48 protein-coding genes (2 of these 48 only partly in view) are annotated in these 57671 nt (G+C 71.5%); 31 read left to right on the forward strand and 17 right to left on the reverse strand.

Annotation, left to right across the window (positions count from 1 at the left end):
* Both recG and ACSHV8_RS46780 read left to right on the forward strand, forming a co-directional pair.
* Window positions 1-1044, forward strand: the final stretch of a protein-coding gene (gene recG / locus ACSHV8_RS46775; protein ID WP_436526944.1) for an ATP-dependent DNA helicase RecG. The gene continues 1179 nt to the left of window position 1, outside the view; the window shows 1044 of its 2223 coding nt (coding positions 1180-2223); the start codon falls outside the window, past its left edge; its stop codon occupies window positions 1042-1044.
* A 23-nt stretch (window positions 1045-1067) separates the two neighbouring features.
* Window positions 1068-1388 carry a DUF952 domain-containing protein gene (locus tag ACSHV8_RS46780; protein ID WP_436526945.1) on the forward strand — a complete coding sequence of 107 codons (321 nt, stop codon included), beginning with the start codon at window positions 1068-1070 and terminating at the stop codon, window positions 1386-1388.
* A 32-nt stretch (window positions 1389-1420) separates the two neighbouring features.
* Here ACSHV8_RS46780 and ACSHV8_RS46785 read toward each other — a convergent pair whose 3' ends face one another.
* Complete coding sequence (locus ACSHV8_RS46785; protein ID WP_436526946.1) at window positions 1421-2737, reverse strand: LAETG motif-containing sortase-dependent surface protein; 1317 nt, start codon at window positions 2735-2737, stop codon at window positions 1421-1423.
* Between the two features lie 88 nt (window positions 2738-2825).
* Window positions 2826-3686: an LAETG motif-containing sortase-dependent surface protein gene (locus ACSHV8_RS46790; protein WP_436526947.1), complete on the reverse strand. Its 861-nt coding sequence runs from the start codon at window positions 3684-3686 to the stop codon at window positions 2826-2828.
* 490 nt (window positions 3687-4176) lie between these two features.
* Between ACSHV8_RS46790 and rsmD the strand changes: the two genes are divergently transcribed.
* The 9 genes from rsmD (at window position 4177) to mutM (ending at window position 10424) form a co-directional block, all read left to right on the forward strand.
* Window positions 4177-4749 (forward strand): 16S rRNA (guanine(966)-N(2))-methyltransferase RsmD, encoded by a 573-nt coding sequence (gene rsmD / locus ACSHV8_RS46795; RefSeq protein ID WP_436526948.1) that lies wholly within the window; start codon window positions 4177-4179, stop codon window positions 4747-4749.
* Entirely contained in the window at window positions 4746-5225 is a 480-nt protein-coding gene (gene coaD / locus ACSHV8_RS46800; RefSeq protein WP_436526949.1) for a pantetheine-phosphate adenylyltransferase, read from the forward strand. The genes rsmD and coaD overlap by 4 nt, the downstream gene beginning before the upstream one ends.
* Before the next feature lie 94 nt (window positions 5226-5319).
* Window positions 5320-5817: a hypothetical protein gene (locus ACSHV8_RS46805; RefSeq protein WP_203745514.1), complete on the forward strand. Its 498-nt coding sequence runs from the start codon at window positions 5320-5322 to the stop codon at window positions 5815-5817.
* Between the two features lie 73 nt (window positions 5818-5890).
* Entirely contained in the window at window positions 5891-6493 is a 603-nt protein-coding gene (locus tag ACSHV8_RS46810; protein WP_436526950.1) for a YceD family protein, read from the forward strand.
* 5 nt (window positions 6494-6498) lie between these two features.
* Window positions 6499-6672, forward strand: coding sequence for a 50S ribosomal protein L32 (rpmF, locus tag ACSHV8_RS46815; RefSeq protein ID WP_014694262.1), 174 nt, complete (start codon window positions 6499-6501; stop codon window positions 6670-6672).
* A 24-nt stretch (window positions 6673-6696) separates the two neighbouring features.
* A complete protein-coding gene (locus ACSHV8_RS46820) occupies window positions 6697-7671 on the forward strand; it encodes a phosphate acyltransferase PlsX (RefSeq protein ID WP_436537278.1) in 975 nt (324 codons plus the stop codon).
* On the forward strand, window positions 7664-8401 hold the full coding sequence (rnc, locus tag ACSHV8_RS46825) for a ribonuclease III (protein ID WP_436526951.1): 738 nt from the start codon (window positions 7664-7666) through the stop codon (window positions 8399-8401). The genes ACSHV8_RS46820 and rnc overlap by 8 nt, the downstream gene beginning before the upstream one ends.
* Window positions 8379-9569, forward strand: coding sequence for a mannosyltransferase family protein (locus ACSHV8_RS46830; protein ID WP_436526952.1), 1191 nt, complete (start codon window positions 8379-8381; stop codon window positions 9567-9569). The genes rnc and ACSHV8_RS46830 overlap by 23 nt, the downstream gene beginning before the upstream one ends.
* 12 nt (window positions 9570-9581) lie before the next feature.
* Window positions 9582-10424 (forward strand): bifunctional DNA-formamidopyrimidine glycosylase/DNA-(apurinic or apyrimidinic site) lyase, encoded by an 843-nt coding sequence (gene mutM / locus ACSHV8_RS46835; protein WP_436526953.1) that lies wholly within the window; start codon window positions 9582-9584, stop codon window positions 10422-10424.
* Between the two features lie 285 nt (window positions 10425-10709).
* Here the strand turns inward: mutM and ACSHV8_RS46840 are convergent, their stop codons facing one another.
* The 3 genes from ACSHV8_RS46840 to ACSHV8_RS46850 are packed head-to-tail and all read right to left on the reverse strand — an operon-like array spanning window position 10710 to window position 15848.
* On the reverse strand, window positions 10710-11279 hold the full coding sequence (locus tag ACSHV8_RS46840) for a spherulation-specific family 4 protein (protein WP_436526954.1): 570 nt from the start codon (window positions 11277-11279) through the stop codon (window positions 10710-10712).
* Window positions 11276-14344 carry a hypothetical protein gene (locus tag ACSHV8_RS46845; RefSeq protein WP_436526955.1) on the reverse strand — a complete coding sequence of 1023 codons (3069 nt, stop codon included), beginning with the start codon at window positions 14342-14344 and terminating at the stop codon, window positions 11276-11278. The genes ACSHV8_RS46840 and ACSHV8_RS46845 overlap by 4 nt, the downstream gene beginning before the upstream one ends.
* 1 nt (window position 14345) lies before the next feature.
* Complete coding sequence (locus tag ACSHV8_RS46850; protein WP_436526956.1) at window positions 14346-15848, reverse strand: DUF3492 domain-containing protein; 1503 nt, start codon at window positions 15846-15848, stop codon at window positions 14346-14348.
* Between the two features lie 1198 nt (window positions 15849-17046).
* Here ACSHV8_RS46850 and ACSHV8_RS46855 point away from each other — a divergent pair.
* The 4 genes from ACSHV8_RS46855 to ACSHV8_RS46870 all read left to right on the forward strand — a co-directional run bounded on the left by ACSHV8_RS46855 (window position 17047) and on the right by ACSHV8_RS46870 (window position 22726).
* A complete protein-coding gene (locus ACSHV8_RS46855; RefSeq protein WP_089291272.1) occupies window positions 17047-17241 on the forward strand; it encodes a hypothetical protein in 195 nt (64 codons plus the stop codon).
* Between the two features lie 539 nt (window positions 17242-17780).
* Complete coding sequence (smc, locus tag ACSHV8_RS46860; RefSeq protein WP_436526957.1) at window positions 17781-21362, forward strand: chromosome segregation protein SMC; 3582 nt, start codon at window positions 17781-17783, stop codon at window positions 21360-21362.
* Window positions 21363-21369: 7 nt separating this feature from the next.
* Window positions 21370-21984: an HAD family hydrolase gene (locus tag ACSHV8_RS46865; protein ID WP_436526958.1), complete on the forward strand. Its 615-nt coding sequence runs from the start codon at window positions 21370-21372 to the stop codon at window positions 21982-21984.
* A gap of 91 nt (window positions 21985-22075) precedes the next feature.
* Window positions 22076-22726: a hypothetical protein gene (locus ACSHV8_RS46870; protein ID WP_436526959.1), complete on the forward strand. Its 651-nt coding sequence runs from the start codon at window positions 22076-22078 to the stop codon at window positions 22724-22726.
* On the opposite strand, the gene ACSHV8_RS46875 is transcribed toward ACSHV8_RS46870, so the two are convergent.
* Complete coding sequence (locus tag ACSHV8_RS46875; RefSeq protein WP_436526960.1) at window positions 22723-23241, reverse strand: DinB family protein; 519 nt, start codon at window positions 23239-23241, stop codon at window positions 22723-22725. The two genes, ACSHV8_RS46870 and ACSHV8_RS46875, sit on opposite strands and share 4 nt — an antisense overlap.
* Window positions 23242-23283: 42 nt before the next feature.
* A complete protein-coding gene (locus ACSHV8_RS46880) occupies window positions 23284-24966 on the reverse strand; it encodes an alkaline phosphatase D family protein (protein WP_436526961.1) in 1683 nt (560 codons plus the stop codon).
* Between the two features lie 124 nt (window positions 24967-25090).
* Here ACSHV8_RS46880 and ftsY point away from each other — a divergent pair, with 124 nt between their 5' ends.
* The 7 genes from ftsY (at window position 25091) to ACSHV8_RS46915 (ending at window position 34776) form a co-directional block, all read left to right on the forward strand.
* Window positions 25091-26281, forward strand: a complete 1191-nt coding sequence (gene ftsY / locus ACSHV8_RS46885; protein WP_436526962.1) for a signal recognition particle-docking protein FtsY — start codon at window positions 25091-25093, stop codon at window positions 26279-26281.
* A 42-nt stretch (window positions 26282-26323) separates the two neighbouring features.
* Window positions 26324-27121 carry an aminoglycoside phosphotransferase family protein gene (locus ACSHV8_RS46890; RefSeq protein ID WP_122980938.1) on the forward strand — a complete coding sequence of 266 codons (798 nt, stop codon included), beginning with the start codon at window positions 26324-26326 and terminating at the stop codon, window positions 27119-27121.
* A gap of 211 nt (window positions 27122-27332) precedes the next feature.
* The gene (locus ACSHV8_RS46895) at window positions 27333-28703 is read left to right on the forward strand and encodes an ammonium transporter (RefSeq protein ID WP_436526963.1); all 1371 of its coding nucleotides are present in this window, start codon (window positions 27333-27335) and stop codon (window positions 28701-28703) included.
* A gap of 35 nt (window positions 28704-28738) precedes the next feature.
* The gene (locus ACSHV8_RS46900) at window positions 28739-29077 is read left to right on the forward strand and encodes a P-II family nitrogen regulator (protein WP_014694245.1); all 339 of its coding nucleotides are present in this window, start codon (window positions 28739-28741) and stop codon (window positions 29075-29077) included.
* Window positions 29078-29081: 4 nt separating this feature from the next.
* Window positions 29082-31355 (forward strand): [protein-PII] uridylyltransferase, encoded by a 2274-nt coding sequence (locus tag ACSHV8_RS46905; RefSeq protein ID WP_436526964.1) that lies wholly within the window; start codon window positions 29082-29084, stop codon window positions 31353-31355.
* Window positions 31356-31385: 30 nt separating this feature from the next.
* The gene (locus tag ACSHV8_RS46910; RefSeq protein WP_436526965.1) at window positions 31386-33665 is read left to right on the forward strand and encodes a glycosyltransferase family 2 protein; all 2280 of its coding nucleotides are present in this window, start codon (window positions 31386-31388) and stop codon (window positions 33663-33665) included.
* 64 nt (window positions 33666-33729) lie between these two features.
* Window positions 33730-34776, forward strand: a complete 1047-nt coding sequence (locus ACSHV8_RS46915; RefSeq protein WP_436526966.1) for an O-methyltransferase — start codon at window positions 33730-33732, stop codon at window positions 34774-34776.
* Between the two features lie 236 nt (window positions 34777-35012).
* Here ACSHV8_RS46915 and ACSHV8_RS46920 read toward each other — a convergent pair whose 3' ends face one another.
* The gene (locus ACSHV8_RS46920; RefSeq protein WP_436526967.1) at window positions 35013-35498 is read right to left on the reverse strand and encodes a CAP domain-containing protein; all 486 of its coding nucleotides are present in this window, start codon (window positions 35496-35498) and stop codon (window positions 35013-35015) included.
* A 90-nt stretch (window positions 35499-35588) separates the two neighbouring features.
* Here ACSHV8_RS46920 and ACSHV8_RS46925 point away from each other — a divergent pair, with 90 nt between their 5' ends.
* Window positions 35589-35744 (forward strand): hypothetical protein, encoded by a 156-nt coding sequence (locus ACSHV8_RS46925; protein ID WP_436526968.1) that lies wholly within the window; start codon window positions 35589-35591, stop codon window positions 35742-35744.
* 150 nt (window positions 35745-35894) lie between these two features.
* Here the strand turns inward: ACSHV8_RS46925 and ACSHV8_RS46930 are convergent, their stop codons facing one another.
* From ACSHV8_RS46930 to ACSHV8_RS46940, 3 genes are read right to left on the reverse strand one after another with little or no spacing between them, the layout of a single operon-like run.
* Complete coding sequence (locus tag ACSHV8_RS46930; protein WP_436526969.1) at window positions 35895-36236, reverse strand: GtrA family protein; 342 nt, start codon at window positions 36234-36236, stop codon at window positions 35895-35897.
* Window positions 36237-36261: 25 nt separating this feature from the next.
* Window positions 36262-37218: a glycosyltransferase family 2 protein gene (locus ACSHV8_RS46935; protein WP_436526970.1), complete on the reverse strand. Its 957-nt coding sequence runs from the start codon at window positions 37216-37218 to the stop codon at window positions 36262-36264.
* Entirely contained in the window at window positions 37215-38750 is a 1536-nt protein-coding gene (locus ACSHV8_RS46940; protein ID WP_436526971.1) for a hypothetical protein, read from the reverse strand. The genes ACSHV8_RS46935 and ACSHV8_RS46940 overlap by 4 nt, the downstream gene beginning before the upstream one ends.
* A gap of 147 nt (window positions 38751-38897) precedes the next feature.
* Here ACSHV8_RS46940 and ACSHV8_RS46945 point away from each other — a divergent pair, with 147 nt between their 5' ends.
* Complete coding sequence (locus ACSHV8_RS46945) at window positions 38898-40874, forward strand: acyltransferase family protein (protein ID WP_436526972.1); 1977 nt, start codon at window positions 38898-38900, stop codon at window positions 40872-40874.
* 14 nt (window positions 40875-40888) lie between these two features.
* Here ACSHV8_RS46945 and ACSHV8_RS46950 read toward each other — a convergent pair whose 3' ends face one another.
* Together ACSHV8_RS46950 and ACSHV8_RS46955 are read right to left on the reverse strand one after the other, a co-directional pair.
* Window positions 40889-41596, reverse strand: coding sequence for a hypothetical protein (locus ACSHV8_RS46950; protein WP_436526973.1), 708 nt, complete (start codon window positions 41594-41596; stop codon window positions 40889-40891).
* Window positions 41597-41601: 5 nt separating this feature from the next.
* Entirely contained in the window at window positions 41602-43779 is a 2178-nt protein-coding gene (locus tag ACSHV8_RS46955; protein ID WP_436526974.1) for a glycosyltransferase, read from the reverse strand.
* A gap of 96 nt (window positions 43780-43875) precedes the next feature.
* Here ACSHV8_RS46955 and ACSHV8_RS46960 point away from each other — a divergent pair, with 96 nt between their 5' ends.
* Window positions 43876-46062, forward strand: a complete 2187-nt coding sequence (locus ACSHV8_RS46960; protein ID WP_436526975.1) for a glycosyltransferase — start codon at window positions 43876-43878, stop codon at window positions 46060-46062.
* 330 nt (window positions 46063-46392) lie between these two features.
* Here ACSHV8_RS46960 and ACSHV8_RS46965 read toward each other — a convergent pair whose 3' ends face one another.
* Both ACSHV8_RS46965 and ACSHV8_RS46970 read right to left on the reverse strand, forming a co-directional pair.
* Complete coding sequence (locus ACSHV8_RS46965; protein ID WP_436526976.1) at window positions 46393-47640, reverse strand: nucleotide sugar dehydrogenase; 1248 nt, start codon at window positions 47638-47640, stop codon at window positions 46393-46395.
* On the reverse strand, window positions 47637-49355 hold the full coding sequence (locus ACSHV8_RS46970) for a stealth family protein (RefSeq protein ID WP_436526977.1): 1719 nt from the start codon (window positions 49353-49355) through the stop codon (window positions 47637-47639). Before ACSHV8_RS46970 ends, ACSHV8_RS46965 begins: the two co-directional genes overlap by 4 nt.
* 216 nt (window positions 49356-49571) lie before the next feature.
* On the opposite strand from ACSHV8_RS46970, the gene ACSHV8_RS46975 reads away from it, so the two are divergent.
* From ACSHV8_RS46975 to ACSHV8_RS46985, 3 genes are all read left to right on the forward strand, one after another.
* Complete coding sequence (locus ACSHV8_RS46975) at window positions 49572-49799, forward strand: hypothetical protein (RefSeq protein ID WP_436526978.1); 228 nt, start codon at window positions 49572-49574, stop codon at window positions 49797-49799.
* A 65-nt stretch (window positions 49800-49864) separates the two neighbouring features.
* The gene (gene ffh, locus ACSHV8_RS46980; RefSeq protein WP_436526979.1) at window positions 49865-51412 is read left to right on the forward strand and encodes a signal recognition particle protein; all 1548 of its coding nucleotides are present in this window, start codon (window positions 49865-49867) and stop codon (window positions 51410-51412) included.
* A gap of 537 nt (window positions 51413-51949) precedes the next feature.
* The gene (locus ACSHV8_RS46985) at window positions 51950-53026 is read left to right on the forward strand and encodes an amidohydrolase family protein (protein ID WP_436526980.1); all 1077 of its coding nucleotides are present in this window, start codon (window positions 51950-51952) and stop codon (window positions 53024-53026) included.
* On the opposite strand, the gene ACSHV8_RS46990 is transcribed toward ACSHV8_RS46985, so the two are convergent.
* Together ACSHV8_RS46990 and ACSHV8_RS46995 are read right to left on the reverse strand one after the other, a co-directional pair.
* Window positions 53027-54475, reverse strand: a complete 1449-nt coding sequence (locus ACSHV8_RS46990; protein ID WP_436526981.1) for a hypothetical protein — start codon at window positions 54473-54475, stop codon at window positions 53027-53029. It abuts the gene before it with no gap.
* Window positions 54465-54950, reverse strand: coding sequence for a SigE family RNA polymerase sigma factor (locus ACSHV8_RS46995; protein WP_436526982.1), 486 nt, complete (start codon window positions 54948-54950; stop codon window positions 54465-54467). Before ACSHV8_RS46995 ends, ACSHV8_RS46990 begins: the two co-directional genes overlap by 11 nt.
* Window positions 54951-55033: 83 nt before the next feature.
* Between ACSHV8_RS46995 and proS the strand changes: the two genes are divergently transcribed.
* The 3 genes from proS to rpsP all read left to right on the forward strand — a co-directional run.
* Window positions 55034-56440: a proline--tRNA ligase gene (proS, locus tag ACSHV8_RS47000; protein ID WP_436526983.1), complete on the forward strand. Its 1407-nt coding sequence runs from the start codon at window positions 55034-55036 to the stop codon at window positions 56438-56440.
* 2 nt (window positions 56441-56442) lie between these two features.
* Entirely contained in the window at window positions 56443-57090 is a 648-nt protein-coding gene (locus ACSHV8_RS47005; RefSeq protein ID WP_436526984.1) for a DUF402 domain-containing protein, read from the forward strand.
* A 173-nt stretch (window positions 57091-57263) separates the two neighbouring features.
* A protein-coding gene (gene rpsP, locus ACSHV8_RS47010) for a 30S ribosomal protein S16 (RefSeq protein WP_436526985.1) crosses the window boundary here: on the forward strand, window positions 57264-57671 show its 5' portion. The gene runs 90 nt beyond the window's last position; only the first 408 of its 498 coding nucleotides appear in the window; it begins with the start codon at window positions 57264-57266; the stop codon falls past the right edge of the window.

Raw genomic sequence — 57671 nt, forward strand, 5'->3', positions numbered from 1 at the left:
GGCATCGTCGTCGGGACACACGCTTTGCTGTACGAGGGGGTCGACTTCAAGGATCTCGGCCTGGTGGTCGTGGACGAGCAGCACCGGTTCGGGGTCGAGCAGCGGGATGCGTTGCGGGCCAAGGCCGCCCGCCCGCCGCACGTGCTGGTGATGACCGCGACGCCGATCCCGCGCACGGTCGCCATGACCGTCTACGGCGACCTGGAGACGTCCGTGCTCTCGCAGCTGCCGCGCGGGCGCTCGCCGATCGCCTCGCACGTGATCCCGGCCCTGGAGAAGCCGGCCTATCTGGACCGGGCCTGGAAACGGGTGAAGGAGGAGGTCGCGGCCGGCCATCAGGCGTACGTGGTGTGTCCCCGCATCGGCGAGGGCCCGGAATCCTCGTTCGACGACGGCGATGCGCCACCGCCCGAGACCGAATCGGCCCGGCGCCCGCCGCTGGCCGTGACCGAGGTGCTGCCGGCCCTGCGCGATCACTACCTCAAGGGTCTGCGCATCGAGATGCTGCACGGCAAGATGCCGCCCGAGGAGAAGGACGCGGTGATGCGCGCGTTCGCCGCCGGTGACGTGGACGTGCTGGTCGCGACCACGGTGATCGAGGTCGGCGTCGACGTGCCGAACTCCACCGTCATGATCATCATGGATGCCGACCGGTTCGGCGTCTCCCAGCTGCATCAGCTGCGCGGCCGGGTCGGCCGGGGTTCCGCGCCCGGCGTCTGCCTGCTGCACACCGAGGCCGTGGAGGGCTCGGCCGCCCGGGAACGGCTCGACGCGGTCGCCTCCACCACCGACGGCTTCAAACTCTCCGAGATCGACCTGGAGCAGCGGCGGGAGGGCGACGTGCTCGGCGCGTCCCAGTCCGGCAAACACTCCCACCTGCGGCTGCTCTCGCTGCTGCGGGACGAGAAGCTGATCAAGGAGGCCCGGGTCGAGGCGGCGTCCCTGGTCGGCGACGACCCCGACCTGACCGCCCATCCGGCCCTGGCCGCCTCGGTCACCGCGCTGGTCGACGAGGACCGCGCCGAATTTTTGGAAAAGGGATGATCTTCCACCTCTGCCCACGTTCCGTGTGGGAATCAGTTTCGGACAGTTACTCCGGCGACACGCTGGCGACCGAGGGCTTCATCCACTGCTCCGACCCGGAATGGGTCCACGTGCCGGCCACGCTGTTCTACCGCGGGCGCACCGACCTCGTCCTGCTGGAGATCGACCCGGACCGGGCCGGCGTGCCGGTGATCTGGGAGGACGGAAGCCCGCCGGACCCTTCGGGCCGGCAATTCCCGCATGTGTACGGGGTTCTCCCCGTCTCGTCGGTCGTCGCCGTCCACGAGTACCAGCCGCGGCCCGACGGGTCGTTCCCGGCATGGAAGAGGGGCGCCGACCGTTAGGTCGACGCCCCTCGTTCAGGGCCTACCGGCTATCAGGCCTTGAAGTTGAGCTTGCGGCGGCGGGCCATGAAGAACAGGCCGGCCCCGACGATCAGGAGCACGACCGCCCCACCCGCGATGGTGCTGGAGTTCGAGCCGGTCAGCGCCAGGGCGCCACCCTCGCTCGGGCTGGTGCTCGGGGTCCCGGTGCCCGGGGTCTCCGAGGCCGGGGTGGACGCGGTGACCGACGGCGACGGCGAGGCCGACGACGAGGTGCTGGTGCCCGGGTTCGGGTTCTTGGTGCAGGTCTCCGGCGCGGTCCACTTGACGTCGCCGTTCAGGCCCAGGAAGTCACCGGTCACGGCGACGGTCAGGCCCTCGGTGCCCGGGAAGGTCACGGTCTTGGTCTCGCCGGCCTTGACGGTGACGGTCTGGGCCTCGCCCTTGTTCGGGGTGAAGGTGCCGGTCAGCGACGCGGCGCCGTTCTCCGGGTTGGTCAGGGTGAAGATCAGGGAGTCACAGGTGGTGTCGATCTTCGTGACCGGCTTGCCGACCTCGGGCTGCTCGCAACCCTCGGGCTTGGTCCAGGAACCGGAGTACAGAACCTCGCCGCCGGCCGTCACCTTGATGTTCTTGGCGTTGGCGGCCGGGATCGTGACGTCGTCCTTGGTGTTCTTCTTGACGACCCGGCTCTGCTTGAAGTCGCCGTCCGCGGTGATGTCGAACCGCACGCTGGTGACGCTGGCGTCCCGGTTGATCAGGGACAGCTTCACGTTGCCGGCGCAGTCCGAGATCGTCTCGACGGCCGGTTCGGCGGTGCAGGTGCCGTTCTTGTAGTCCCCGTTGTTGCCGTTCCACCAGGCGTTCTGCGGCTGGTTGGCGGCCGGCGCGGACTGCGAGCCGGGCGCGGCCGGGCTGCCGACCTTGGCGTTGTTGTAGCGGTCGCTCTTGTCGGTCAGCGGGTTGATGACCTTGTCACCGAAGACGAAGTCGACCTGGGTGAAGCAGGTCGGGACCTCGACCTTGAAGTCGAGCCGCAGCTCGCCCTTGTCGTTCGGCTTCGAGTCGGCGGTGAAGTACTGGGTGTCGCTGTCCAGCACGTACTGCGGCAGCGAGAACGAGGCCGACGGCGCGGTGTAGGACACCAGCGTGAGCGGGACCTGCTGGTTCTCACAGATCGGGCCGTTCAGCAGCTTGATGCTGGCGGTGCCGGCCGGGCCGTTGAAGCTGTGCTCGAACTTGGCGTTGGCGCCCGGGACACAGGGGCCCTCGACGGAGGCGGCGTGCGCCGGGGAGGCGAACGTGCCCAGGCTCAGAAGGGCGCCGACTGCGAGGACCGCGGCCTGGCGCAGGCGGGGGGTGAACTTCATTCGTGCTCCTGCTACGTGGGGGACGGTAAGGGGCGCGCCAACCCGAGTCGACGCGCCCCTTGCTGCTAGCGGTGATGCACCCGAGTTATCAGGCGGTGAAGCGGACCTTGCGGCGGCGGGCCATGAAGAACAGGCCGGCACCGATGAGCAGGACCAGAACGGCGCCACCGGCGATCGTGCTGCTGTTGGAACCGGTCAGCGCGAGCTGGTCACAGTCGGCCGGGGCGGTGTAGGCGATCGTGCCGGCCTCGTCCTCGTAGCCCTTCGGGGTCGCGGTGACCTTCAGGCCCTTGGAAGCGGGGAAGTCGACGGTCTTGGTCTCGCCCGGAGCGGCCGTGACGGTCTTGCTGTCGCCCGTGGACGGCTTGAAGGTGACCGTCAGGGACTCCTTCCAGTCCGCCGGAACCTCGACGCCGACGGTGAAGGTGTCACACGTCGCGTCGTAGACGAACTGCGGCTCGGTGAGAACCGGGTTCTCCGGGGTCGTGGTGGCGCTGTTGGACGGCACGGCCGACGAGGCCGGGGCCGAGGACGCCGGAGCGGAAGAAGCCGGGGCCGAGGACGCCGGGGCCGACGAGGCCGGAGCCGAGGACGCCGGAGCGGAGGAGGCCGGGGCCGACGAGGCCGGAGCCGAGGAGGGCGGGGTGGAGGACGGCGGCGTCGAGTGCGGCGGCTGGTCCTTGCAGATCTCGCGCGACTTCTTGGACTCGGTGAAGGTGGAGCCCTTGAAGTAGTCGCCCCACTGGCCGGTGACCTTCAGTGTCGCCGTGTCGGCGTCGGCGGCGATGACCTGCTTGGCCGTGAGGGTCGTCCAGTTGTTGAGCTTGTCGCCGACGTTGATGCCGGTGAAGCTGATCGTGCCCGTGTTGCCCTGATCCGGCGTGTATTCCACCGCGGAGACGCTGCCCGGGCCGAGCTCGTTGTCGCTGGCCTTGACCTTCCAGGTCACAGTCCACGAACCGTCGTCGTTGACACACTGAGAGTTATCGTTGGACTCGGGGTGGCAAGCCAGGGCGGGCATGGCGGAGCTCAGCACGCCAACGAGGCCAAGGGCCGCGCCGGCAACAACCGTGCCGGCTCGGCGGGACGAGGACTTGAACAGGTTCACGCGCTTACTCCTGGGAACGGGGTCAGGAAGAAAAAGTGCGTGTGGGAAAGCCACGTGACATCGGCCACTCGCTATGTAAAAACGGCGAGGGCTGCGACGACGCCTCCCCACGTCGCCTGCGGACGGTCCCAGAAGGACTGCCGCAACAGCGCCTGACCCTAGCCACTTCCCGCTGTCAAAGAAACGTCTCAGCGTCACATAAGGGTCTTGTTATGAACCCGTGATCTTTTTTCACTGCAACGGGACGGTCCCGTTGCGCGTAGTGCCTGTGACGAGGGAATTGTTTACGCGCTGGTGGCCGTTTGGTTGGGGTGCACTAGCGTCGAGGGCGATGACGAGGATTATCGCCGGGGCACATGGCGGGCGGCGTCTGTCCGTTCCGTCCGGTGTGCACACCCGGCCCACATCTGACCGGGTTCGCGAGGCGTTCTTCAGCACCCTCGAGACGATGACGGATCTGTCCGGTGCGCGGTTCGCCGACCTTTATGCCGGATCCGGCGCGGTCGGCCTGGAGGCGTTGTCCCGCGGTGCCGATCACGTCCTTCTGGTCGAAGCGGACACCAAGGCGGCCCGCGTTGTCCGTGACAATGTGGTCGCTCTCCGTGTCGTCCCGGCCGCCCGGGTCGTCACCGGAAAGGTGGTCCAGGTTCTGGCCGATCCTCCGGACGGGGGACCGTACGACGTGGTCTTCGCCGACCCGCCGTACGCGCTGGGCAGTGACGAGATCGACGCTGTGCAACAACAGCTGATGGCCAACGGCTGGCTGGCCCCGGATGCCGTGCTGGTGTTCGAGCGTTCCACCCGATCGACTCGCAGAGAGCCGCTGACCTGGGTGGACGGTGTCGTCGAGGACCGCACCCGGCGGTACGGCGAGACCACCCTTTGGTACGGTCGCCGATCATGAGACGTGCGGTGTGTCCCGGCTCCTTCGACCCGGTCACGAACGGTCACATCGACATCGTCGGGCGGGCCAGCCGGCTGTTCGACGAGGTCATCGTCGGAGTTCTGATCAATCAGTCGAAGTCCGGCATGTTCACTGTCGACGAGCGGCTGGAGATGCTCAGTGAGGTGACCGCCCCGTACAAAAATGTCCGGGTCATGGCCTTTCACGGGCTCCTCGTGGACTTCTGCCGTGATCAGGGCGCCGAGGTGGTGGTCAAGGGCATCCGCGCGGTCAGCGACTTCGACTACGAGTTGCAGATGGCGCAGATGAACATCGGGCTCTCCGGTGTGGAGACACTGTTCATGCCGACCAACCCGTTGTACTCGTTCGTGTCGTCCAGCCTGATCAAGGACGTGGTCAAGTGGGGTGGGGACGCCTCGGCGTACCTGCCGGACCCGGTGCTCGCGCGGTTGGTCAACCGGCTGAAGCAGAATTAGGAGCCCCCGGCGCGCCGAATACCGGCGGGGCGGCGGCACAGTAACGTGATCGCACCACGCTGGGTGGCGGTTCGACGACGGGAGTGAGACACCGGTGGATCCGCTCGACCGTATCGACGAGCTCATCGAGCACGTCCAGGACGCGCGTTCGGTTCCGATGTCGCGGACGAACTTCATGTTCGACCGCGGCGAGATGATCGAGCGGTTGGAGGAGCTCCGCGCCGAGCTCCCCTCCGAGCTGCGCAAAGCAGCCGCCGTCCTGGACGAGCGGGACCGGATCATCGAGGCCGGTCGTCGCGAGGCGGACCGGATCGTCAGCGAGGGTGAGGCCGAGCACGCCCGCCTCGTCTCGGTGAACGAGATCACCGTCTCGGCCGAGCACGAGGGCGCCCGGATCATCGCCGAGGCCCGGGGCGAGGCCCAGCGCCTGCGCGAGGAGGTCGACGACTACGTCGACACCGCGCTGGCCAACTTCGAACAGTTCCTGACCAGGGCGCTGGCGTCGATCGAGCGCGGCCGTGACAAGATGCACGCGCTCCGCGAGATCGGAACCTTCCAGGGCGAGGACGCCGAGCGGCCGTTACCGTTTTAACCAGGCCGATTCGACGACATCCAGCAAGCTCAGGTAATGTTTTCGGCTGGCCTACCCACGGCTGAGGAACATGATGCCCAAGTCACCGCAGAGTCACCTGAATCCCAGGCAGCCGCTGGTCGTCGACACGACGAAACTACCCCGGCAGCCTGGTGCGACGCGTGCCCTGAAACGGGTGGTGCCGGCGCCGGCGGACCTCAACCTGGAGTTGATCTCGATCCCGGAAGGGTCCGACCTCGAGCTCGATCTGAGCATGACGTCGGTCTCCGAGGGGGTCTATGTCAGCGGCACCGTGCGCGGCTCGCTCAAGGGCGAGTGCGGCCGGTGCCTCAACGAGATCGACAGCTCGTTCGCGGTGTTCCTCAAGGAGATGTATGCCTACGAGGACAGCACCACGGAGGAGACCACCGACGAGGACGAGGTGGGCCGGATGCAGGGCGACCTGTTCGACCTGGAACCGGCGGTGCGGGACGCGGTGGTGCTGACCCTGCCGACCAACCCCCTCTGCCGCCCGGACTGCCCAGGGCTGTGCCCCGAGTGTGGGGTGCACTTCGACGACCTTCCGGCTGACCACAGCCACGAGGAAATCGATGCCCGCTGGGCCGCTCTCCGTGGCCTTACCGACGCCGAGCAGCCCGACGCACAGCCGCAAGACCCGCAGAAAAACAAGGAGTAGGAACCGTGGCCGTCCCCAAGCGCAAGATGTCGCGCAGCAACACCCGCTCGCGCCGGGCGAACTGGAAGGCGACCGCGGTCTCGACCGTGGCCTGCCCCCAGTGCAAGTCGCCGAAGCTGCCGCACACCGCTTGCTCGGTCTGCGGCACCTACAACGGCCGTCAGGTCCTCGAGGTCTGACGTCGCCGAGTGACACGCCCGATTATCGGGCGGGTCGTACCCGAGCAGTGGCGTTCCACCGGTGTCCCGGTTCCCCGTAGGGAGCCGGGCACCGCGCGGATCGCCGTCGACCTCCTCGGCGGGGACCATGCTCCCGCCGTCGTGGTTGACGGCGCTCTGCGTGCCATCGATGACGATCCGGCCCTGCACCTGACTCTCGTCGGCCCGGCTGATGCCGCCGACGCGGTGCTCGACGCCCTTGAACCGGCGCAGCGCCACCGCATCACCGTCGTTCCCGGCGGCACCGCCGCCGAGGCCGTCGCCGCGGGCCACGCCGACGGCCTGATCTCCGCGGGCGACACCGCCGTGACCGTCGTCTCGGCCGCGCGGGCCCTGGGCCGTTGGCCCGGCATCCGCCGCCCTCCGCTCGCCGCCGTGCTGCCCACCGCCGCCGGCCGTCTCGTGCTGCTCGACGTGGGTTCCTCCGTCGACCCGGACGCGGAGACCCTGGCCATGCACGCCCGGCTGGGTGCCGCCTACGCGGCCGCCGTTCACGATCTCGCCGATCCGCGGGTCGGGCTGCTCACCATCGGCACCGAGCGGGGCAAGGGCGACCGTCTGCGCCGGGCCGCCGCGCAGCTGCTGGAAGAACTGCCGCTCCGATACGTGGGCCTGGTCGAGGGCAGCGATGTCGTGCTCGGCGCCGCCGCTGACGTCGTGGTCACCGACGGTTTCACCGGGAATGTCCTCCTGAAGGCGCTCGAAGCGGCCCACGGAGTCACAGCGCTTCAAGCGGGTCGCGGACTCAACCCCGTCGCGGCGGCCCCCGGAGTGAAAAAAGCGGACGAAACCCGCGCGGCTGTCCTGCTCGGTGTCACCGGCCTGGTCGTGGTCTGCCACGGCGCGGCCACCGGCGCCGAGCTCGCGGAAAGCATCGCCTTCACCGCTGAACTGCACCGCCGCGCCGCGCTCGCGGCGATCGTCACAATGCTGAAGTACAACGAGGTATCGCATGAATGACAAGCGCCGCCGTCCCCCCACCCTCCCCCTGGAAGAGGCCTTCGGTATCCCGTTCGCGCCGGAGATGCTCGAACGGGCGCTCACCCACCGCTCGTACGCGTACGAGAACGGTGGACTCCCCACCAACGAGCGCCTGGAGTTCCTGGGCGACTCGGTGCTCGGCGTGGTCATCACGTCCGCGCTGTTCCACAACCACCCCGACCTGCCCGAGGGTCAGCTGGCCAAGTTGCGGGCCAGCGTCGTCAACATGCACGCGCTGGCCGACGTGGCCCGCGGCCTGGGTGATGACGGTCTCGGCCCGCACCTGCTGCTCGGCAAGGGCGAGGAGACCACCGGCGGCCGGGACAAGGCCAGCATCCTGGCCGACACCCTGGAGGCCCTGCTCGGCGCGATCTACCTGGAGCACGGCCTGGAAACGGCCGGCGAGGTGATCCACCGGCTGTTCGACCCGCTGATGGCCGAGTCGGCCGGCCGGGGCGCCGCGCTGGACTGGAAGACCAGCCTGCAGGAGCTGACCGCCGCGCTCGGGCTGGGTGTGCCCGACTACGTGATCGAGGACTCCGGGCCCGACCACGCGAAGACGTTCACCGCCTGGGTGGTGGTGGCCGGCGTCCGCTACGGCGGGTCCGACGGCCGCAGCAAGAAGCAGGCCGAGCAGCGTGCGGCCGCGGCCGCCTGGCGGACCCTCACCGATCGGAACGAGGCCGATGTCGACGACAAGCCCGAGTGAGACGGTGGCGGCGACCCCGGACGAGACCGAGCCCGGGGAGCCGCTGTGGGAGAAGGCCGGCGGCGGTCGCGGGGTCGCCGTCGCGGTCGGGCTCCTCGCGCTGACCCGGGTTGCCCAGCTGCTGATGATCTGGTGGCTGGGCGGCGCCTCGACGTCGAACGGTGGCGTCTGGCAACGGCTGCTGGTGTGGGACGGCGGCTGGTTCCTGCGGGTGGCCATGAACGGGTACCCGCACGGCTACACGTACGACGACAACCACGTCCTGCAGGCCAACGAGCTGGCCTTCTTCCCGCTGTACCCGATGCTGATCCGCGGTGTCACCCTGCTCGGCGTCGCGCCCGGGGTCGCCGCCGTCGGGGTGGCCTGGGTCGCCTCGATCGGGGCGGCGATCGCGCTGCACCTGCTCGGCACCAGCCTCTACGGCAAGCGGGCGGGGTGGGCTCTGGTCGCGATCTGCTGCTCGGCGCCGGTCTCCGTGGTGCTGTCCATGGCGTACTCGGAAAGCCTGTTTCTCGCTCTTGTCGCCGGCATGCTGGTGGCCGCGCATCGGCGGGCCTGGCTGCCGGCCGCTCTGCTGGGTCTGGGCTGTGCGCTGACCCGGCCGACCGGTGCCGCGGCGGCGCTCGCCCTGGGGGTCGCCGCGCTGATGGCCCTGCGCGACTCGCCCAACAAGATCAAACCGCTGGCGGCGGCGGCGACCGCGCTGGCCGGCGTGCCGCTGTTCCTGGGCTGGGTCGGCTGGCGGGTCGGCGACTGGGGTGCCTGGTTCAAGATCCAGACTGCCGGTTGGGGCACGTCGTTCGACTACGGCAGCAGCACGATCGCCTTCCTCGACGACACGTTCACCGGCGGCGACGGCTGGGTGCAGGTCAGCGTCGGGCTGATCCTGCTGGCCGCGCTGGCCGCGGCCGGGGTCGCCCTGGCCCAGAAACCGTGGCTGCCGCTGGCGGTCTACGGGGTGGTGGCCATGATCCTGGTCTACGGCCAGGCCGGCTTCTACCATTCCAAGCCGCGGCTGCTGCTGCCCGTACTGTTGACGCTGCTGCCGTCGGTGGTCGCCGCCGCCCGCGCCCGCCCCCGGGTCGCGATCCTGGCGATCTCCGCGTGGGCCGCCTTCGGCCTCTGGTACGGCGCCTACCTGATCACCATCTGGCCATACACCATGTGAGGAATCCCCCCGTTGCCCGAGCTACCCGAGGTCGAGACCGTCCGGATGGGCCTGGCCAAGTGGGTCACCGGCCGCACCATCGCCGCGGTCGAGGTGCACCACCCGCGCGCTATCCGCCGCCATCTCCCCGGCGACGCGCACTTCATCGCCATGCTCACCGGCCGGACCGTTCTCGACGTGTCCCGCCGCGGAAAATACCTGTGGCTGCCACTCGACTCGGGCGACTCGATCATCGCCCACCTGGGGATGAGCGGTCAGCTCCTGATGCAGCCGGCCACCGCCGAGGACGAGAAGCACCTGCGCGTGCGGTTCGCGTTCACCGACGACGGGCCGCAGCTGCGCTTCGTCGACCAGCGCACCTTCGGCGGCCTGTCGATCTCCGAGGGCGGCGCCGAACTCCCCGACGAGATCTCGCACATCGCCCGCGACCCGATGGATCCGCTCTTCGACGACGCCGCGTTCTCGGCCCGGCTGCGCGGCCGGCACACCGAGATCAAACGGGCGCTGCTCGACCAGACGCTGATCTCCGGGATCGGCAACATCTACGCCGACGAGGCACTGTGGCGGGCCAAGCTGCACGGCACCCGCCCCACCGACAAACTGACCAAGCCGGCGGTCGAGCGGCTCCTGGCCCACGTGCGCGACGTGCTGTCCGAGGCGATCGTGGCCGGCGGGACGAGCTTCGACGAGCTCTACGTCAACGTCAACGGCGAGAGCGGCTACTTCGACCGGTCGCTCAACGCCTACGGCCGCGAGGGCGAACCCTGCAAGCGCTGCGGCGCGATCATGCGTCGCGAGAGCTTCATGAACCGCTCTTCCTTCAGCTGCCCCCACTGCCAACCAAAACCCCGCTGATCGGGTACGGCCACAGCCCCGGTCCCGCCTCGCGCGCCCGCGACCCCCGCCGCACTCCAGGCTCCGGCCGCGCCTCCCGCCCCCGGCTGGCACTGAGGGCTGTATCGGCGGCCCCGGGACAGCCGTGAGCACCAGCTGACCCCTCTCGGCCGGCGGTCACGGCTGTTCTCGGCTCCCGGCCCAGCCGTGAGCGCCGGCTGGGGGTGGGGCGCGAGGTGACCCGGGGTGGTGGCCACCTCGCGCCGGTGGGTGGACAGGGGACCGGGCACCGGCCGTACGGGAAAATCAATCGGCGCTGTGGGCGCCGCCTCCCGGAGCCCCGGCCGGGCTCAGTTCCGGGCTCGCATCGGTGGCCAGGCCGAAGCCGGCGCCACGACGGCCCATCAACCGGCGGGCGGCCGTGAGTAGCCCGGACGGGACACCGTGGACGAGGTGGCCGTCGCCCGGGCGGGTGCCGTCGCCGTCCCAGCTCTGGTAGGCCGACCACGGCCCCTCGAACGTGCAGATCCGCACCCCCAGCTCGCGGTAGAGCGGATGCGTCGGCACACCCGGGTTGAGCACGACCCGGTGCAGCCCGCGCCGCGCCGCCAGGCGGACGGTCAGCGCGACCGGGCCGACCCCGCCCGACCCGGCCGGGGCCCGGTCCAGGAACAGGCCCTCGACACCGTCGGCCCGCCACGCGTCCACGTCGGCGAGCACGTCGGCCAGCGAGCGGCTGCCCCAGTCCAGGTCGATCCGGCCGAGCGACTGGTGCAGGCTGCTGCGGTCGCCCGGCTGTTCCCGGACGATCCAGGTGTCGGCGTCCAGCTCCAGGTCGGGGCCGGGGTGGGCGTACGGGGGGAACAGGGTCTTCACGGAGTCCTCCGGAGATCGGCGGCGGTCAGGGCGACGATGAGAAGGCCGGCCACGTGCGTCGCGGCCAGCACGGCGACGGCCAGCGGCAGCGGGCCGGCGTCCGGCTGCGGGAGCAGCGGCAGGGCCACGGTGGCCAGTGGCGGCGCGGTCGACAGGGTCGCGGCGATCCCGGTCCGCGACCGCGCGGCCAGCAGGAACGTGATCGCGAAGACCCCGCCGAGCAGGGTCCCGGCGGCCAGCGCGAGCACGGCCGACTGGGTCGTGCCGAGATGGCTCAGTTGGTACGGCAACTGGTACGCGGCCAGCGCCAGCGCCCCACCCGCGGCCAGCGGCGGCAGCAGCCCGGCCAGCGTGATCACGGTGACGTTACGGACGTGCCGGTCCAGGTCGGCGACGGTCCGGGCCGAGTCCAGCCCGGCGTCGATGCGGGCCGTGTGCCAGCCGATCAGCGCCTCCAGCATCGGGATCGCCAGCAGCAGCGGCAGCGCGACCAGGGCCGGCGTCACCCCCGGGCCGGAGCGCCAGAGCAGGGCCACGCAGAGCGCCTGGGAGGCGCCGACGACCAGGTACGCCAGTCCGCGCCGGCGTTCCACGGCGGTGAGCCGGGGGATCGGGCACTCGCGGCCCAGCAGGACGGCCGGACGGAATGCCCGGACCAGCACCGCCACGACCGCGGCGGGCAGCAGGGTCTCCACCGGGACGTGATGCGCCCAGGACGCCCCGGCCTGGCCGGCCAGCGCGGCACCGGCCAGCAGCCAGCAGGGCACGTACCAGCGGATCACGGCGCTCTCCGAGCGACTGACCAGCGCCGCGGTCACCGTGGCGAGCGTGACCAGGCCACCGGCGCCGACCGACGCGGCCATCAGACGGTCCGGGCCGAGCAGCGAGGCCGGGGCGACCCAGACCAGCGCGCACCACAGCGCGGTGACGGCGGCGAATCCGGCCCCGATCAGCCGTACCGCGGCCTCCGGCCCGGCCAGCCGCGCGACCGTGACCCCGACACTGGTCAGGGCCTGGGCGGCGGCCCAGCCGAACAGCAGGGCGGCCGCGGGGACCGGCCAGGCGACCCGGCCGAGCACACCGACCCCGGCGATGGCGACGCTGAGCGGGCCGAGGTAGAGCAGGCAGCGCAGGATCACCGGGAGCAGGAACAGGCGACGCTTGGGCGCCTCCTCCGGCTGCTCGGTGTCGCCGGTGCCGGTGGTGGCGCTGTCGCCGTCTCCGGTGATCGTGCTCAGCCAGCGGCTCTTGGCGCGACGGTTGGTGCGGATCTCGGTGCCGGGCTCGCGGTCGCCGTCGGAGAACGCCTTCCAGGCGGCTTCGGCGCCCGGGCTCAGCTCGGCCTCGTTCCCGAACGGATTCTCGTCCGCCTCGGCCTGGGCCTCCGCCTGGGCCGCCGCCGTTGTCTGGGCCGCCGTCGTCACGGAGCCGCCGTCCGAGTCGGTTGAACTCCAGCCGGCGTCCGATGCGGTCCCGGTCCACGCCGCGTCTGCCTCGGTCCCGGTCCACGCCGCATCCGACTCGGTCGCAGTCCACGCCGCGTCCGACTCGGTCGTGGCCCAGGCCACCTCGGGCTCGGCTGTGCTCCAGCCGGCATCGGGCTCGGCCTCGGCCCATGCCGGGTCCGACCCGGTCGAGCTCCACGCGGCGTTCGGCTCGGCGGTGTTCCAAGCCGCGCCCGCGTCCGGCTGGGCCTGCGGGTGTGCCGCCTCGCCCGAGAGCGACGCGGAGTCGTGCCACGAGTGACCGGCGGTGTCCGGATACTCAGTGCTTTGAGGATAGTCCGCGTCCGGCGAGTACTCAGCGGCCTGTGGATAACCCGTTCGCCCGGCCGCCTGCGGATACTCGATCGGCCGCGAGTAGTCGCTGTTCCGCGGATAGGGAGCGTTGGTCCACGCCGCGGGCTCGTTACGGTCGAACTCGGTGGGCCGCGGCCGCTTCCGGTTCACCACCCGCCCCGGACGATCGAGACCGGTTGCGCCCATCCCGAAGTCCGCCGGAGCCACGTCCGGCCCCCGCTTGCGCCACCCGCGCCGGCCCCGGCGCCCGTCCTCGTCCGGAAGCGGCTGCGCCGCATTCCGATCCCATTCCGCCCAAGGTCGGCGGTCACCTTCCGCGATGCGGTGGTCCGGCTCCACGATTTGCGCGTACGGCGTTCTGTCCCACCCCGGGCCGTCCCCGCCCCGGTCCACGGGCGCCGCCGGTTCCTCCCACGGCGTGGCGTCGGGTTCGACCTCGTCCGGCTGCGTGGCCAGCGCCCGCGCCAGCCCGGCGAACAGCAGCGTCTCGGCGGTCCCGTCGATCGGCGAGCGCGGTTCCTGGGCGTGCCGCCCCGGCGCCGTACCGAAGAGGAACGTCTCGGTCAGCGGGGTGACCTCCCGCCGGACCGGCGGGGTCGCGCGATGGTCCTCGGCCGCCTCGCCCCAGTTCCGCGGCCGGGTGAACAGGATCGTCTCCGCCGCGGGAGCCGGATCCACCGCCTGCTCGAACGCAGCCGGCGCCAGCTCGGGAAACAGGGCCGACGGAGCGGTCAGCGCGGTCTCGGAAGGGCCGAACCCGACGTCCGGCGTGGTGAACCCGGTCTCGGACGCGCCGAACCCGGTGCCGGACGTGGTGAACGCGGTTCCCGGTGCGCTCCCCGGCAGATCGGCGCTGGCCAGCTCGGCCGCCGTCAGCGTCACCCGCGGGAACAGCCCGGACTCGGCCGGCTCGGGTTCGTCGTCGAAGGTCGGCCGCACGAACAGCAGGGTCTCCGCGACCGCGGTCTCCCGCTCGGAGTCCGACATCACCTCGTAGAGCCGGGCGCCCAGCCCGTCGGTCTCGGTCGACACCGCCCCGGCTCGGGGTTCGGCGTGCTCCGCCCGTACGTCATCGAATTCGTCGGCGAACCGCCCACCCGGACCCTCGGCCGGATGCCGGGTGTTGCGGCGCCGCGCAGCGGGCGCCTCCTCGAACGCCGGAGCGTTCGCGGCATGCCGGGGCTCGCCCGGCTGCGGACGACGCCGGCGGCTGCGCGACGAACTCCGCGCGGTGCCGGAAGTCCCACGTGGGGGAATGATGGTCATTTCAGTCCTCCCTGGTCAGCCAGCGAAGCGTGGCCGGCATCGGGGTCCGGGGTGCCGGCACGGCGAGCGCCAGCTCGAAAGCCTGCGCCGGGGGCGGCGCGGCAAGATCGGTGTAGAGCGCGCCGTAGATCCGCACCACCCGATCGGCGGTGAAGTGGTTGAGCGCGCGCTGCCGGGCGGCGTCACCCAGCGCACGCCGGCGCGGTGTCGCCCGCAGCAGGCCGACGATCGCGATGGCCAGCTCGGACGGGTCGTCGGCGGGCACCACGATCCCGGTGTCACCGAGCGTCTCCCCGGCCGGCCCGACGTCGACGGCCACCACCGGGCGGCCCGACATCATGGCCTCCACCAGGCGCGACGGCGGATCGGAGGGCCCCGGCACGTGCGCCACTACCTGCCCGACGGTGAACCGCTCGCGCGGGTCGGCCGGAAGCGGATGCATCCGGATCGTGCTGCTCAGCCCGGTGCCCTCGATCCGGTCGGCGCAGTACTCCTCGTGCGCGGCGGTCACCCCGACCAGGTGCAGCACGGTCCCCGGCAGCGCCGCCGAGATCTCGGTGAACGCGTCCAGCACCGGGGTCAGGCCGCTGTCCGGGCCGCCGCTGCCGGCCCACACCACGGACGCCGGGGCGTCGAGCTCGGCCGCACCCGGATTCTCCTTCGGATCCGCACCGGCCGGCACCTGGATCAGCCGGGTCGGCGCGGCGCCGTGATCAAGCGCCCAGCCGTGGTGATACGTGCTCAGCGGGGCGATCAGCTCGGCTTCGGCGTACCCGGTCCGGGCCACGGCGCTGCGGAAACGCCGGAGCACGAGCCGGACCGCGGGGGACATGCGCTCCTCGGCCGGACGCTGGCGGGTCACCGGCGTACGCGCCTCGGTCAGCAGCAGCGGCGTACCACTGCGCCACCGCCCGGACAGCGCCGCGAGCAGCGGCGTCGTCCCGCCCACACAGTGCACCAGGTCCACCTCGGGGACCGGCACGGCCAGCGCCCGCAGGGCATGCCGCAGCAGCGTGGCCGCGGTCCGCGCATCACGCACGCTGAGCTTCGGCAATTCATCATGTACGGGGTGAGTGGCCCACCGCCACGAGTCGAGCAGTTTGTCGGCCAGCGGCAGGCGGGTCAGCGGGCTCGGGCGGTTCGCGGCCATCTCGGCGATGCCCCGCAGCCCGTCGGCGAACACATCGGTCGCCGACTCGTCGAGCAGGCCGTGACAGAGCTGGGCGACCGCATCGGCGGCACCCTCCGGGAGCTGGGCGCGGCGGCGCTCGGCCCGGGCCGGCTCACGACCCAGCGCGATGGCGCGGGCCGAGCCGACATTGAACGGAAGCGGGTACGCGGGAGCAGACGGCAGTTCCCGGTCCGTGACGGTCAGCAGCTCGAAGCGGAACCGGTGCAGCCCGTCGACGAGCGTCCGGCACCAACCTCCGAGAGCGTCCCGGCGGTACGGGTACCCGCCGCCGGTGAGCAGACAGATGCGCTCGCGCGACGGGGTCGGATTCACGCTGGGGGCAACGACAGAATAGCCCCAGGCTACCGGAGCATGTCAGCTAGGCGACAGAAATACGCGGCCTTTGTCCTAATTTGTCGCCCAAGTTTGCCCGTTTATGCCCGAAAGGCCGCCCCTGTCCACCCCCTTAGCCCCACCCCTTGATCGACCCCCGTCCTCCCCCCAAATCAACCCCACCCACCCCCGAGCCCCCGGCCGAGCCCCGCCACCGCACCCGCCGCCAGTGCCCCCACCTCCAGCCCCGCCGCCATGAGGCCAGCTGGCACTGAGGGCTGTCCCGGCCGCCTCAAAGCAGCCCTCAGCGCCAGCCGAGACCGCGCACCGCGGCCGGAGCTCGGGCCCAGCTTCCGGCCGCGCCGCCGCGAGTCCAGCTGGCGCTGAGGGTTGTCTCGGCCGGGTCGAAGCAGCCCTCAGCGCCAGCCGAGACCGCCCGGCGCGGCCGGAGCGTGGGTCCGGCCTTCGGCCGCGGTGTGGTGCGGGCCGGCTGGTGCTGAGGGCTGTCTCGCCGGGGTCGAAGCAGCCCTCAGTGCCAGCCGAGGCCTGGCGGCGCGGCCGGGGCTTGGGTCCGGCCTTCGGTCGCGGTGCGGTGGGGCCGGCTGGTGCTGAGGGTTGTTTCGGTGGGGTTGAGGCAGCCCTCAGTGCCAGCTGGGGCCTTGCGGTTTGCGGCGCGGTGAAGGGTGGGGTGGCGCGGGGATTTGGGTGTGGGTGGGGAGTGAAATTGGTGCCGGCGGGGAGCAGTCGGGTGGTGGGGCGGGGAATTTCTTGATCAAATAGGTGGCCCGGGGACGGGGCCGACGCGTACGGTGTTGATCGAACTTCATCGAGTGAGGTGGGCGAGAGTGTCCCACCGAGATCGACAAACCGGCAGCGACGCGCATAATCGCTGTTCAAGACCCCCTGGTGGCGTGATTCACTAACGTCGGCCGGGCGACGGCGTGCGCTCGGCTTGACGGAGCTGGGGTATGGGCGGACTATGGAGATGTCGCTAGTCGCGCCCACTCATGCCCCGGCTCCCTTCGTGGCTTGAGCATCAGCACCTAAGAGAGTTTTGCCGCAACACTGGCAGAACTCTGTTCTCACGCGTGCCCGTGGGTCCTTTGGTGCGTCAGTTCGCGTGCTGAGCGCGTTTTTGGCCGGCCGTTTTCCGGCGAAGCATTCACATAAGAGACGCACCGCGTCACAAGGAGTCACGATGGCGAAGGCCCTCTACGGCCACGTAGGTGCGGCGCCCGATCGGCGCCTGCTCGACGAGGTCACCCGACTGCGTTCAAGGGTGCAGGCCTTGGAGTTCGAGGTCACCCGCCTCCGGGCGGAGAACGACCGTCTCGCGGCGGCGGCCGCCGAGGCGGATGACATTCTGCGGCTGACCGAGCCGGCTCTGACCTGAGCCGATCCGTTCGCCGGGACGTCTCTGCGGGGTGACTGACCCGGCGTTCATCCCCCTCGCACCACAAAACGCATCAAAGAAAAGCGCGCCTCCACATCCGTGGCGGCGCGCAGTTTTTTGCCCGGAAAGTGCCGGCCGCCGCGGAGGAAGCGCCTGGTGTGGGCGGTGCAGAGGTGCGGGTTGTGACGGGCGTGCGAAGAGGCGAGGCGGCGCGCGGCGGGGGAGCCCCAGGTGGCGCGGGACGTCAGATGGCGCGGGAACCCTAAGTGGGGCGGCGAACGGCGCGGGGCGGCGCGGAGTGGTGAAGCGGCGCGGCCGGCTGGGGGAGGGCGAGCGGCACGCACCCGCCGTACGGGAAAAGGTTGAAACCGCCGACAAAGGGCGAATTCGGCGGACAATTCCGCCGCCGACCTGCGATGGGCGCGGCGTAGCGCTGCCCAACCTGACCCAGAAGGGTACCCTCCCACCCAGCAGACCACCGACCCACCCGGCAGAACAGCGCTTCAACCCGACCGAACACCGCCGACCCTCGGAGATCCGTGCACCTCAAGAGCCTGACGGTCAAGGGCTTCAAGTCCTTCGCCTCCGCCACCACGTTGCGGCTGGAGCCGGGCATCACCTGTGTGGTGGGGCCGAACGGTTCCGGCAAGTCGAACGTCGTCGACGCCATCGCCTGGGTGCTGGGTGAGCAGGGCGCGAAGGCGCTGCGCGGCGGGAAGATGGAGGACGTGATCTTCGCCGGCACGGCCGGGCGGGCGCCGCTGGGGCGGGCCGAGGTCACGTTGACGATCGACAACAACGACGGGGCTCTGCCGATCGATTACACCGAGGTGTCGATCACCCGCCGGATGTTCCGAGACGGCGCCAGTGAGTACGAGATCAACGGTAATTCCTGCCGCCTGCTCGACATCCAGGAGCTGCTCAGCGACTCCGGTATCGGCCGGGAGATGCACATCATCGTCGGCCAGGGCCGGCTGGACGCGATGTTGCACGCCAAGCCCGAGGATCGCCGCTCGTTCATCGAGGAGGCGGCCGGTGTCCTGAAGCACCGTAAGCGGAAAGAGAAGGCGGTCCGCAAGCTCGACGCGATGCAGGTCAACCTGAACCGGTTGAACGACCTGACCGCGGAGTTGCGGCGCCAGCTCAAGCCGCTGGGCCGGCAGGCCGAGGTGGCTCGCCGGGCCGCCGGGATTCAGGCCGACCTGCGGGACGCCCGGCTCCGGCTGCTCGCCGACGACCTGTTCACGCTGCGCACGACGCTGGACAAGGAGATCGCCGACGAGTCGGCCATGCGGTCCCGGCGGGGCGAGGTCGAGGAGGAGAACCGCGAGGTCCAGCGGATGCTCGCGGACCTGGAGTTCGCGCACGCGGAGGATGCGCCGCTGCTGCAGGCGGCCCAGGACACCTGGTACAAGCTGTCCGCGCTGCAGGAGCGTTTCCGATCGACCGAGCAGTTGGCCACCGAGCGGCTGCGGCATCTGGCCGCCACCCCCGACGACGAGCGCCCGGGCCGCGATCCGGAGATGCTCGAGGCCGAGGCCGAGCGGGTCCGGGAGCAGGAGGAGGAGCTCCGCGAGGCGCTCACCGAGGATCAGATGCGCCTGGCCGAGGCGGTCGAGCACCGCCAGGAGCTGGAGCGTCAGCTGGCCGCGGCCGAGGGTGCGCTGCGGGCGGCCGCGAAGGCGATCGCCGACCGCCGTGAGGGCCTGGCCAAGCTGGTCGGCAACGTGAACGCGGCGCGGGCCCGGACGACCAGCGCGGCCGAGGAGATCGAGCGTCTGGCCGCCGCCCACGAGGACGCGCTGATGCGGGCCGAGGCGGCGCAGGGCGAGGTGGACGTGGTCGCGGCCGAGTCGTCGGACGCGGACCGGGACAACGCCGATCTGGACGCCAGGCACGACGAGGCGGTGGCCGCGCACGACAAGGCGGCCGCGGTGGTCCGCGAGCTGTCGGACGCGGAACGTGCGGCGGAGAAGGACGCGGCCAGTCTGAAGGCGCGTGAAGAGGCGCTCGCGCTGGGTCTGCAGCGCAAGGACGGCGCGGGCGCTCTGCTGGCCCGGTCCGGCCAGGTGCCGGGGCTGCTGGGCAGCCTGGCGTCGATGCTGACGGTCCGTCCGGGGCACGAGGCGGCGCTGTCGGCGGCGCTGGACACGCTGGCCGACTCGGTCGCGCTGGCGAGTCTGGACGAGGCGGTGGAGGCCGTCCGTACCCTCAAAATTGCTGACGCCGGACGCGCCGCGCTGGTCATCGCCGCGCCGGCCGGGCCCGGCATGCAGGGTTCGCTGGACACGCTGCGGCCGGCCCTGCCCGAGGGCGCGCTCTGGGCGCCCGACCTGATCGACTGCCCGGAGCCGATCCGCCCGGCTCTCAACCGCGCGCTGCGCGACGTCGTGCTGGTTCCGGATCTGGCCGCGGCCGTGGCGCTGATCGGCTCGAACGCCGAGTTGCGCGCGGTGACGCCGGAGGGCGACGTCCTCGGGACCTATGCGGTGGCCGGCGGTTCGGCCAAGGCCACCAGCTACATCGAGGTGCAGGCGGCGGTCGACGAGGCGAAGGCCGGGCGCGCCGCCGCCGAGGAGCGCATCGCCGAGCTCAAAGAGCAGCTTTCCGACGTACGGGCCCAGGTCGCCGAACTGAAGCAGGCCGTCCAGGTCGCCGCGCAGGCCAAGCGGGCCGCCGAGGGTGAGCGGAATGCGGCCGCCCGCCGGCTGGCCGAGCTGGGCGCCGCGGCTCGGTCGGCCAAGGCGGAGAGCGAGCGGCTGGGCGCGTCCCGGCAGAAGGCCGAGGCGGCGCGCGAGGCCGACCTGATGCGGGTCGCCGAGCTGGAGGAGCGGCTGCGCCTGGCCGAGGACACGCCGATCGACGAGGAGCCGTCGACCGAGGAGCGCGACCAGCTGGCCGCGCTCGTGCCGCAGGCCCGGCAGAACGAGATGGAGGTACGTCTCGCGGTCCGCACGGCCGAGGAGCGGGTCTCCTCGATCGCCGGCCGGGCCGACTCCCTGCTGCGCCAGGCCAATCAGGAGCGGCAGGCCCGGGAGCGCGCCGCGGCCCGTCGTGCGGCCCGCGCTCGCGGCGCCGAGATCGCCCGCGCGGTCGCGGCCGGCGCGCACACCGCCCTGTCCCGGGTCGCCGTCTCGGTGACCGCGGCGGCCGAGGAGCGGGACCGGATCGCGCATGAGCGCACGAGCCGCGAGGCCGAGCTGCAGGAGGTTCGGGCCACGGCCAAGCGCCTGGTCAACGAGCTGGAGCGGCTGACCAGCGAGGTGCACCGGGACGAGATGGCTCGGGCCGAGCAGCGGATGCGCATCGAGCAGTTGGAGGCCAAGGCGGCCGAGGACTTCTCGCTCGACGTCGAGACCCTGATCAGCGAGTACGGGCCGGAGCAGCCGGTTCCGCCGACGCAGGCCGAGGTCGCGGCCGCGGAGAAGGACGGCAAGCCGGTCCCGGAGCCGATGCCGTATCACCGGCCGACCCAGGAGAAGCGGTCCAACAAGGCGGAGCGGGACCTGACCCTGCTCGGCAAGGTCAACCCGCTGGCGCTGGAGGAGTTCGCCGCGCTGGAGGAGCGCTACAAGTTCCTCTCCGACCAGCTGGAGGATCTGAAGGCGACCCGCAAGGACCTGCTCACCGTGGTCAAGGACGTGGACGACCGGATCCTTGAGGTGTTCACCTCGGCTTTCGAGGACACCGCGCGCGAGTTCCAGCAGGTCTTCCAGGTGCTGTTCCCGGGCGGTGAGGGCCGGCTGATCCTGACCGACCCGGAGGACATGCTGACCACCGGGGTCGAGGTGGAGGCGCGCCCGCCGGGTAAGAAGATCAAGCGGCTGTCGCTGCTCTCCGGTGGGGAGCGTTCGCTGACCGCGGTGGCGATGCTCTGTGCCATCTTCCGGGCCCGCCCCTCGCCGTTCTACATCATGGACGAGGTCGAGGCGGCCCTCGACGACGTCAACCTGGGCCGGTTGATTACGCTCTTCCAGCAGTTGAGGGAGAAGAGCCAGCTGCTGATCATCACGCACCAGAAGCGGACGATGGAGGTCGCGGACGCGCTGTACGGCGTGACCATGCGAGCCGGCGTCACGCAGGTGATCAGCCAGCGGCTCAACCGCGAACCGGAGGACTAGGAACAGCATGCGCGATCGGGCCCGGGCTCTGTTGATCGACCTGGACGGCGTGCTGCGCCGCTGGGACCCGGCACCGATGATCGCCGTCGAGGTGAAGTACGGCCTGGCACCGGCCTCCCTCCTGGAGACCTCGATGTCCTGGGACATCTACCGCCCGGCGATGGCCGGCGAGATCTCCGACGCCGAGTGGATGGGCCTGGTCGCCGACCGGCTGCCGCTGGACGCCGACGAGTCGGCCGCGGCGGTCGCCGAGTGGCAGTCCTACCGGGGTGAGGTCGACCCGGAGGCGCTGGAGTTCGTCCGGGGCGTGCGGGCCGACGGCCGCAAGGTCGGGCTGGCCACCAACGCCACCGACCGGCTCCGCGGCGACCTGGACGCGCTCGGCCTGACCGGCGAGGTGGACTTCGTCCTCAGCTCGTGGGAGATGAAGGTGCACAAGCCGGCGCCGGAGTTCTTCCAGCAGGCCTGCCTGGCGATCCGGGAACTGCCGAAGCACGTGCTGTTCGTGGACGACGACGACCGGGTGATCCGGGGCGCGCGGGCGGCTCACCTGTCGGGCTATCGGTGGACCGGGCCGGAGCACGTGCCGTACCTCAGGAAGGCTCTTGATCTCCCGGTTTGATGCCGTCCGGGGGTTCGGGGAACTGAGGTGCGGGGTCGACCGTCCAAGATGACGGAGTGCCACCGTGGCACGCCTGTCCGGAAGGATCGACATGTCGAAGATCGCCCTGCTCGCCGGTAGCTGCCTGCTCGCGCTGAGCGCCGCGGCCTGCTCCTCGGGGGACACCAAGGCGGCCCCGGTCACCAGCTCGGCGCCGGTGACGAGCACCGCGCCCACGGAGAGCACCAGCGCCCCGGCCGCCGGCCCGCCGGCCGGGATCGCCCCGGTCGGGGCCGGTGCCGCGATCAAGGCCGAGCGGCAGTTCACCTTCGGCACCGTGCAGTCGGGCGGGCAGAAGCTGCTGACGGTCGGCGCCGACGGGGTCGTGACGCTGACCGACCACCTGGAGGACCGGGCGCTGTTCGTGACCACCCCGGTCACGGTGGGCGGCGACAAGTATCTGATCCAGACGGCCAAGCTGATCGAGGGCGGCGAGCCGTGGTGCCTGGCCGTGCACTCGCCCGGCGGCAGCGCTCAGCTGCGGCTGAAGATCGCCGCCTGCGACGCCGGGAAGGACGACCAGATCTTCACGTTCCCGAAGTCGCAGGACGGTAAGGGCCGGCTGATCGAGGCCGGTGACCTGTTCGTGATGGCCACCGCCGACGGGCGGGTCATCGCCCAGGAGAGCGGCGAGGGCGACGGCCTGACCGCGTTCACCGTCCGCGACCAGGGCAAGTCGACCCTGCCGCACCTGGGGGACTAAACCCCGGTGACGCCGTCGATGCGCTCGCGGAGCAGATCGGCGTGGCCGTTGTGCCGCGCGTACTCCTCGATCATGTGGGTGTAGACCCAGCGCAGGCTGATCGGGCCGCGCCGTCCGGTGAACTCGTGTTCCAGCGGCAGCGCGGCCACCGCCTCGTCGGCCCGCCGGATCTCCTCGTGGAAGGTCGCGAAGTCGGCCTCGGCGTCGGCCGTGGGCACGTCGTCGAAGTCGCCGTCCTCGCTGGCGTCGGTGCAGTAGAGGTCACCGGGGGCGGTGTCGGCCGCCTTGGTCCGGAACCACCAGCGCTCCACCTCGGCCATGTGCCGGACCAGCCCGAGCAGCGTCAGCGTGGACGGCTCGGCGCTGGCCTGTTTGAGCTGCTCGGCGGTGAGGCCGGTGCATTTGAGGAGCAGCGTCTGCCGGTGATAGTCGAGCCAGCCCTGGAGCATGGTCCGCTCGTCGCCGGTCTGCGGTTCGGGTACGCGGTGCGCCTCGGGGGCGGTCCAGGTAGTCATCGAGGTCATCCTGGTGCAGCCGAGGTCACACCGCCACGCATTTCACGGCTGGTACTCGGTGGCCACCACCTCGTGCAGCCGGCCGTCCTTGGTGGTGCCCTCGATCAACGCCTGGGCGTGGCGTCCGTCCAGGGTCAGCGTGCCGATGGCGTTGCCGAAGTACGGCTCGGACAGCCGTTTCCACCGGATCAGCGGCTTCGGCGCCCCGGCCGACTTGGCCAGCCCGCGGACGGCCCGGACGACCGGCGGCAGCCAGGCGATCCGCATCAGCGGTCGCAGCGGCGCGGGCACCTCGTTGTGGATCGGTGAGCAGGTCAGCTGCATCACCGGGGTGGCCATGGCGTGCCCGAAGTCGGCCCGAGCCGCGTACGAGTGGTGCACGTCCCCGGAGAGCACGCTGATCGACGCCGGGGCCGCGTAGGCGCCGCCGGCCCCGACCCGATGCCCGGGCGAGCCCACACCGCCCTCGCCGAGCCGCCGGAACAGCTCGCCCAGCGCGGTGAACGACTTGCCGAACGCGGCCCAGTGCTCCAGGTCGAACGCGCGCCGCACCTTCTCCCCGAACGCCGCCCAGCGCCGGGACAGGCGGGACTCGGAGACCTTCTCGTTCCACGCCTCCAGGTGGTGGATCGCCGGCGGCATCAGCCACGGCAGGGACGAGCCGACGACCAGGTGGTCGTACTCGCCGTGGGCCTGGTTGATGAACCAGTCCCACTCGGCGGCCGGCAGCATCGCCCGCGAGCCCGGGGTCAGGACGCGGTTGCACCGGTTGTCCAGCACCACCAGGCGGGTCCGGCCGAGATCAAGGGCAAAGCTCCATTGGTACGGACGGTCGGTGTTCTCGGCCGAGCCCGGATCGTCCACCGCGAGCCCGAAGTCGTGCAGCAACTCGGTGGCGTCCTCGGCCGCCGACACCTTCTGATACAGCGGATCGGCGGCCAGCTCGTCCGCGCTCAGGTTGCCCAGGTGCTGGTAGACCCAGTAGGAGGCCAGCCCGGCCGAGATCCGCTCCCGCCACCAGGACTGCTCGGCCATGTCGGACCGCCAGGAGGCCGAGGTGTTCCAGTCGTCGATGATCTCGTGGTCGTCGAAGATCATCACGCTCGGCACGGTGGAGAACAGCCAGCGCACCTCGGGGTCGCGCCAGGACTCCAGGTAGAGCTTCGTGTACTCCTCGAACGTGATCACCTGGTCGGTCGGGCCGTCGTGGCCGGCCGGCCGGTTCCGCTTCAGGAAGCGGCGCACCTTGTGCGAGGTCTCGTCCGCGTAGACCTGGTCACCGAGCAGCACCAGCAGGTCGGGACGGTGATCCGGATCGGCCATCAGGCGCCGGGCGTACGCGTCCAGGGCATCCGGCGGCAGCTGACGGCCGGTGGCCTGCGGGGTGGCCTGCCGGCACGAGCCGAAGAGCAGGCTCACCGGCTGGGCGGCGTCGTCGGCGGCCCGGGTGCGGATCACCGAGGGCGGGTACGGCGAGCCGGGGGCCGGCCACACCTCACGGTCCTCCAGCAGCACGCGGTAGGCGTGGGCCGACTCCGGGGCCAGGCCGGAGACGACGACGATCGCGTAATGATGCCCGTACGCGCAAAAGGTCTGAGCGGAGCCGGAAGCGCCGCCCTCGGCCTCGACCCGCACGGCGGCCGGTTCGCTGGTCTCCACCCAGATGGTGGCGCGGTCGCCGGTGACCCGGCGCAGCAGTGGTCCGATGAGTAGTTGCGCGGTCACTGAACGATACCGGCCTTCCAAGCTGGTTCCCGAGGGGTGCCCACATACTTCCCAATCAGTGCCCGGAATCGCCAGTGCGTGGCCCACGCCACGGCCGGACGGCTCATCTGTCAGGATTTCGGCTATGGAATACGTGGTCGCCGCAGTGATCCTGCTCGTCGTCCTGATCGTGGGTGCGGTCGGGCTGGTCGTGCCTCGGATGCGCCGCAAGGAGCTCCCGCCGCCGGTTCCCCAGGTGCCCGCGGCCCCCGTGGACGAGGAGCTTCCGCCCCTCATCGAGAAGGCGCCGGCGGCCGAGACGCCGGTGATCGACGAACCGGTCGTCGAAGAGGCGCCGGTCGTCGAGGAAAAGCCGGTCGTCGAGAAACCGGTGGTCGAGACGCCCGAGCCGACCGCCGGTCGCCTGGTCCGGCTGCGCGCCCGCCTGGCCCGTTCGCAGACCGCCCTGGGCCGCGGCCTGCTCAGTGTCCTCTCCCGGGATCACCTGGAGGACGACGACTGGGAGGAGATCGAGGACAGCCTGATCACCGCCGACGTCGGTGTCGAGGCCACCCAGGTGATCGTCGAGCGGCTCAAGGAGCGGGTCCGGATCCTCGGCACCCGGACCGTCGCCGGGGTGCGCGAACAGCTCGTCGAGGAGCTGGTCTCGGCACTCGAACCGGACCTGGACCGCAGCCTGAGGACGACGCCGCACGACGGCCGTCCGGCGGTCGTGATGGTGGTCGGCGTCAACGGCGCCGGCAAGACCACCACGTGCGGGAAGATCGGCCGGGTGCTGATCGCCGACGGGCGGAGCGTGCTGTTCGGAGCGGCCGACACGTTCCGTGCCGCCGCCGCCGAGCAGCTGGCCACCTGGGGTGAGCGGGTCGGCGCCGAGACGGTCCGCGGGCCCGAGGGCGGCGACCCGGCCAGCGTGGCCTTCGACGCGGTCAAGCGCGGCATCGACCTGGGTATCGACACGGTGCTGGTCGACACCGCCGGCCGGCTGCAGAACAAGGTCGGCCTGATGGACGAGCTGGGCAAGGTCAAGCGCGTGGTCGAGAAGCACGGGCCGGTCGACGAGACGCTGCTCGTGCTCGACGCCACCACCGGGCAGAACGGGCTGGAGCAGGCCCGCGTCTTCACCGAGGTGGTGGACGTCACGGGTGTGGTCCTGACCAAGCTCGACGGCACCGCCAAGGGTGGCATCGTGATCGCTGTGCAGCGCAAGCTCGGCATCCCGGTCAAGCTCGTGGGGCTCGGTGAGGGGCCGGACGACCTCGCGCCGTTCGAGCCCGCGGCGTTCGTCGAGGCCCTGTTGGGTGAGACCGCGTAGGCTCTCAGAGAACGTTACGGGGAAGTATCAGGGAGGCTGTGGGTGACGCAGGAGCCGCTGCGCGAGATACCGCTGCACGGTGGCAACGTCAGCACGGTGTCCCGGATCGGTGACACGGTCCGGCGTAACGCCGGACCGTGGACGCCCGCCGTCCACGCGCTGCTCAACCACCTGGAACGGGTCGGGTTCACCGGCTCACCGAGCGCGCTGGGGATGGACGAGAAGGGCCGCGAGGTGCTCACCTACCTCGACGGCGAGTGCGGCGAATATCCTCTCGCCCCGCACTGGGTGACCGAGGAGGCGCTGGTCACGGTCGCCACCATGCTGCGGATGTTCCACGACGCGCAGTACGGTTTCGTGCCCCCGCCCGGTGCCGTCTGGCGCTCGTTCGGCCCGCCCCCGCCGGACACCGAGGTGATCTGTCACCACGACGCCGCCCCGCACAACGTGGTCTGGCGTCCGGACGGCACGCTCGCGCTGATCGACTTCGATCTGGCCTCGCCCGGTTCACGGATCTACGACGTCGCCTACGCGGCCTGGACGTGGGTGCCGCTGTTCAGCGACCGGGACTCGTACACGCTGGGCTGGAAGCGCCCGAACCGGCCGCGGCGGCTGCGGCTGTTCGCCGATGCGTACGGATTGATCCCGCGCGACCGGCACCGGCTGGTGCGGACCATAAGGAAGCGGATCGTCGACCACGTCGAGGGAATCCGCCGGATGGCCGCTGCCGGCGACCCGGCGTTCGTGCGGATCGTGCACAAGGGGCATCTGCGTCGGCCTATGCGTGATCTACGCCTTCTGGATTACGAACGACACACTCTCGAATACGCACTTCGCTGATCTTGGCGGACATTTTGCCAGTTCGACCAAGATCACTACCCGGCCTGTGAGAGTTTCTTCACACGTCGGAAACAATGCGTGACGCGCCGGAAATCGCGCGTAGACCGTGCTCGAAACAGCCAGCCGACACAGTCTGCGTCGAACCGGCCGACCGGCATCGCAGCCACCTCGGTCGTGTGTTGAGAGGACACCTAATCCGAGAGGAGGCAGCGTGGAGATCGATACCGGCAATACCGCCTGGTTGCTCCTGTCGTCTGCGCTCGTTTTGCTCATGACCCCCGGCTTGGCGCTCTTCTACGGTGGCCTCAACCGGTCCAAGGGCACCCTGAACATGATGATGATGAGCTTCTCCAGCATCGGGATCATCTCGATTCTGTGGGCGCTCTACGGCTTCAGCCTCTCGTTCGGCTCCAGCGGCAACGCCAGCCTGAACAACATCATCGGCAACCTCACCCAGTACGGCGGCACGGACATCAGCTGGGCCGGCGACCTCTGGGGCACCACCAAGATCCCGGTCTACGTCTTCATGGCCTTCCAGATGATGTTCGCCATCATCACGGTCGCCCTGATCAGCGGCTCTCTCTCGGACCGCCTCAAGTTCGGCGGCTGGGTGCTCTTCGCCATCGGCTGGTTCACGATCGTCTACGTGCCGGTCGCCCACTGGGTCTGGGGCGGCGGCTGGATCGGCGCCAAGCTCCACGCCCTCGACTTCGCCGGTGGTACCGCGGTCCACATCAACGCCGGTGCGGCCGCGCTCGGTGTGATCCTGGTGCTCGGCAAGCGGGTCGGCTGGCCGCGGGAGAACATGCGCCCGCACAACGTCCCGTTCGTCGCCCTCGGCGCCGGTCTCCTGTGGTTCGGCTGGTTCGGCTTCAACGCCGGCTCCGAGCTGACCGTGGACAGCGTCACCGGTGTCGCGTTCGTCAACACCCAGCTGGCCACCGCCGCCGCGCTCGTCGGCTGGTGCGCGGTCGAGTGGTTCCGGGACAAGAAGCCCACCCTGGTCGGCGCGTCCTCCGGCGCGGTTGCCGGTCTGGTCGCCATCACCCCGGCCTGTGGCTTCATCGCCCCGCTGCCGGCCGCGCTGCTCGGCCTCATCGCCGGCGTGGTCTGCGCCCTGGCGGTCGGCCTGAAGTACCGCTTCGGCTACGACGACTCGCTCGACGTGGTCGGCGTCCACTTCGTCGGTGGCTGGATCGGCTCGCTCTTCATCGGTCTCTTCGCCACCAACACGGCCAACAGCGCCATCACCGACGTGCTCGGCGGCAAGGACGGCCTCTTCTACGGCGGCGGTTTCACCCAGCTCGGCCGGCAGTTCGTCGGTAGCGCGGCGGTCACCGTCTACTCGATGCTGATCGCGGCGATCATCGCCCTGGTCCTCAAGGCCCTCAAGGTCCTGCGGGTCAGCGAGGAGACCGAGATCGGTGGCATCGACATCGCGGCCCACGGTGAGAGCGCGTACGACTTCACCCCGGCGGCCGGTTCCGGCGGCGGGAGCGCCTTCGCGATGGCGGGCATCGGTTCGGCCAAGTCGGTCGACGCCGACGGCAAGGCTGACGCCAGCCAGAAGATCCCCGGTTAATCTCTCCCATGGCTGCTGAAGTGGAAGGACTGAGCATGAAGCTGGTGACCGCGGTCATCAAGCCGTACCAGCTCGACGCGGTGAAGGAGGCTCTGCACGCCCTGGGCGTCGCCGGGCTCACCGTGAGCGAGGTACAGGGATACGGCCGGCAGAAGGGACACACCGAGGTGTACCGGGGTGCCGAGTACACCGTCGAGTTCCTCCCGAAGATCAAGGTCGAGGTGATCACGGACGAGATCGACGTCGAGAAGATCGTCGACGCGGTCGTGACCGCCTCGCGGACCGGCAAGATCGGTGACGGCAAGGTCTGGGTGACGACGGTCGACGACGTCATCCGGGTCCGCACCGGCGAGCGCGGCCTCGACGCCCTCTGATCACATGACCAACCCGTTGAGTGAGCCCCCGGCCCCGCCCGCTCGGCCGTCGGCCGGTGGCTCCCTCGACAAGCTCCGCGAACACATCGGTGCCGCGGCGCGCGACGAGCGCGCCGCGGCTCTCGACGTCTGGCTCAAAGAACTCTTCCCGAGCCACCTGCCCGGCGTCAGCCTGCTCGCGGTCGGCGGCCTCGGCCGGCGCGACTGCGCCCCCTACAGCGACCTCGATCTGGTGCTGATGCACAACGGCACGGCCGGGATCGACCGGATCGCCTCCGCGCTGTGGTACCCGATCTGGGACGCCCGGCTCGGCCTCGACCACTCCGTACGCACGCTGCCCGAGGCGCTCTCGGTCGCGCACGACGACGTGAAGGTCGCGCTCGGCCTGCTCGACGCGCGCCACGTGGCCGGGGACGCCGCACTCTCGGCCGAGATCGTGGCCGCGGCCGCGGATCAGTGGCGGCGGACCGCCGTACGTCTGATGCCGCAGTTGAAAGAGCTGACCCAGACGCGCTGGGCCAGTCACGGGGAGCTGGCCTTCCTGCTCGAAGGCGACCTCAAGGAAGCGGCCGGCGGGCTCCGGGACGTGACCCTGCTGCGCGGCATCGGTCGCGCCGGGATCGCCGACACCATGCGCCCCGCGGTGCGCGCCGCCAACCTGCGGCTGCTGGACACCCGGGACGCCCTGCACCTCGCCGTCGGTCGCCGGGTCGACCGCCTGGTCGCCCAGGAACGCGCCTCGGTGGCCTCCCTGCTCGAGATCGAGGACCCGGACACGCTGCTGCGCCGGGTCTCCGGCGACGCGCGGACCGTCGCCCACGCCGTCGACGACGCCTGGCGGGCCGTCGACCGGCTCCGCGGCGGACGCCGCCGGGCCGCCGGGGTGCCGGCCGCACCGGCCCGGCGCCCGATCGCCCGCGACGTGGTCGAACAGGACGGCGAACTGGTCCTGGCCCGCACCGCGATCGGCCCGGTGGCCGACCCCAGCCTCTCCCTGCGCGTGGCCGCCGCGTCGGCCACCGTGCAACTGCCGATCGCCCGGGCCACCAGCGAATGGCTGGCCGCGTTCTGCCCGCCGCTGCCGCACCCGTGGCCGGCCATCGCCCGAGCCGCCCTGGTCTCGCTGCTCGGCGCCGGGCCCGGCCTGCTGCCGGCCTGGGAGACCTGCGACCGGTACGGCCTGATCGACGCCTGGCTGCCCGAATGGGCCCGGATGCGCAGCCTCCCGCAACACCACCCGATCCACCGGTTCACCCTCGACCGGCACCTGGTCCAGGCCGCCTACGAGGCCACCAAGTACACCCGCGAGGTCGACCGGCCCGACCTGCTGCTCATCGGCGCGTTCCTGCACGACGTCGGCAAGGGCCTGCCCGGCGACCACAGCCTGGTCGGCGCCCCCATCGCGGCCGACATCGCCACCCGCATCGGGCTGCCGCCGGCCGACGTGGCCACCGTCGAGAAGATGGTCCGGCTGCACCTGCTGCTGCCCGACGTGGCCACCCGCCGCGACCTGGACGACCCGAAGACCATCTCCACCGTCGCCGAAGCGGTCGGCGACCCGGCCACCCTCGACCTGCTGCACGCCCTGGCCCGGGCCGACTCGCACGCCACCGGGCCGGCCGCCTGGTCCGACTGGAAGGGCCGGCTGATGGCCGAGCTGGTGCGCCGGGTGCACACCGCGCTCGACACCGGCGCCCTGCCCGAACCGCCGGAGCCCGACCCCGAACTGCTCAGCGGCGCGCTGCCGGTGGTGCACCTGGACGGCGACCAGATCTCGGTGGCCGCGGCCGACCGCCGGGGACTGCTCGCCGGCGTGGCCGCCTGCCTGGCCATGCACCGGCTGGACGTGGTCGCGGCGAACACGTCGACGGTGGACGGGCGGGCGATCGTGGAGTTCTACACGTCTCCGCGGTACGGGACGCCGTACGATCCGGTCGCCCTCACCGCCGACCTGCGCCGCGTCGCCTCCGGGGACGTGTCGGTGACCCAGCGGGTCCGGGCCCGGGCGATGAGCGCGCGCGGCGGGACGGCCGAGCCGAAGATCATCTGGCAGCGGGCCGCGGCGACCGACGCGGTGGTGCTCGAACTGCGGGCGGCCGACTCGCCCGGCCTGCTCTATCGGGTGACGGCGGCGCTCGACGAGGCCGGGGCGGAGATCCGGGCGGCGCGCATCTCGACCCTCGGCGGGGACGTGGTGGACGCGTTCTACCTGGTCGGGACGTGGGGGTCGGCGGAGGAGCGGGAACGGGTGGAGCGGGCGGTGCTCGCGGCCGTGTAACCCGGGGCGGCGGAGCGCGTTGGACCACCGATGTTCGAGAATTCGGTGGGGTTTGTCGCCGCGGCGGTCCGGAATCGTGCGGTGGGTCTTCGGGACGAGTTGGCGCGGGCGGCCCTGGGGCCGGGGGCGGCGGCCGACGCGCTGGCGTTGTTGCTGGCCGAGGCTCGGGCCGGGCGGCCGCTGGAACACGAAAAATCCCGACAAAGTGTTCAGGCCGTGGCTCTGCTGGCGCAGATCATGGCGCTGCAGGACATCGAGACCACCGACGCGGCCGACGCACTGGCCCTTTTCGAACTGCTCGGCCCTCGCCGCATTCCGCTCCCGCAGCGCTCGATCTACGCCCAGCTCGCCGGCTCCGCGAGAACGACGACCGACCGCCGGGTACGCCACGAGATCCTCACCGACCGGGCCAACCCGTTCCGCCACGCGCGGCGATCGCACCGGCTGTGGCTGCGGTTGTTCCGCCTGGGTCTGCCGTCACCCGGGATCCGGTTGGACGGGCGGGACCATCGGCCGGCCTTCGACCGCCTGTGCACGGCCCCGGTCACGCCGATCGAGCGTCCGGAACTGATCAGCGTGGTGGTGACCGCGTACCGGCCCGGCGAAGGTCTGCTCACCGCGGTGCGGTCGATCCTCGCGCAGTCCTGGCGGAACCTGGAAGTGCTGATCGTCGACGACGCGTCCCCGCCGGAGTTCGCCACCGTCCTGGACGCGGCGGTGGCGCTCGACCCGCGCCGGGTCCGGGTGCTGCGGCAGGCGTCGAACTCCGGGACGTACGTCGCCCGCAACACCGGCCTCGACGCCGCCACCGGACGGTTCACGACATTTCAGGACTCTGACGACTGGTCGCATCCGCGCCGCCTGGAACTGCAGGTCACGCCGCTGCTGCGGGATCCCGGACTGGTCGCCTCCACCTCGGACGGGCGGCGGGTCACCGACGACCTCACCCTCACCCGGCTCGGCCGTCGCGGGGGCAAGCTCAACCCGTCCGCGCTGCTGTTCCGCCGGGACGCGGTGCTGGAGACGGTCGGCTACCTCGACGTGGTCCGCAAAGGTGGCGACTCCGAGTACATCGACCGGATCACCGCCGCGTTCGGGGCGCGGGCCGTGCGCCACCGGCCGGAACACCTCGCGCTGATCCGGCTCTCCGGCGGGTCGCTGTCCCGGGCCGAGATCCGGCCCTACTGGATCCATCCGGCGCGGGCCGCGTACCGCTCCGGCTACCTGGCCTGGCACCGGCGGATCGCCTCCGGCGAGGCGGCGGCCTTCCGGCCGAAAGACGGATCAGGTCGCCCCTTCCCGGCGCCGCCGCACCTCTTGCGGTCCGCTTCGGATCAAGAGCCGATTCAGACGTACGACGTGATCATGGCCGCCGACTGGCGCGCACCCGGGGAGACCCAGCGGTCGGCCCTGGCCGAGATCGAGGCACTGGTCAGCCGTGGTCTGCGGGTGGGGATCCTGCACCTGGAGGACTGGCGGCGGCCCTCGCGGGAGCGGCTTCCGGTGCACCACACGGTGCAGGACCGGGTGAACTCGGGGCGGGTCGGGCAGGTGGTGCTGACCGATGCTGTCCAGTGCGGGCTGCTGCTGGTGCGGCAGGCCGAAGTGCTCCGGTATCCGCCCGCCGAACGGATCGGGATCGTGCCGTGTACCGTCCTGGTCCTCCTCGACGACGTCGTCCGGGGTGGGCCGGTTGCGGAGATCTTCGGGGTGCGGCCGCTCTGGTGCCCGCAGACGCCGCGGATCCGGGCGGCCGTGGTCGACCGGCCGCTGACCGATTTCGACCTGCCGACAGCGGCCGTCCGGGCCTCGATCGCGCCGCGCCGCTCCCCACTCGCCCGAGCCGCCCGTGGTTCGGTCGGCGGTGCGTCGGCTCGGGTGCCCGGCGGCGGTGCGTCGGCTCGGGGGCCCGGCGGCGGTGCGTTCGGTCGGGTGCCTGTCGTCGGGGCGGAGATCACCGAGAGCGGCCAGCTCGACCGGCTGATCGGGGGCGACGTGCGGATCCGGGTCGCCGACGGGGTCCACGTGCCCCGGCAGCCGGCCGACCGCCTGATCTACCGCGCGTCCGAGGTGGATCCGCTGGAATTCCTCGGGCAGCTCGACTTCTACCTGGACCTGTCCGCGTCGCCGCGATCGGTGCTCGACGCCACCGCCATGGGCTGCGTCGTGGTACCCCCGGACCCCGACGAGATCGGCCGCCACCAGGCCGATCCCACACTCGGTGCCCCGGAGCGGGCGGCCCTCCTGCGCGCGCACAGCCCGGAGCGGTTCGCGAATCGGATAGCCGATCTCGCGCGTAACGCTCCGTGAGTTGCGCCGTTAGGGGAGTGTGGTCGCCCCCGCGGCCGCACGCGGGCACGGGAGGTGGCAGTCGATGATCGTTGGCAAACTGGCCGGACGGGTACGCGCGGTCGGTCCACTGACCCTCAGCGCGGTCGCGACCACCGTGGTGCTCGTCGCCGGGACCACCCTGGCCGCCGCGCTCGACGCGACCCGGGTCGCCGTCTGCCTGCTCGCCCTGCTGGTGGCGCTCGCCGTCGCCGGGGTGCTGCGGGTCAACCTGCGGCTGCTCGGCATGCGGGCCGACCGGCGGGAGATCCGCGACCTGCGCGTGGTCCTCGACCAGACGCAGCGCCGGGTGGTGTCCGCGGTCGAACGGCAGCGGCTCGACACCGAGGACCGGCACCGTGAACTGGCCGACGCGGTCGCCCGGGTCCAGCGGATCGCCGACCGGGGCGTGCGGGACCTGCGGTTCGCCGTGCCGCGCGAGGTGGAGGCGACCGTGCAGCTCTTCCAGGGCTTCACGCCGCGGGCACCGATGCCGTCGTCCGGCGACTACGCGCTGAACCCGACCGACCTGCTCGAACTGCTGTTTTTGGTCCGGTCCCGGCAGCCGCGGCTGGTCCTGGAACTGGGCAGCGGGACGTCGACGATCTGGCTCGCCTACGCGCTGGAGCAGATCGGCGGGCGGCTGATCTCGCTCGACCACGACCCGTCGTATGCCAACCGGACCCGCTCGGCGCTGCGCGAGCACGGGCTGACCGGGGTCGCCGAGGTCCGCGACGCGCCGCTGGCGCCGGTCGAACTCGACGGGCGAACCTACTCCTGGTACGACCCGGCCGTCCTGGAAGACCTCGACGGCATCGACTTCCTGCTCGTCGACGGGCCGCCCGCGGCGGTCGGGCCGGACAGCCGCTACCCGGCACTGCCGGTCACCGGGCCGCGCCTGGCCGACCGCGCGACGATCGTCTTCGACGACGCCAACCGCAAGGACGAACAGGCTGCCCTCGAACGCTGGCTCGCCACCGTCGACGGCCTCACCCGCCCCGGCGAGATGCTCGGCCGCCACGCCGTTCTGTTGCTCGACCGCGCCGGGTCCGAGCCCAACGGCCTCGCTTCACTGAACACCGTCTCGTCCTGACCGCTCGGCTGAGGTCAACGAACGGCAAGCGCCCCCGCCGCAGGGGGATCGGCGGGGGCGCTGCCCTGAGCCCGCTCGCGCGCGCCCAAGATTTGTTGCTCTGACCGTGACCACCCGACCACGTCGCCCTTGCGGGCCTCGCGTTCTGGGCGCGCCAGCGCCCTGCGAGGACCGGAAGGGTCCCCGCGGGAGCGACGGTCTGTACCCCGGCGGACCGAGGCAAAAAATATCTTTTGTCAGTAACCGAAATCCTGCGTGACGTAGGGCGCGCCGCCCTGGCTGTAGACCACGCCGACGCCGACCGTCTTCGAGCGGCAGCTGAGGATGTTGGCGCGGTGGCCCGGGCTCCTCATCCACGCAGTGACGACCTCGCTGCCGGAGCGGTAGCCCCAAGCGATGTTCTCGGCCGACGGCTTCTGGTAGCCGGCCGCCCGCTCCCGGGCCGCGAAGTTCGAACCGCCGCGGCCGGTGTGGCTGAACGCGCCGGTCTGCGCCATGTACGCGCTGTGCCCGCGCGCCGCGGTGACCAGCCGGGGGTCGACCTTCAGGGCGCCGCAGCCGTGCGCCGCACGCTGCACGTTGGTCAGCCGCACGATGTCGGCCTGCATCGTCGTCACGGAAACGGGCGCGGCGTCGGCGGGCGCCGCGAACAGCGTCGCGCCGAGAGCGGCGGCGGGAGCGACGGCGGCGACCAGGGCGAGGCGGCGGAACAGCGAGCGCAAGGGAGACCCTTTCGGAGTTCGGCGCCTGGCTTGCTGCCAGGTTCACCGTTCCCTTCGGCCCCGCCCCCGGCCTCGATGATTGTCGAACGGTTGTCTGTTCGTCGCCGCTCGGTTGCCGGCTACGCCGTCAACGAACTCACCCACGCCCGAGGTCGCCGGCTCCTGATCGTGGCCACGCCCCACGCCCACGCGAGGCCGCTGCCGCTCAAGGTCCGGGCGCGGCTCGCGGTGGCCGGCTGGTGCTGAGGGCTGTAAAAACGGCCGGGAACGACCGTGAGCGCCAGCTGGGGCCGGGACCCGCGCTGCGACCTGGAGTCGGGCGGACCTCGCGAGGCCCCGCCTGCTTCGGCCCGCCTGCTTCGGCCCGGGCGTGAGGGGCCGGCGGCGTCCGTGGGGTTAGGAGAACGTCCAGCGGGAGTTGAGGACGTAGTTGATCAGGGGGATCAGGGTGAGGGCGACCGGCTGGACCACCGGGTACGGCGCGGACAGCACCTCGGTGCCGAGCCAGAGGACCGTGGTGTTGATGGTGAAGGCGACCGCGGTGACGACCAGGAACTTGGATCCGGCCAGGACGTGCCCGGCCGACGAGCGGAACACCCACATGCGCTGGAGCAGGTAGGAGACCGCGATGCTGGCGACGAATCCGGTGGTCGAGGCGATCACCGGGCGCAGGTGGAGCAGGTGCACACCGGCCAGCCCGATCCCGAAATGGGTGAGTGCGCTGGCTCCGCCACTCACTCCATAACGGACAAGCCGAGCGAGCTCACCGTTGGCCGGCATGGGACGTCCACTGCTGCGGGACATCGAGCGACGGTAACCCGGCCACCTCCTTCACGAGGTATCGGGGCCGCCCCCGGACCTCCTCGTGGATGCGGGCCAGGTATTCGCCGATCACCCCGAGCCCGAGCAGCACGAACGTGCCTGTGACGAGCAGGAGCAGGATGACCGTGGGGAAGCCGGCCACCGAGTGCCCCTGCATCCAGCGGACCAGCGTCTGCACCCCGAGCACCACCGAGAACGCCGCGAACGTCAGCCCGCCGAGCGTGACCAGGTGCAGCGGCGCCGACGTGAACGAGGTCAGGCCGTTGACCGCGAGCCGGAACAGCGACCGCGCGGTCCACCGGGACGCGCCGCCCTCGCGGTGGTCGATGTCGACCTCGACGGTCTCCCGGGTGAAGCCGATCCAGCTGCTGGTGCCCCGGAAGAACGAGGAGTGTTCGGGCATCCGCAGCAGCGCGTTCAGGGCGGGCCGGGCCAGCAGCCGGAAGTCGGTGGCGTTGACCAGGTCGACCTGGGTCATCCGGGTGAACGCGCGGTTGAACACGCGCGCACCGAGCCGGCTGCTCAGCGACTGCCCGGTCCGGTTGCGTTTGACCGCCTCGACGACCTGGGCGCCGGCCCGCCAGCGGCGGATCATCTCCGGGATCACGGCCGGCGGGTGCTGCAGGTCGGCGTCGATGACGATGGTCGCGTCGCCGGCCGCGTGTTCGAGACCGGCCAGCAGCGCGGCCTCCTTGCCGAAGTTGCGGGACAGCCGCAGGCCGCGCACGCGCGGGTCGGTGAGCGCGTACGCGGCGATCCGGCTCCACGAGTCGTCGCCCGAACCGTCGTCGACCAGGACCAGTTCGTAATCGTGACCGTCGAGCACCTGGGCCATCCGGGCGATGAACCGGTCGACGCCCGCGCCCTCGTTGAAGACCGGCGCCACCACCGAGATCATGCCGGTGCCCTGGTGCAGAACGGCCGGTGCGCGAGCCGGTAGGTGGCCTCGTTGACGGCCTGGTCGAAGCGGCGCATCTCGGCCTGGTACCCGGCCCGCCGGTCGCGCGGCAGGCTGTCCCGGAACTGTTCGCGCAGCGTGCACCGGCGTCCGTCCCCGGCCACGGACCGGTCGAAGTCGACGATCTCCTGGGCCACGCGGTCGTGCACGTACGCCGGTTTCTCCGAGGCCACCCCGGCCCGGTAGTCGCGGTTGGCCGACGTGGAGATCGCGGCGATCACCACGAGCAGCAGCACCCCGGCGAGGATGCCCCGGCGGTGGACGCGTCCGCTGCGGTGCCCGCGGGCGAAGACCCCGGCCAGCAGCGCCACCGTGATCAGAGCGCCGCCGGCCCCGGCCAGCGCGCTGTCCCGCCAGCCCAGACCCCACCAGCCGGCCGCGGCGAGCCGCTGCATCTGCTCGTTGAGTGCGCCCATGGTGGCGGTCAGTGCGAGTACGGCCAGTCCGGTCGCGCCGAGCGCGGCGGCCTGGCGGCGGTCCAGGGTGTCGTAGCCGGGCAGATCCCGCCAGAAGCGCCGGACCAGCACGAGCAGGACCAGCAGGGCGATCAGCGCGGCCGGCCCGAGCGTGTGACCGTACGGCCCCTCGCTCGCCCGCTGCCACATCAGCGGCGGCACCCAGGAGGTCAGCCGGTTCGGCAGCGCCCCGAACGTCCCGGCCGGCGCCATGTCCGACCCGGAGTAGCAGTCCCGGACCGCGCACCGCCGCGCGATGATCACCCGGACCGGGATGGCCACCGGCAGGAACCCGGCCCAGAGCAGCGCGGTGAAGCGCGCCCCGGCGGCCGACTCCCGGAACGTGAGGCCGAGCACCGTGCGGGCCCGGATCAGCGCGGCGAGCGCGGCCAGGGGCAGCGCCAGCCAGGCCATCTCGTTGAACGCGGCCAGCCCGGCGCCGGTGACCACGGCCAGCACGCCGAGCCGGGGGCCGAGCCGGATCCGGCCGACGGTCCGGGCGGCGGCCGCGGCGACCAGCAGCACCAGGGCGGCGGTGAGGAAGTAGAGGCCGCCGAAGAGGACCGTGGTGCTGGTCCGGCCGGCCGCGACGAAACTGCCACCGACGGCGAACGGCAGGATCGCGGCGAGGAGTGAGGGCGGGCCGGCGAACGTACGGCCGCGGCTGACCACGCACTCGGCCAGCACCACCGCCGCGAGTGTGAGCAGGATCGCACCGGCCATGGCGACGAGCCGCAGCGACACGTTCGCGGGCAGCCCGAGCAGGTCGGTGACGGCGAACGTGACGGTGTCCAGGGCCCACTCGACCATCCGGCCGAGCGGGCGGAAGTTGCCCAGGTTCAGGTACTGCGGGACGGAGTCGATCGCCGCGCCGAACAGCTCCCACGGGCGGCCCAGATAGCGGGCCCCGTTGGCGTACACATTGAACCGATGATCGGCGCTCGGCGGCAGCGCCACCAGCGGGGACAGCACGATCACGGGCACCAGGACCGAGCGCAGCACGATCGCCCGCCACACCGTCGTCCAGGGTCGGCGCGGCTCCACCGCCGGTGTCGGAACGGGGGTGGAGGGGGCGTTCAGCGTCGGGGCTGTCACACCAGACGCAACGAGGGCCGCCGGAGCGAGGTTGCGACACCTCCGCACGGGGCGGCGCGTTGAACGGCGGTGAGTCACCCGCGAAACTTCCGTCCCGACATCGAGGGCCTTCGAGCGATCGCCGTGCTCCTGGTCGTGCTCAGCCACGCCGGGGTGCCGAAGCTGGCCGGCGGCTACGTGGGCGTCGACGTGTTCTTCGTGATCTCCGGCTTCCTGATCACCGGGCTGTTGCTGCGCGAGGCGGCCGAGGGGCGGATCTCGATCCGGCGGTTCTACGCCCGGCGGGCCCTGCGGCTGCTGCCGGCCGCGGCCGTGGTGCTGGTCACGACCCTGATCGCGGCGAAACTGTGGCTGCCGGCGATCCGGATCGGCGACCTGTCCAAGGACGCGCTGTCGGCGGCCGGGTACGTGGCCAACCTGCGATTCGCCGAGACCGGCACCGACTACCTGAACGCCGACGCGCCGCCGTCCCCGTTCCAGCACTTCTGGTCGCTGGCCGTGGAGGAGCAGTTCTACCTGGTCTGGCCGCTGCTGCTCCTGCTGCCGCGCCGCAAGCCGCTGCTGATCGGCCTGGTGCTGGCGTCGTTCACGGCCGGGGTGCTGGAGACCGCGCGGTCGGCGCCGTGGGCGTACTTCGGGCCGCACACCCGGGCGTGGGAGCTGGGCGTCGGCGCGCTGCTGGCGATTCTCGGCACGCGCCTGCGCAGCCGGCTGTTGGGTGCCGCCGGACTGGTCGCGATCTTCGCTGCGGCGCTGTGGTTCGACGATGCGACGCCGTACCCCGGCTTCTATGCCCTTCTTCCGGTCGCCGGCGCCGCCGCCGTGCTGGCCGGTGGCTTCGGACCGCTCGCGGCCCGGCCGCTGCAGGCGGTCGGCCGGCTCTCCTACGGCTGGTACCTGTGGCACTGGCCGCTGCTGCTGATCGGCCCGGCCGCGCTCGGGCTCGACCCGTCGCTGCCGCTCGCGCTCGCCCTCGCGGCGGTCGCGCTGGGCCTCGCCTGGGTCACGTATCACCTGGTCGAGAACCCGCTGCGGCACCGGCCGGGGCTCCGGGCGCGACCGGTCCGGGCGCTCGGGCTGGGCGCCGGGCTGTCCGCCGCGGTGGCCGCGACCGCGGTGACCGTCGCGCTGCTGCCGCACCTGGTGCCGTCCGGTGCCGCGATCCGGGATCTGCGGGTGACGGCCGCGCACTCGGCCGACCCGTACAAGGTGATCACCCGCACGGTCCGGGCCAGCCGGGCCACCACCGAGCTGCCGGCCAACCTGACCCCGGCGCTGACCAAGGTGAACGCCGACAAGGCCCGGGTTTGGGCCGATCAGTGCCATGTGGAGGCCGACGCGGTGGTCGCGCCGGACGGCTGCGTCTACGGCGACCCGACCTCGCCGACGACCGTGGTGCTCTTCGGCGACTCGCACGCGGCCCAGTGGTTCCCGGCCGTCGAACGGCTGGCCGTCCAGCACCGCTGGAAGCTGGTGTCGCTGACCAAGAGCTCCTGCTCGGCGGCCGACCTGCGGCTCTGGCTGGGCGGGCGGAACCGGGAGTACACCGAGTGCGCCAAGTGGCGGGCGTCGGCGATGGCCCGGTTCCGGGCGCTCAAGCCGTCCCTGGCGGTGATCGGGTCGAGCTTCAACTACCGCACGATGGACCCGGTCACCGACGAGGCGACCCAGTGGCAGGCGGCCTGGCAGCGGACGTTCGCCGGGTTCACCGGGATGGGCACCCGGGTCGCGCTGATCACCGACACGCCGTACTTCGCCGAGCGGGTGCCGATCTGCCTGGCCCGGCAGGCCCGTCTCAAGCGGGTCAACCGGTGCGGGACGACCGTGACGGCCGCCCTGCGCGGGCCGGCTCAGCGCGTCGCGCTGTCCCGGATCACCGATCCCCGGGTGACGCAGATAGACCCGGTGCCGTGGCTGTGCACGGCGACGTTCTGCCCGCCGGTGATCGGCAACGTCCTGGTCTACCGCGACTCGAACCACATGACCACGACCTACGCCCAGACCGTGGCCCCGCTGCTGGACGACGCTTTGTCCGCAGCCGGATAGCTCTCATCGCGCCGTCAAGGGCGCGATGCCTGCGAGCCGGAGGCGACGCCGGTCAGCAAGTCAGCTAGGTTCGGGGGGCTCAGCCGGTCGACGACCACGGTGCGTTCGGTGTTGTGGTCGCGGCAGAGCTGGGCCAGCCGCTCGGCCAGCAGGTCGTCCCACGCCCGGTCGGGCCGGTGCCGCTCCCAGGTGGCCCGGTCCGGCAGGTACTCCATCAGCACGCCGAGCTTGCGCAGCAGCGAGAACGCCGCGTCGTCGGTGAGCACGACCGGCCGGTGGTCCGGGGTCACGAGCAGGCGCTGGTTGATCGTCACCAGCAGGTCGCGCAGCGCGTCGTGGTCCAGGCCGATGGCGACGTACAGGTGCGCCGGACGCCGCTTCGCGGCCTTCGCCAAAGAAAGATCAACTGCCTGCTTGGGTACGGACAGAGCCCCGGCCGCCCCGGGTCGCAGTCGCCGGGCCAGCCCACGGACCAGGCGCGGCGACGTCCGGAACGGGTCCCGCGCGAACGAGACCAGCGCCTTCCCCAGCTTGTAGGAGCCGCTGCTGCGCAGGCTCTGGGACTTCTCCCGTTCCCGGTCGCGCTGTTCGGTCAGCCGGTCGCAGCGCGCCCGCCAGGAGTCGCGTTCCAGCTCGACCGAGCGCATCCGCCCGGTGAGCGCCGCGATCTCCCACCGCAGGGTCTCCAGCTCGGTGCCGCTTTTTGTTGACAAATCGGACATATAGCTCACGCTCCGCTTCGTACGTTCTCGGCGGCCAGCTCGGCCAGCCAGCGCGCCGCGGCCCCGGCACCGTTGCCGAAGCCGATCTCGGCGCAGCGCCGGGCCAGCTGTTCCCGCACCTCGGGCCGGACTGCCTCGGTCAGGACCCGGTCCAGCTCGTCGCTCTCCGGGTCCTCGATGCAGAGCGCCGCCCCGGCCGCGGCCGCGAACCGGGCCCGGCCGAGCTGGTCGTCGAGCGAAGTCGACCGGTTCGGCACGAACACCGCCGGCACCCCGAAGGCGAGCAGCTCATGGAAGGAGTTGTAACCGGACGCGCTGACCACCAGGTCCAATCCGCGCAGATACCGGCTGATCGGGTACACCTTGACCACCTGGGCGCCGGGCACCGGTGGCATCGGCTCGGTCGCGATCATCGACTCGGCCAGCAGCACCTGGAAGCCGGCCCCGCGCAGGTGCGCGGCGATCCGCCCGACCGGCGACGCGATGTCGTTGATGTTCCCGGCGCCGAGCTGCAGCAGCGCGGCCGGGCGGCCCTGGTCGAGCCCGAGCGCGGCCCGGGCCTCCTCCGGCGAGGCCAGGTCGTCCCGGTCCAGCAGCATGATCGGCTCGACCGCGTGCACCCCGGACCGGTCGGCCACGGTCGGGCCCTCGTCGGCCTCGGCCGCGAACTCGCCCGGCTCCAGGATGCCGTCGAACGCCGACCCCTGGGCGATCCACTCGGCGCCGGTGTCCCGCCGCCACATCGGCCGGCGCACCCAGACCCAGGTGACGTCCGGGCGGGCCGCGGCGGCGGCCACGATGCCGTCGTGCGGGACGCTGTCGACCGCCACCACGGCCGGCCGGTGCAGGTCGACCAGGTGTTCCAGGCGCGACTGGAGGAAACCGGACCAGCGCTGCTTGGCCATCCCGAGCACGGTCCGGGACGGCAGGTACTCGGTGAGGAAACCCTCCTGGTGGGCGACCGAGGCGCCGTACGACTGGGTCGCGATCACCGCCGGATGTGTCGGCGGCAGCCGGCGCCCGATCGCCATCAGCCGGGACAGGTGGCCCAGGCCGGCGCCGTTGTCACTGAGCATCAGCACCGGGCGGGGGCGGGGGGCCGGGTCGCCGTGCCGGGCCGATCCGGGCGCCCGGTGCGCGGCCGTCCGGGCCCCGGCCCCGCGAGCGGCCAGCCGGGCCAGGTGCGACGCGGTGCCGTAGCGGCCCGCGGCGAACTCCCGGGCCCGAGCGGCCACCTCCCGGTAGCGCTCGGGATCGGCCCACAGGCCGCGGACCAGCGGTTCCACGCCGGCCGGGGTCGAGTAGAGCGCGGCGTCGCCGAAGATCGGCCGGAAGTGCTCGCCGATGATCGCCGGCACCCCGGCCGCCATCGCCTCCAGGATCGTCCGGCCGAACGCCTCGACCAGGTCCGGGTCGTGGAAGTAGACGAAGAAGTCGATCGTGCGCAGGAAGTCCACCGGCTCCTCGCCGCCGAACGGGATCACGTCCCAGTTGGCCGGGCGCCGCCCGAGCAGCCGGGTCGCGATGTCGCCACCGCCCAGCACCCGGACCCGCAGGTCGGCCCGCTCCGGATAGGCCAGCAGCAGCTCGTCCGGGGTGCGCGGCCACTTCACCGGATCGGCCCGCCCGTGCCGGCCGATCACCGGTACGTCGCCGCGCCGGCGCTCGCCCGGCCACCACTCGGCCACGTCGATGATCTCGTGCCAGTCGTCCTCGGCCAGACCGGGCAGCTGCCCACGGATCTGCGGGCTGATCGGCGCCCACTCGATCGTCGGGCCGAAGTACAGCTCGACCCGGTCCCGGACCTCGTCGAAGTCGTAGTACCGCTTCGGGTCGGCGGCGTCGCCCGGCGCCTGGTTGATCACCATGACGGTGTGGTCGGCCCGGACCCGGGGGACCACGGCCAGATCCTCGGTGAAGATCCGCGGCTGCCGGATCACCAGCAGACGGGCCTGGGTGGTCGCGTCCGGCGCGGCCAGCTCGGCCAGCCCGTCCCGGAGCAGCTCGGCGATGCGCGGGCTGAACGGCAGCCCGTCCCGGTTGTGCGGCGACGGCACGTGCACCAGAACCGTGCGAAGCCCGGCCTCGGCCTGGGCGCGCACCTCGGCGGCGATCGCCGCGGAGTTGCCGCCCGGATAGCGGAAGTCCGAGAGAATCGCCACGTCATGGACGGTCGCGGTCATGATCGTGCACTCCCGTTCCTCAGGTTTACCCTCGTTACGCAACGACCCGCGGGGTGATCACGTCACGCCGGGCGGTGGCCGGGCGTTGGGCAGACCATGCGCACGCACACCCTTCCCGGCCCGTACGGATCCGCCCTGCTCGAACGGCATCTACGCACGCTGCGCCGAGCCGGTCCGGACGGCCCGGCGACGGCCGCGCTGCGGACCCGGTCGGCCGACGCACGCGCCGTCCTGGCCCACGCCGGCGACGACCCGTGGGCGATCGGCGAACTGGCCCGGGTGATCGCCGGCCAGGACCTCGAACCGGAGGACCGGGCCGACGGGCTGGCGCTGCTGGACGACCTGCTGCGCACACGCGGACCGGCCGCGGTCGCGCCCGAGCACCAGGGGCTGCACGCGCAACTCGCGTTCGCCGTGGGCCGGGCCGCCGACCTGCTCGAACGGTATCCGCGAGTCCCGGCGCAGATCCGGGAGGCGCTCGGGGTGGACCTGGCCGAGCCGTCCGACTGGCTGTCCCGTTTCAACGCCCTGCTGCCGGGGCCGGGGCTGACCGTCGCCGGCGGGACCGGACCACGGTTCGAGCGGATCGTGCCTGGTGCCGCCGGGCCGGTGGACGGGCCGCTGGTGACGACGATCGTCACGACCTACCGGCCCGGCCCGGCGCTGCTCGTGACCGTCCGCTCGCTGCTGGCGCAGAGCTGGACGGCCCAGGAGATCCTGATCGTCGACGACGGATCCGGGGACTCCGAGGTGCTGGACGAGGTGTCCGGGCTGGACTCGCGGATCCGGGTGCTGCGACTGCCGGTCAACGGCGGGACCTACCTGGCCCGCAACGCCGGGCTGGACGCCGCGACCGGCGAGTTCGTGACCTTTCAGGACTCCGACGACTGGTCGCATCCGCTGCGACTGGAACGCCAGGTCACACCGTTGCTGGCCGAGTCCGCGCTGTTCGCCACGACGTCGGCCGGGATGCGCGTGACCGGGGATCTCGTGGTGACCCGGCCCGGGTTCCCGCGGCACCGGTCGTACAACCTGTCGTCGCTGATGGTCCGCCGGGCCGTGGCCCTGTCGAAGCTGGGCTACCTCGACACCGTCCGCAAGGGCGCCGACGCCGAGTACGTGGAACGCGCCCGCGCGGTCTTCGGCCGCCCCGCCGTGCGACACCTGCCGGCCGAAACACTGGCGCTGATCCGGCTCTCCGGCGGGTCGCTGTCCAGCACCGACATGGCCGCCGGGTGGATGCATCCGGCCCGGCACGCGTACCTGTCGGCGTTCCAGGCCTGGCACACGCGGGTGGCGGCCGGGCGGGAGAGCGCCTACCGCCCGCGCCACCCCACGCATCGGGTGTTCGCGGCGCCGCAGCTGCTCACCGAGCCCGCGTCGCTGGCCTTCGACCTGATCCTCGCCGGGGACTTCACGGTCCCGGAGAGCGCCGGCCCGATCCGCGCGCTGATGGGCCTCGTGCCGTTCGCGATCCTGCACCTGCCGGCGCTCGGCCGGGCCGCCCGCAACCTCGACCCGGACGTCCAGCGCATGATCAACGTGGGCGCGGTCGAGCAGGTCATGATCACCGATCAGGTGCACGCCCGGCTCGTCGTCGTCCGCGGCCCCGAACCGCTCGCTTTCGCGCCCAGCCTGCCCAGCGGGATCCGCGCCGACCGCGTGATCATCGAGGAGGAGGCGCCCTGGGCGACCGACCGGCTGTTCGGGACCACGCCGACGGTCGTCCCGCTGCCGCACACCGTGGATCCGCGCCGGTGGCGGGTGGCCCGCGGCGAACCCTCGGCCGACCGGCCCGTGCTCGGCCGATTCGCCGGCGACGATCTGCGTTCGCTGCGCGCTCTGCTGCGGGATTCCCCCGATTTCGATGTACGGATCATGGACCGTGACGCCTCGGCCCGGACCGCGTTCGGCCGGCGCCCGCCGCTGAGCTGGCTCATCTACCAGGAGGCCGACCTCTCGCCGCGCGGCTTCCTCCACCAGCTCGACTTCTATGTCGGCCTGGACGACCCCACGGCCGACCTGCTCGCCCCGCTGGCCGCCGGATGCGTCCTGCTGCTCCCGCCCGCCCGCGAACCGGAATTCGGCGCCGCGGCCGTCTACTGCACCCCGGACGACCTGCACCAGACGCTGCGCCGCCTGCACCGCAACCCGGCCCGCTGGGCCGCCCACAGCGCCCGCGCCCGCGACTTCGCCCGCCGCCACCACCACGGCCTCTACGCCGACGCCGTCCTCGCCCTCCTGCACCCCACGCCCGTGCCCCACCCCCGCCCCGCCGCCTGACCCAGCCCGCCGGAGTGCGTGACGCGCGTCGCCGCCCGGGCCCCGGCGTCGCTCGCGGGCTCGGCTGGTGCTCAGTGCTGTCTCTTGGCCGTCGACACAGCCCTGAGTGCCAGCCGGGGCCCGGGGGCGCGGCCGGAGCCCTGACCCGGGATCGGCCGGCGGGCCCGCCGCTTGCGCCGGATGGTCGCCGGGCGGCCCGGCACCGGGATCACGTCGCGGCCGTGGACCAGGGGCTCGGGCCTGCGGTTGGGGGGTGGGCCAGGACGTACAAGAGCAGCCGAAGCGGCCCGGACCAGAAGGAACCTGGACCGGGCCGGATGGCCGGGGTGGTTACAGGCGGTGCGCCTCGCGGACCGTGGAGACGCCGCGGGTGTCGAAGAAGCGTTTGGCCAGGCGGGCCAGGTGGTCGACGTCGTATTCGCGGTGGTTCTGGACGAGGATGACCAGGTCGGCCGAGGCGACGGCGCCTTCCAGGTCGTCGGTGCCGGGGAACGACCAGGTCGGTACGTGCGGGTCGTGGTATTTGACGGTGGCGCCGAGGGCGGTGAGCTGGCGGGCCAGCGGGGTGGCCGGGGATTCGCGCTGGTCGGCGATGTTGGCCTTGTAGGTGACGCCGAGCAGGAGAACGTCGGCGCCGCGGACGGCCTGGCCGTCGGCGTTGAGCAGGTTCTGGGCGCGCCGGGCGACGTAGGCCGGCATGGTCGCGTTGATCTCCTGGGCCAGCTCGACGAAGCGGAACGGGTAGCCGAGCTTGCTGCGGACGTTGTGCGACAGGTAGTTCGGGTCGATCGGGATGCAGTGCCCGCCGACGCCCGGCCCGGGATAGAACGCCTGGAAGCCGAACGGCTTGGTCGACGCCGCGTTGATCACGTCCCAGAGGTCGATGTCGAGTTCGTGGCAGAACCGGGCCATCTCGTTGACCAGGGCGATGTTGACGTGCCGGTACGTGTTCTCCAGCAGTTTGGCCGTCTCCGCCTCCCGGGTGCCGCGGGCCCGCACGACCGTCTCGATGAACCGGCCGTAGAACTCGGCCGCCGCGTCCGTGCAGGCCGGGGTGTATCCGCCGACGACCTTGGGGGTGTTGTGGGCGCCGTACTCGGCGTTGCCCGGGTCGATCCGCTCGGGCGAGAACGCCAGGTGGAAGTCGGCCCCCGCGGCCAGCCCGGAGAGCTGCTCCAGCAGCGGCCGGACCACGTCGTCGGTGGTGCCCGGATAGGTGGTCGATTCGAGCACCACGAGCATGCCCGGTCGCAGGTTGCGCCCGACCGAGCCGGTCGCGCCGGTGACCGCGCGCAGGTCCGGCCCGTCGCCCTCGGAGAGCGGGGTGGGCACGCAGATCACCGCGGTCCGGGCCCGGGCGATCTCGGTCTCGTCGGCGGTCGGGCGGAAACCGTCGGCGACCATCGCGGCGACGTCGGCGTCGCTCAGGTCGTCCACGTGCGAACGGCCGTCGGCCAGGGCTTTGACCACGGTCTCGTCGACGTCGAAGCCGAGCACCGACAGGCCGGCCCGGGTCGCCTGCTGGGCCAGTGGCAGTCCGACGTACCCCAGGCCGAGGATGACCACGTCGTAGCTCAAGGGAATCTCCTTGTGATGGTGGGTGTGATCAGGCGGCGGGGGGTCGCACCGGCGGCGCGGGGTTCGCGCAGCTCGAAGGGGGAGGGAAAGGGCAGGTAGGCCGGCAGGAAGTCGGCCAGCAGGGCCACCTGCTCGGCGAACGCGGCGTCCGGGCTGTCCACGTCGTTGAGGCAGAACGTGTCCGCGTCCCGGTCGCGCAGCAGGCCGGCCAGTTTGAGCGGCGTCCACGGGTCGGCCAGGTCGGCGTACCGGTGGCGGATCGTTCCCGGGACGGCCCGGCCGGACAGGTACGCGTAGTACTGCTGCAGCGAGGAGAGCACCGACACGTCGTCCGGGTGCCGGAACTGATGCCCGGCCGTGCCGCCGACCTCGCCGGCGAAGCGCGCCTCGATCTCGGCCAGCACGCTGCGCCGGGCGGCATGCGGGGTATGCATCATCTTGCGGGTCAGCACCCGCCCGAACGTCTCCCGGATCAGCCGCCGGTTGTTCTTCGCGGCCGCGTCGGCCGGCCGGTCGCCCGGGCCGCGCGGAGCCAGGTCGACGAGCGACGGCGACGGGAAGAACCGGGTCAGCCCGCCGGCCGTGAAGAACAGGTCCGGGGTGACCGGCCGGCCCAGGATCACGTCGTCGTTGAGGTACAGGAAGTGCTCGGCCAGCCCGGGGACGTGGTGCAGCCGGGACTCGACGGCCTGCGAGTTGAACGTCGGCCGCACGCCGGTGTCGCCGAAGATCTCCGCGTGGTCGACGACGGTCAGCCGCGGATGGTCCAGGTCCAGCCAGGCCGGCACCTGATCGTCGGTGACCAGGTGGACGTGCCGGACCCAGGGCGCGAACGCGTGCAGCGCCCGCATCGAGTACCGCAGCTCGTCCCGGCTGGTCCAGCGCGAGTCGTTGGCCGCCTCCCGGTCGATCTCGCGCACCCACGGGTTCTCGGCCAGCGCCCGTTCCCGGCGCCGCCGCCAGTCCGGATCACCGCCGTCGACCCAGGTGTAGACCACGTCGATCGGGAAGTCGATCCGGTCCGGATCGGGCGTCGTGAAAACCTTCCGGGTGCGGTAGGCGGTGGTGTCGCCCGGCTCGCAGAACGCACCGAAGACCGGCTCCGGGGCGGTCGTCACCGGCTCGGACCCGGGGACCCGGACGGCGATCGGATTGGGCCGGGGCGCGACCAGACACGGCCCCTCGGCCCGCCAGAACTCCACCTCGCAGGCGTGCTCGGGGCCGAGCACGAAACCGCCGGCGGGATCGGCGACCGGCCAGCAGATCGACCGCACGCGGCCCTTCGGGCCACTTCGCCCCAGCAATCCGTGGTCCCGCCGGGCGAGGGCCTTCAGGAGGCTGATCACCAGGTCACGATCGGTTTCCCGTACGGCGATGACGGTACCGGCCGGATGCCGGGCGGGCAGGCGGAACCAGTCCACGCCGGCCCGTTCGAGTGCCTCGGTGACCCGGTCCAGGTTGGCCCGGCGGACCGCGGCCGGGCCGGTCGACGTCAACACGCGCGCGGTCAGCCGCCCCCACGCGGTCCGGACCCGGATGACCTGGCCCTCGGCGGCCGGCCGGCCGCGGCGGGGCGCCTCGATCGGCATCAGGGCGCGGGCGATCGGCAGGCGCCGGTCCGGGGCGATCCGGGGCAGGATCCGGCTCCCGGCGGCCCGGGCGATCCGTTGCCGGACCGGCCAGGGCGTGCGCCGCAGAATCCGCCGCAGCGTCACGCCGTCGTCCTTTCGCCGTACCACGCGTGCCTTAACGCGACGGCCGAGACTGAAGTTGCGGTCTATACCCTTACGTGCCGGTATACGGGAGTAGCCGACGGTTGGGCGCTTATCCGGAAAGTGCCACCCTTAGGGGAACGTCTCAGGGGCTCGGCCGATGCGGCCGGTTGCGCGGACGCGGCATGGTGGTAGGCAGTCGAGACCGGGAGGGTCCAGATGGGCAAGGCAGTGATGTTCCTGCTGGCGGTGATCGGTGGCGTGGTCGTGGTGAGCTGGGTGGCCCACGCACTGTTCGGCGCCTTCTTCTACCTGGTGCTGTTCGCCGCGATCGTCGGCGGCGGGCTCTGGCTCTACGGCCGGATCAAGCGCGAACTGGCCCCGGGGACACGGACACAGAGGCGGATCGAGGCGGCGACGAAGACGTACCGGATGCGGAACCGGTGAGCATCGTCAGCTCCAAGTAGGCTTGCGGGCGACGCCATCACTACCGACCAACGGGAAGTCGCACTGTGTTTGACACCCTGAGTGACCGCCTGTCCGGGATCTTCACCAAGCTCCGCGGCAAAGGCAAGCTCACCGATGCCGACATCGACGCCACCGCACGCGAGATCCGCCTCGCGCTGCTGGAGGCCGACGTCGCGTTGCCGGTGGTCAAGGCGTTCATCGCCAACCTGAAGGAACGGGCGCGCGGCGCCGAGGTCTCCCAGGCACTGAACCCGGCCCAGCAGATCATCAAGATCGTCCACGAAGAGCTGATCAACGTGCTCGGTGGCGAGGGGCGGCGACTGGTCTTCGCCAAGCAGCCGCCCACGGTGATCATGCTGGCCGGTCTCCAGGGTGCCGGTAAGACCACGCTGGCCGGAAAGCTGTCCCGCTGGCTCAAGAACCAGGGCCACCAGCCGCTGCTGGTCGCCGCCGACCTGCAGCGGCCCAACGCGGTCAACCAGCTGCAGGTGGTCGGTGGCCGGGCCGGCGTCGACGTCTACGCGCCCGAGCCGGGCAGCGGCGTCGGCGACCCGGTCAAGGTCGCCAAGGACTCCATCGAGGTCGCCAAGCGCACCGCCAAGGACATCGTCATCGTCGACACCGCCGGACGTCTCGGCATCGACGAGGAGATGATGAAGCAGGCCCGGGACATCCGCGACGCGGTCAACCCGGACGAGGTCATCTTCGTCATCGACGCCATGGTCGGTCAGGACGCGGTGCAGACCGCCGAGGCGTTCCGCGACGGCGTCGGCGTCACCGGTGTCGTCCTCTCCAAGCTCGACGGCGACGCCCGCGGTGGTGCCGCGCTCTCCGTCCGGCACGTCACCGGCCAGCCCATCCTGTTCGCCTCCACCGGTGAGAAGCTGGAAGACTTCGACGTCTTCCACCCCGACCGGATGGCCAGCCGGATCCTCGGCATGGGCGACGTTCTGACCCTCATCGAGCAGGCCGAACAGGCCTTCGACGAGGATCAGAAAGAGAAGATGACCAGCAAGCTGCTCGGTGGCGAGCAGTTCACGCTGGAAGACTTCCTGGACCAGCTGATCGCCGTCCGGCGGATGGGCCCGATCGCCAACATCCTCGGCATGATGCCCGGCATGGGCCAGATGAAGGACCAGCTGGCCGAGCTCGACGACAGCCACTTCGACCGGGTCACCGCGATCATCCGCTCGATGACGCCCAAGGAGCGCACCGAGCCGAAAATCATCAACGCGTCCCGCCGGCTGCGCATCGCCAACGGCTCCGGCGTCACCGTGATGGAGGTGAACCAGCTGCTCAACCGCTTCACCGACGCCCAGAAGATGATGAAGCAGATGAGCGGCATGATGGGCCTGCCCGGCGGTCGGCGCAGCGCCACCAAGAGCTCGAAGAACAAGCGCAAGGGCAAGAACAACCGCCCGCGCGGCGGCGGGATGCCGGGTGGGATGCCCGCGGGCTTCCCCGGCGGGATGCCGCAGCTGCCGCCCGGGCTGGACCCGAACGCGCTGGCCGGGGGCGGGATGCCGCCGGGCTTCAAGCTGCCGAAACTCGACTTCAACAAGCTGAACAAGCCGAAGGACGACAAGCGCTGACGCGTCCTTCGCCGGCCTGACCCGGGTTCGCTCGGGTCACGGTTCTGCGGGCCGGACCCGGGTGCGCTGTGCTCACGGCTTTGCCGGCCTGACTGGGTGGGCTGTGCTCACGGCTTTGCCGGCTGGACCCGGGTGCGCTGTGCTCACGGCCTTGCTGGCCCGGCGCCCTTCGGCTGTGGTCACGGCTTTGCTGGCCAGGCACCCTTCCGCTGTGGTCCGGGCTGCGGCCGCCGCTCACTGAATCTTCGAATTCAAGAGCGGCGGGGGTACGGGCAAGGCCCGGCTGGCACTGAGGGCTGTTCCTGGCGTCGTTCTCGACCGTGAGCGCCAGCCGAGTCGCTTCGGCTGGCGCTCACGGCTGTTCCCGGCGCGTTTTCGAGCCGTGAGCACCAGCTGGTCTGCTTCAGCTGGCGCTGACGGCTGTTCCGGGCGCGTTTTCGAGCCGTGAGCACCAGCTGGTCTGCTTCGGCTGGTGCTGGTGGGTGTTTGTGGTGGGGTGGGAGACGGCGGGGCGGCTGATCCGGTAGGACTGTTGTCATGGCGTTGCATGTGCGTGGGACGGTTCTGCCGGACGGTGAGGTCCGGGATCTCTGGCTCGTCGGTGACCGGGTGACGTTCGAACCTGTCGCTGACGCGGAGACGATCAGCGACGGCGGGTGGATCGTGCCGGGGTTGGTCGACGCGCACTGCCACCTCGGGATCGCCTACGGGGCGAAGCCCATCGAGAGCGTCGATCAGGCCCGTGAGCTGGCCGTCATCGACCGGGATGCGGGCGTGCTGGCGTTGCGGGACGCCGGGTCGCCGTTTCCCTATCCGGAGTTGGACGACGAGCCGGGGGTGCCGCGCCTGGCCCGCGCCGGCCGTCACGTCGCGCCGCCCCGGCGCTATCTGCGGGACATCGGCGTCGAGGTGCCCGCCGAGGCGGTCGCCGCGACGGTGACCGAGCAGGCCAAGGCCGGTACGGGCTGGGTCAAGCTGGTCGGTGACTGGATCGACCGTGAGGTCGGCGATCTGGCTCCGAGCTGGGATGCGACGACGATGGCGGCGGCGGTGGACGCGGCGCACGCGGCCGGCGCCCGGGCCGCGGTGCACACGTTCTCCGAGGAGGGCGTGGAGATCATGGTGAGGGCCGGGGTGGACTCGGTGGAGCACGGCACCGGCCTGTCCCTGGAGCTGATCGACGAGATGGCCCGGCGGGGGACCGCCCTGGTGCCCACGATGATCAACATCCGGACGTTCGGGGAGATCGCCGAGAAGGCGCGGGGCAAGTTCGCCGGGTACGCGGATCACATGATCGCCCTGCGGGACAACTTCCCGGATGTGGTGCGGGCCGCGTACGAGGCCGGCGTGCCGATCTTCGTCGGCACCGACGCGGGTGGCGGGATCCGGCACGGGCTGGCCGCCGAGGAGATGCTCTACCTGCACGAGGCCGGCATCCCGGCGGTCGACGTGCTGGCCGCGGCGTCGTGGCGGGCCCGGGAGTGGCTGGGTTTCCCGGGGCTGGTCGAGGGCGGGCTGGCCGACCTGGTGGTCTACGACGCCGACCCGCGCAAGGATCTGCGGGTGGTGCGGGCGCCCCGCCGCATCGTGCTGCGAGGCGCCGTCATCAAGTGATCAGCGGGTGAGCCGCCAGGTGTAGAGCCCTCGGCCGGTCGGGCAGGTGAGCAGGTCGTCGTTCCAGTCGCACCGGCCGGACAGCTCCGGGATCACCCCCAGCGTGACCTTCCTGAAGTCGATGTTGGAGACGCCGCGGACGGTGAACTGCCCGTCCCCGGCGTCCCGGGTCAGCGTGATCGCGTTGCCGTCGTCGGCGAACCCGCCGACCCCGTTGTCGGAGTAGCGGGCCTCGCCGTTCTCGTCGTAGAGCGCCGTCCCCTTGCCGGCCCCGCTGCTGGTCAGGATGTGACCCAGGCGCATCGAGTGGTCGCCGGTCAGCGGCACCGCCGGGGTCGACCGGATCGGCTTCCCGGTCGTCGCGTCGACCATCACCAGATGGGCCTCCTGGCGTTCGCCGTTGTCGTCGAGGTCGTGGTATTCGTACAGGCAAATTCTTTTCTCCCCGCAGGGGAAGTAGTCGTTCCAGTACCACGGCTGCTGCGGTGCGTAGAGGGCTCCGGCCGGGCCGGTGACGACGCGCCGGCCCTGGCCGAGCTCGTCGATGTAGATCGTTCCCTCGTATCCGAGCATCTGATCGGGGTTCGGCCGCCGCTGCGTGGTCGACAGGACCTTGCCGGTGAGGACGTTCCGGATCACCACCCGGCCCCCGGCGCTTATCGAGATCAGACGATCATCGGTGAACGGGAACGCCTTCTCGGACTCCGGCGTGTACAGGACCGAGCTGGCGCCGAACTGGTCCTCGGACGCGTCCGCCTCGGTCCGCATCCCGCTGATCAGCGTCGCGTCGTCGTCGGCCGACCAGAGGACCCGGCCGCTGTCCAGGGCGTACGCGGTGGTCCGCCCGGTCGTCGCGTCCAGCCGGACCAGGGCGTCCCGGTGCAGGACGAGCCGATCGTCGGTGTTGTGCGTCAGCTCCCAGCGGGCCGCGCCGGTGGCCGCGTCGTGGAATTCCATGACCCGGTACTCGCCGTCCTTGATGTCCCCGCCCTCGGGATGCGTGTCGTCGCGGCGCAGCAGGATGACCGTCCTGGCCGTCGCGATCATCCCGATCCAGGCACCATTGACAAGCCAGAGCATTTCTCCGGTACGGGTGTCGACCGCGACCGCCTCGGAGTTCGCGAGACCGATCACCCGGTCGCCGGAGATCCGGGCCGCGCTCCAGTTCTGCCCCGCGGGCACCGGCAGCGGCTCGCCGAGCTGGGCCAGCGCGCGGATCCGGGCCGGGGTGGTGGCGGGCAGGATCGGGTCGGCCTGGCGGTGCTGCCGGATCGAGAGGACCCCGGCCCCGGTCAGGAGCAGCACCACGGCGGCGGCACTGGCCAGCACCGCCCGCTGCCGGACCCGGCGCTGATGACCCCGGAGGCGGGCCTGCGCCGCGGTGCCGATCGGGATGGCGTCGGCCTGCCGGCCCAGTGCGGTGAACAGATCGTCCAGTTCAGTGGACACGGCGAACCCCTTCCTCCGAGCTCAGGACGGCCGCGAGCGCCGTCCGGCCCCGGGACAGCCACGATTTGACGGTGCCCAGCGACGAACCGGTCTCGGTCGCGATCTCGGCGATCGAGCGGTCCAGCAGGTAGTGCAGGGCGAGCGCGCGCCGGTGGGCCTCCGGCAGTTCCCGCATCGCGCGGACCAGCACCACCACGTCCTCCGAGGGCGGTCCGACCGGGGCCGGTGGTGGCTCGGCGGCGGCCCGCGCCCGGCGTACGCCGATCCGGCGCCACCGGTCGGTGGACAGCCGGTTCACGACCAGCCGCAGCCACGCCTCCGGGTCCTCGTACGCGGAGACCTTGCGCCAGCGCTGCCAGGCCCGGGCGTACGCCTCCTGCACCAGGTCCTGCGCCTCGCCGGGATCACCGGTCAGCCCGTACGCGTATCGCAGCAGCCGCCGGGAGGTGTCCCGGTAGAAGCCGTCGAAATCCATCCGTCACCCCGTCCTTCTCCGCAGAGGGACACGGGATGCCCACCCGGCCGGTTGCGCTCGGGCCACGACTACCATGCATCCTCATGGCTCGCGTGCTCACTCCCCGTGCGGAGGACTTCCCCCGCTGGTATCAGGACCTCATCGCCAAGGCGCAACTCGCCGACAACGGCCCGGTGCGCGGCACGATGGTGATCCGGCCGGTCGGCTACGCGATCTGGGAGCGCATGCAGGCCGACATGGACGCGCGGATCAAGGAGCAGGGCGTTCAGAACGCGTACTTCCCGCTCTTCATCCCGGAGAACTACCTGCGCCGCGAGGCCGACCACGTCGAGGGCTTCTCGCCCGAGCTGGCCGTGGTCACCCACGCCGGCGGCAAGGAGCTCGCCGAGCCGCTGGTGGTCCGCCCGACCAGTGAGACCGTGATCGGCGAGTTCATGGCCAAGTGGGTCGACTCGTACCGTGACCTGCCCCTGCTGCTCAACCAGTGGGCCAACGTCGTCCGGTGGGAGCTGCGCCCGCGGACCTTCCTGCGCACCACCGAGTTCCTCTGGCAGGAGGGGCACACCGCGCACGCCACCGAGCAGGATGCGCGGGACCACGCGCGGGAGATCCACAAGCACGTCTACCAGGCGTTCATGGAAGAGATGCTGGCCATCCCGGTGGTGCCCGGCCGCAAGACCAAGGGCGAGCGGTTCGCGGGCGCGACCAACACGATGACCGTCGAGGCCATGATGGGCGACGGCAAAGCGCTGCAGATGGGCACCTCGCACGAGCTCGGGCAGAACTTCGCCAAGGCGTTCGACATCACGTACTCGTCGGCCGACCGCACGGTCGAGCACGCCTGGACCACCTCCTGGGGCACCTCGACGCGCATGGTCGGCGGCCTGATCATGGTGCACGGCGACGACAACGGCCTGCGGCTGCCGCCGCGGCTCGCGCCGATCCAGGTGCAGATCATGGTGGTCAAGGCCGGCGAGGGCGTCGCCGAAGCTGCTGCGCAGCTCCGCGACGATCTAAAAGCTTCGGGTGTACGGGTGAAGCTCGACGACCGGGCGGACATCCCCTTCGGTCGCCGGGCGGTCGACGCCGAACTGCAGGGCATCCCGATCCGCGTCGAGGTCGGCCCGCGTGACCTGGCCAACGGCAACGCGGTCGTGGCCCGCCGGGTCGACGGCTCGAAGTCGCCGATCGCGCTGGCCGAGGTCGCCAACGCCGTGGTCGCCGCGCTCAAGGCCGACCAGCAGCGGCTCTACGACGACGCGCTGGCGTTCCGGGTGGAGCGCACGGTCGACGTGAAGACGCTCGACGAGGCGATCGAGGCGTCGCAGACCGGCTGGGCCCGGGTGCCGTGGTCGGCGATCGGCGAGGCCGGCGAGAAGGTGGCCAACGGCAAGGCCGTCACGGTCCGGTGCCTGACCCGCGAGGACGGCACGATGCCGGAGTCGGACGAGGAGAAGGACCTGATCGCGTACCTCGGCCGTTCCTACTGATCGTGCGATTCGACGAGGGCCGGCCGGTCCTCTACCGGAACTTCTCGGCGGGCCGGCTGGTCAACGTCCGGCCCGGCCGGGTGATCTCCGACGACGACCGCGGGCTGCTGCTCTGGCTGGCCCGCGGCTCGGGCGTGATGATCGAGGTCGCGGCCGACGGCCGTGGGGTGCGCGACATGTCGTTCGCCGAGTGGTCGACACTGCCGCACCGGATGGTCCCGGCCACCTGGTCGGGCCCGGGCATCCTGAAGTTCGTCCCGCCCGGAGTCGACCATTCGGTCTGGTTCTTTCGGGACGCCGAGGGCACCTTCACCAACTGGTACGTGAACCTCGAGGAGCGGGCCGTCCGCTGGGACGACGGCGACATCGCCGGCGTCGACGTGGTGGACCAGGACCTGGACGTGGTCGCCACCCCGGACCGGAAGTGGCGCTGGAAGGACGAGGACGAGTTCGCCGAGCGGCTCGCCCTCCCCGAGCACTACTGGGTGCCGGATCCGGAGGCGGTCTGGGCCGAGGGCCGCCGAGTGATCACGAAGATCGAGGCCGGCGAGTTCCCCTTCGACGGGACCTGGACGGACTTCCGGCCGGACCCGGCCTGGCCCGTCCCGGTGGAGGTTCCGGCCGGCTGGGACCGTCCCGGGGCACGTTGACACCCGGTTGGGATTCCCGGCCTCTCATCTGGCAGAATGGCTTGTTGGTATCCGGCATGTCGTGAGGCGCCCTCTAACCCCTCATCGCTTTGCCAATCCACGAGGCATCGGCCCCACATCCCCACGTGGGTTCCGGTCGGCTCACCCACGCAGTCATCAGGAGCGAATAAACCGTGGCCGTTAAGATCCGGCTCCTGCGGATGGGCAAGATCCGCAACCCGCAGTACCGCATCGTCGTCGCCGACTCGCGCACCAAGCGTGACGGTCGCGCCATCGAGTACATCGGCATCTACCAGCCGAAGGAACACCCCTCGGTGATCGAGGTCAAGTCCGAGCGTGTGCAGTACTGGCTGTCGGTCGGCGCTCAGCCGTCCGAGCCGGTGCAGCGCATCCTGGAGAAGACCGGCGACTGGCAGAAGTTCAAGAACCTGCCGGCCCCGCCGCCGCTGCTGGTCGCGCCGAGCAAGCAGAGCAAGACCGAGGTCTACGAGGCCGAGGCCAAGGCTGCCCTGGGCATCGCCGAGGCGGCCAAGCCGGCCACCACGCCGAAGAAGGCCAAGGCTGAGAAGCCGGCCGCCGAG

This window comes from Actinoplanes sp. HUAS TT8 (assembly GCF_051380535.1).
Lineage (GTDB): Bacteria > Actinomycetota > Actinomycetes > Mycobacteriales > Micromonosporaceae > Actinoplanes.

Coding starts and splice junctions, on each gene's coding strand:
- ACSHV8_RS46785 (WP_436526946.1), bottom strand. CDS start 2,737: ATGAAGTTCACCCCCCGCCTGCGCCAGGCCGCGGTCCTCGCAGTCGGC.
- rsmD (WP_436526948.1), top strand. CDS start 4,177: ATGACGAGGATTATCGCCGGGGCACATGGCGGGCGGCGTCTGTCCGTT.
- coaD (WP_436526949.1), top strand. CDS start 4,746: ATGAGACGTGCGGTGTGTCCCGGCTCCTTCGACCCGGTCACGAACGGT.
- ACSHV8_RS46810 (WP_436526950.1), top strand. CDS start 5,891: ATGCCCAAGTCACCGCAGAGTCACCTGAATCCCAGGCAGCCGCTGGTC.
- rnc (WP_436526951.1), top strand. CDS start 7,664: ATGAATGACAAGCGCCGCCGTCCCCCCACCCTCCCCCTGGAAGAGGCC.
- ACSHV8_RS46830 (WP_436526952.1), top strand. CDS start 8,379: ATGTCGACGACAAGCCCGAGTGAGACGGTGGCGGCGACCCCGGACGAG.
- ACSHV8_RS46845 (WP_436526955.1), bottom strand. CDS start 14,344: ATGACCATCATTCCCCCACGTGGGACTTCCGGCACCGCGCGGAGTTCG.
- ACSHV8_RS46855 (WP_089291272.1), top strand. CDS start 17,047: ATGGCGAAGGCCCTCTACGGCCACGTAGGTGCGGCGCCCGATCGGCGC.
- ACSHV8_RS46865 (WP_436526958.1), top strand. CDS start 21,370: ATGCGCGATCGGGCCCGGGCTCTGTTGATCGACCTGGACGGCGTGCTG.
- ACSHV8_RS46870 (WP_436526959.1), top strand. CDS start 22,076: ATGTCGAAGATCGCCCTGCTCGCCGGTAGCTGCCTGCTCGCGCTGAGC.
- ACSHV8_RS46875 (WP_436526960.1), bottom strand. CDS start 23,241: ATGACTACCTGGACCGCCCCCGAGGCGCACCGCGTACCCGAACCGCAG.
- ftsY (WP_436526962.1), top strand. CDS start 25,091: ATGGAATACGTGGTCGCCGCAGTGATCCTGCTCGTCGTCCTGATCGTG.
- ACSHV8_RS46900 (WP_014694245.1), top strand. CDS start 28,739: ATGAAGCTGGTGACCGCGGTCATCAAGCCGTACCAGCTCGACGCGGTG.
- ACSHV8_RS46905 (WP_436526964.1), top strand. CDS start 29,082: ATGACCAACCCGTTGAGTGAGCCCCCGGCCCCGCCCGCTCGGCCGTCG.
- ACSHV8_RS46910 (WP_436526965.1), top strand. CDS start 31,386: ATGTTCGAGAATTCGGTGGGGTTTGTCGCCGCGGCGGTCCGGAATCGT.
- ACSHV8_RS46915 (WP_436526966.1), top strand. CDS start 33,730: ATGATCGTTGGCAAACTGGCCGGACGGGTACGCGCGGTCGGTCCACTG.
- ACSHV8_RS46935 (WP_436526970.1), bottom strand. CDS start 37,218: ATGATCTCGGTGGTGGCGCCGGTCTTCAACGAGGGCGCGGGCGTCGAC.
- ACSHV8_RS46950 (WP_436526973.1), bottom strand. CDS start 41,596: ATGTCCGATTTGTCAACAAAAAGCGGCACCGAGCTGGAGACCCTGCGG.
- ACSHV8_RS46955 (WP_436526974.1), bottom strand. CDS start 43,779: ATGACCGCGACCGTCCATGACGTGGCGATTCTCTCGGACTTCCGCTAT.
- ACSHV8_RS46960 (WP_436526975.1), top strand. CDS start 43,876: ATGCGCACGCACACCCTTCCCGGCCCGTACGGATCCGCCCTGCTCGAA.
- ACSHV8_RS46975 (WP_436526978.1), top strand. CDS start 49,572: ATGGGCAAGGCAGTGATGTTCCTGCTGGCGGTGATCGGTGGCGTGGTC.
- ACSHV8_RS46985 (WP_436526980.1), top strand. CDS start 51,950: ATGGCGTTGCATGTGCGTGGGACGGTTCTGCCGGACGGTGAGGTCCGG.
- ACSHV8_RS46995 (WP_436526982.1), bottom strand. CDS start 54,950: ATGGATTTCGACGGCTTCTACCGGGACACCTCCCGGCGGCTGCTGCGA.
- proS (WP_436526983.1), top strand. CDS start 55,034: ATGGCTCGCGTGCTCACTCCCCGTGCGGAGGACTTCCCCCGCTGGTAT.